Source organism: Nocardiopsis coralli (assembly GCF_014892575.1).
Classification (GTDB): Bacteria; Actinomycetota; Actinomycetes; order Streptosporangiales; family Streptosporangiaceae; genus Nocardiopsis; species Nocardiopsis coralli.
The window spans coordinates 1-57,223 of the sequence record NZ_JADBGI010000022.1 but is presented as its reverse complement, the minus strand read 5'-3'; the positions used below and the strand labels follow the sequence as shown (position 1 = coordinate 57,223).

General features: G+C 71.0%; 51 protein-coding genes and 1 tRNA gene (1 of these 52 cut by a window edge). 17 read left to right on the top strand and 35 right to left on the bottom strand.

Annotated elements, in window-relative coordinates; all coding sequences use genetic code 11:
* The 7 genes from IDM40_RS21540 to IDM40_RS21510 all read right to left on the bottom strand — a co-directional run.
* Positions 1-19, bottom strand: the 5' portion of a protein-coding gene (locus IDM40_RS21540; protein ID WP_193123849.1) for an SDR family NAD(P)-dependent oxidoreductase. The gene continues 725 nt to the left of window position 1, outside the view; only the first 19 of its 744 coding nucleotides appear in the window; its start codon is at positions 17-19; its stop codon lies beyond the left edge, outside the window.
* A gap of 309 nt (positions 20-328) precedes the next feature.
* Positions 329-1,351, bottom strand: coding sequence for a zinc-dependent alcohol dehydrogenase family protein (locus tag IDM40_RS21535; protein ID WP_216631127.1), 1,023 nt, complete (start codon positions 1,349-1,351; stop codon positions 329-331).
* A gap of 431 nt (positions 1,352-1,782) precedes the next feature.
* Positions 1,783-2,112, bottom strand: coding sequence for an L-rhamnose mutarotase (locus IDM40_RS21530; RefSeq protein WP_193123848.1), 330 nt, complete (start codon positions 2,110-2,112; stop codon positions 1,783-1,785).
* A 9-nt stretch (positions 2,113-2,121) separates the two neighbouring features.
* The gene (rhaS, locus tag IDM40_RS21525; protein WP_193123847.1) at positions 2,122-3,186 is read right to left on the bottom strand and encodes a rhamnose ABC transporter substrate-binding protein; all 1,065 of its coding nucleotides are present in this window, start codon (positions 3,184-3,186) and stop codon (positions 2,122-2,124) included.
* A complete protein-coding gene (locus IDM40_RS21520; protein WP_193123846.1) occupies positions 3,183-4,259 on the bottom strand; it encodes an ABC transporter permease in 1,077 nt (358 codons plus the stop codon). Before IDM40_RS21520 ends, rhaS begins: the two co-directional genes overlap by 4 nt.
* Positions 4,249-5,295, bottom strand: a complete 1,047-nt coding sequence (locus IDM40_RS21515; protein WP_193123845.1) for an ABC transporter permease — start codon at positions 5,293-5,295, stop codon at positions 4,249-4,251. The genes IDM40_RS21520 and IDM40_RS21515 overlap by 11 nt, the downstream gene beginning before the upstream one ends.
* Positions 5,292-6,770 carry a sugar ABC transporter ATP-binding protein gene (locus IDM40_RS21510; RefSeq protein ID WP_193123895.1) on the bottom strand — a complete coding sequence of 493 codons (1,479 nt, stop codon included), beginning with the start codon at positions 6,768-6,770 and terminating at the stop codon, positions 5,292-5,294. The genes IDM40_RS21515 and IDM40_RS21510 overlap by 4 nt, the downstream gene beginning before the upstream one ends.
* A 331-nt stretch (positions 6,771-7,101) precedes the next feature.
* On the opposite strand from IDM40_RS21510, the gene IDM40_RS21505 reads away from it, so the two are divergent.
* On the top strand, positions 7,102-8,157 hold the full coding sequence (locus IDM40_RS21505; protein ID WP_193123844.1) for a LacI family DNA-binding transcriptional regulator: 1,056 nt from the start codon (positions 7,102-7,104) through the stop codon (positions 8,155-8,157).
* Between the two features lie 29 nt (positions 8,158-8,186).
* On the opposite strand, the gene IDM40_RS21500 is transcribed toward IDM40_RS21505, so the two are convergent.
* On the bottom strand, positions 8,187-9,002 hold the full coding sequence (locus IDM40_RS21500) for a class I SAM-dependent methyltransferase (protein WP_193123843.1): 816 nt from the start codon (positions 9,000-9,002) through the stop codon (positions 8,187-8,189).
* A 65-nt stretch (positions 9,003-9,067) separates the two neighbouring features.
* On the opposite strand from IDM40_RS21500, the gene IDM40_RS21495 reads away from it, so the two are divergent.
* On the top strand, positions 9,068-9,550 hold the full coding sequence (locus tag IDM40_RS21495; RefSeq protein WP_193123842.1) for a GbsR/MarR family transcriptional regulator: 483 nt from the start codon (positions 9,068-9,070) through the stop codon (positions 9,548-9,550).
* A 56-nt stretch (positions 9,551-9,606) separates the two neighbouring features.
* On the opposite strand, the gene IDM40_RS21490 is transcribed toward IDM40_RS21495, so the two are convergent.
* From IDM40_RS21490 to IDM40_RS21465, 6 genes are all read right to left on the bottom strand, one after another.
* Positions 9,607-11,079, bottom strand: coding sequence for a rhamnulokinase (locus IDM40_RS21490; RefSeq protein ID WP_328807089.1), 1,473 nt, complete (start codon positions 11,077-11,079; stop codon positions 9,607-9,609).
* The gene (locus IDM40_RS21485) at positions 11,076-13,178 is read right to left on the bottom strand and encodes a bifunctional aldolase/short-chain dehydrogenase (protein ID WP_193123841.1); all 2,103 of its coding nucleotides are present in this window, start codon (positions 13,176-13,178) and stop codon (positions 11,076-11,078) included. Before IDM40_RS21485 ends, IDM40_RS21490 begins: the two co-directional genes overlap by 4 nt.
* Positions 13,166-14,347: an L-rhamnose isomerase gene (gene rhaI / locus IDM40_RS21480; protein WP_193123840.1), complete on the bottom strand. Its 1,182-nt coding sequence runs from the start codon at positions 14,345-14,347 to the stop codon at positions 13,166-13,168. Before rhaI ends, IDM40_RS21485 begins: the two co-directional genes overlap by 13 nt.
* Before the next feature lie 635 nt (positions 14,348-14,982).
* The gene (locus IDM40_RS21475; protein WP_193123839.1) at positions 14,983-15,606 is read right to left on the bottom strand and encodes a phosphoribosyltransferase; all 624 of its coding nucleotides are present in this window, start codon (positions 15,604-15,606) and stop codon (positions 14,983-14,985) included.
* A gap of 164 nt (positions 15,607-15,770) precedes the next feature.
* Positions 15,771-16,127 (bottom strand): VOC family protein, encoded by a 357-nt coding sequence (locus tag IDM40_RS21470; RefSeq protein ID WP_193123838.1) that lies wholly within the window; start codon positions 16,125-16,127, stop codon positions 15,771-15,773.
* 32 nt (positions 16,128-16,159) lie between these two features.
* Entirely contained in the window at positions 16,160-16,873 is a 714-nt protein-coding gene (locus IDM40_RS21465) for a PIG-L deacetylase family protein (RefSeq protein ID WP_193123837.1), read from the bottom strand.
* 197 nt (positions 16,874-17,070) lie between these two features.
* On the opposite strand from IDM40_RS21465, the gene IDM40_RS21460 reads away from it, so the two are divergent.
* Positions 17,071-18,021: an aldo/keto reductase gene (locus tag IDM40_RS21460; protein WP_193123836.1), complete on the top strand. Its 951-nt coding sequence runs from the start codon at positions 17,071-17,073 to the stop codon at positions 18,019-18,021.
* On the opposite strand, the gene IDM40_RS21455 is transcribed toward IDM40_RS21460, so the two are convergent.
* Positions 17,966-18,943, bottom strand: coding sequence for a YihY/virulence factor BrkB family protein (locus IDM40_RS21455; protein WP_193123835.1), 978 nt, complete (start codon positions 18,941-18,943; stop codon positions 17,966-17,968). The two genes, IDM40_RS21460 and IDM40_RS21455, sit on opposite strands and share 56 nt — an antisense overlap.
* A 223-nt stretch (positions 18,944-19,166) precedes the next feature.
* On the opposite strand from IDM40_RS21455, the gene glsA reads away from it, so the two are divergent.
* Positions 19,167-20,453 carry a glutaminase A gene (glsA, locus tag IDM40_RS21450; protein WP_193123834.1) on the top strand — a complete coding sequence of 429 codons (1,287 nt, stop codon included), beginning with the start codon at positions 19,167-19,169 and terminating at the stop codon, positions 20,451-20,453.
* A gap of 321 nt (positions 20,454-20,774) precedes the next feature.
* Here glsA and IDM40_RS28865 read toward each other — a convergent pair whose 3' ends face one another.
* The 5 genes from IDM40_RS28865 to IDM40_RS21425 all read right to left on the bottom strand — a co-directional run bounded on the left by IDM40_RS28865 (position 20,775) and on the right by IDM40_RS21425 (position 26,195).
* Positions 20,775-22,259, bottom strand: coding sequence for a xylulokinase (locus IDM40_RS28865; RefSeq protein ID WP_193123833.1), 1,485 nt, complete (start codon positions 22,257-22,259; stop codon positions 20,775-20,777).
* An 84-nt stretch (positions 22,260-22,343) separates the two neighbouring features.
* Positions 22,344-23,105, bottom strand: a complete 762-nt coding sequence (locus IDM40_RS21440; protein ID WP_193123832.1) for a sugar isomerase domain-containing protein — start codon at positions 23,103-23,105, stop codon at positions 22,344-22,346.
* Complete coding sequence (locus tag IDM40_RS28325; protein ID WP_216631126.1) at positions 23,102-23,935, bottom strand: carbohydrate ABC transporter permease; 834 nt, start codon at positions 23,933-23,935, stop codon at positions 23,102-23,104. The genes IDM40_RS21440 and IDM40_RS28325 overlap by 4 nt, the downstream gene beginning before the upstream one ends.
* On the bottom strand, positions 23,932-24,894 hold the full coding sequence (locus IDM40_RS21430; RefSeq protein WP_193123831.1) for a carbohydrate ABC transporter permease: 963 nt from the start codon (positions 24,892-24,894) through the stop codon (positions 23,932-23,934). Before IDM40_RS21430 ends, IDM40_RS28325 begins: the two co-directional genes overlap by 4 nt.
* Before the next feature lie 2 nt (positions 24,895-24,896).
* Positions 24,897-26,195, bottom strand: a complete 1,299-nt coding sequence (locus IDM40_RS21425) for an ABC transporter substrate-binding protein (protein ID WP_193123830.1) — start codon at positions 26,193-26,195, stop codon at positions 24,897-24,899.
* A gap of 164 nt (positions 26,196-26,359) precedes the next feature.
* Between IDM40_RS21425 and IDM40_RS21420 the strand changes: the two genes are divergently transcribed.
* On the top strand, positions 26,360-27,082 hold the full coding sequence (locus IDM40_RS21420; RefSeq protein ID WP_193123829.1) for a GntR family transcriptional regulator: 723 nt from the start codon (positions 26,360-26,362) through the stop codon (positions 27,080-27,082).
* A gap of 120 nt (positions 27,083-27,202) precedes the next feature.
* Here IDM40_RS21420 and IDM40_RS21415 read toward each other — a convergent pair whose 3' ends face one another.
* The gene (locus IDM40_RS21415) at positions 27,203-28,528 is read right to left on the bottom strand and encodes a hypothetical protein (RefSeq protein ID WP_216631125.1); all 1,326 of its coding nucleotides are present in this window, start codon (positions 28,526-28,528) and stop codon (positions 27,203-27,205) included.
* Between the two features lie 158 nt (positions 28,529-28,686).
* Here IDM40_RS21415 and IDM40_RS28970 point away from each other — a divergent pair, with 158 nt between their 5' ends.
* A complete protein-coding gene (locus IDM40_RS28970; protein ID WP_407940035.1) occupies positions 28,687-28,935 on the top strand; it encodes a Scr1 family TA system antitoxin-like transcriptional regulator in 249 nt (82 codons plus the stop codon).
* On the top strand, positions 28,928-29,119 hold the full coding sequence (locus IDM40_RS21410; protein WP_193123828.1) for a DUF397 domain-containing protein: 192 nt from the start codon (positions 28,928-28,930) through the stop codon (positions 29,117-29,119). Before IDM40_RS28970 ends, IDM40_RS21410 begins: the two co-directional genes overlap by 8 nt.
* Before the next feature lie 220 nt (positions 29,120-29,339).
* Here the strand turns inward: IDM40_RS21410 and IDM40_RS21405 are convergent, their stop codons facing one another.
* The 7 genes from IDM40_RS21405 to IDM40_RS21375 all read right to left on the bottom strand — a co-directional run bounded on the left by IDM40_RS21405 (position 29,340) and on the right by IDM40_RS21375 (position 39,904).
* Positions 29,340-30,086: an SDR family oxidoreductase gene (locus tag IDM40_RS21405; RefSeq protein WP_193123827.1), complete on the bottom strand. Its 747-nt coding sequence runs from the start codon at positions 30,084-30,086 to the stop codon at positions 29,340-29,342.
* 299 nt (positions 30,087-30,385) lie between these two features.
* Positions 30,386-30,459 (bottom strand) — tRNA-Pro (locus IDM40_RS21400).
* A 151-nt stretch (positions 30,460-30,610) separates the two neighbouring features.
* Complete coding sequence (locus tag IDM40_RS21395) at positions 30,611-32,338, bottom strand: DUF3488 domain-containing protein (protein WP_328807088.1); 1,728 nt, start codon at positions 32,336-32,338, stop codon at positions 30,611-30,613.
* A gap of 55 nt (positions 32,339-32,393) precedes the next feature.
* The gene (locus tag IDM40_RS21390) at positions 32,394-34,238 is read right to left on the bottom strand and encodes a PQQ-binding-like beta-propeller repeat protein (protein ID WP_193123826.1); all 1,845 of its coding nucleotides are present in this window, start codon (positions 34,236-34,238) and stop codon (positions 32,394-32,396) included.
* A gap of 107 nt (positions 34,239-34,345) precedes the next feature.
* Entirely contained in the window at positions 34,346-36,142 is a 1,797-nt protein-coding gene (locus tag IDM40_RS21385; protein ID WP_193123825.1) for an outer membrane protein assembly factor BamB family protein, read from the bottom strand.
* Between the two features lie 72 nt (positions 36,143-36,214).
* Positions 36,215-37,996 (bottom strand): PQQ-binding-like beta-propeller repeat protein, encoded by a 1,782-nt coding sequence (locus IDM40_RS21380; protein ID WP_193123824.1) that lies wholly within the window; start codon positions 37,994-37,996, stop codon positions 36,215-36,217.
* Between the two features lie 72 nt (positions 37,997-38,068).
* Positions 38,069-39,904: a PQQ-binding-like beta-propeller repeat protein gene (locus IDM40_RS21375; RefSeq protein ID WP_193123823.1), complete on the bottom strand. Its 1,836-nt coding sequence runs from the start codon at positions 39,902-39,904 to the stop codon at positions 38,069-38,071.
* Positions 39,905-40,257: 353 nt separating this feature from the next.
* Here IDM40_RS21375 and IDM40_RS21370 point away from each other — a divergent pair, with 353 nt between their 5' ends.
* Both IDM40_RS21370 and IDM40_RS21365 read left to right on the top strand, forming a co-directional pair.
* Positions 40,258-42,021 (top strand): TIGR03767 family metallophosphoesterase, encoded by a 1,764-nt coding sequence (locus IDM40_RS21370; RefSeq protein ID WP_193123822.1) that lies wholly within the window; start codon positions 40,258-40,260, stop codon positions 42,019-42,021.
* Between the two features lie 89 nt (positions 42,022-42,110).
* The gene (locus IDM40_RS21365; RefSeq protein WP_193123821.1) at positions 42,111-42,983 is read left to right on the top strand and encodes a TrmH family RNA methyltransferase; all 873 of its coding nucleotides are present in this window, start codon (positions 42,111-42,113) and stop codon (positions 42,981-42,983) included.
* A gap of 341 nt (positions 42,984-43,324) precedes the next feature.
* Here IDM40_RS21365 and IDM40_RS21360 read toward each other — a convergent pair whose 3' ends face one another.
* From IDM40_RS21360 to IDM40_RS21350, 3 genes are all read right to left on the bottom strand, one after another.
* A complete protein-coding gene (locus IDM40_RS21360; protein WP_193123820.1) occupies positions 43,325-43,921 on the bottom strand; it encodes a methyltransferase domain-containing protein in 597 nt (198 codons plus the stop codon).
* Positions 43,922-44,012: 91 nt separating this feature from the next.
* Entirely contained in the window at positions 44,013-44,447 is a 435-nt protein-coding gene (locus IDM40_RS21355) for an SRPBCC domain-containing protein (protein WP_193123819.1), read from the bottom strand.
* Between the two features lie 144 nt (positions 44,448-44,591).
* Entirely contained in the window at positions 44,592-45,242 is a 651-nt protein-coding gene (locus tag IDM40_RS21350) for a peptidoglycan-binding protein (RefSeq protein ID WP_193123818.1), read from the bottom strand.
* Between the two features lie 199 nt (positions 45,243-45,441).
* Between IDM40_RS21350 and IDM40_RS21345 the strand changes: the two genes are divergently transcribed.
* Entirely contained in the window at positions 45,442-46,521 is a 1,080-nt protein-coding gene (locus IDM40_RS21345; protein ID WP_193123817.1) for a hypothetical protein, read from the top strand.
* Between the two features lie 52 nt (positions 46,522-46,573).
* Here IDM40_RS21345 and IDM40_RS21340 read toward each other — a convergent pair whose 3' ends face one another.
* Positions 46,574-47,227: a peptidoglycan-binding domain-containing protein gene (locus tag IDM40_RS21340; protein ID WP_193123816.1), complete on the bottom strand. Its 654-nt coding sequence runs from the start codon at positions 47,225-47,227 to the stop codon at positions 46,574-46,576.
* A gap of 192 nt (positions 47,228-47,419) precedes the next feature.
* On the opposite strand from IDM40_RS21340, the gene IDM40_RS21335 reads away from it, so the two are divergent.
* Genes IDM40_RS21335 through IDM40_RS21320 form a run of 4 tightly spaced genes read left to right on the top strand, consistent with a single transcriptional unit; the run spans position 47,420 to position 50,785 of the window.
* Positions 47,420-48,172 carry an enoyl-CoA hydratase family protein gene (locus IDM40_RS21335; RefSeq protein WP_193123815.1) on the top strand — a complete coding sequence of 251 codons (753 nt, stop codon included), beginning with the start codon at positions 47,420-47,422 and terminating at the stop codon, positions 48,170-48,172.
* Between the two features lie 8 nt (positions 48,173-48,180).
* Complete coding sequence (locus IDM40_RS21330; RefSeq protein ID WP_193123890.1) at positions 48,181-49,011, top strand: CoA transferase subunit A; 831 nt, start codon at positions 48,181-48,183, stop codon at positions 49,009-49,011.
* Positions 49,008-49,739, top strand: coding sequence for a CoA-transferase subunit beta (locus IDM40_RS21325; RefSeq protein WP_193123814.1), 732 nt, complete (start codon positions 49,008-49,010; stop codon positions 49,737-49,739). Before IDM40_RS21330 ends, IDM40_RS21325 begins: the two co-directional genes overlap by 4 nt.
* 5 nt (positions 49,740-49,744) lie before the next feature.
* Positions 49,745-50,785, top strand: a complete 1,041-nt coding sequence (locus IDM40_RS21320; protein WP_193123889.1) for an NAD(P)H-dependent flavin oxidoreductase — start codon at positions 49,745-49,747, stop codon at positions 50,783-50,785.
* A 55-nt stretch (positions 50,786-50,840) separates the two neighbouring features.
* Here the strand turns inward: IDM40_RS21320 and IDM40_RS21315 are convergent, their stop codons facing one another.
* The 3 genes from IDM40_RS21315 to IDM40_RS21305 are packed head-to-tail and all read right to left on the bottom strand — an operon-like array spanning position 50,841 to position 53,467.
* Complete coding sequence (locus IDM40_RS21315; RefSeq protein WP_193123813.1) at positions 50,841-51,998, bottom strand: acetyl-CoA C-acetyltransferase; 1,158 nt, start codon at positions 51,996-51,998, stop codon at positions 50,841-50,843.
* A gap of 18 nt (positions 51,999-52,016) precedes the next feature.
* Positions 52,017-52,634 (bottom strand): TetR/AcrR family transcriptional regulator, encoded by a 618-nt coding sequence (locus IDM40_RS21310; protein WP_193123812.1) that lies wholly within the window; start codon positions 52,632-52,634, stop codon positions 52,017-52,019.
* A gap of 53 nt (positions 52,635-52,687) precedes the next feature.
* Positions 52,688-53,467 carry an SDR family oxidoreductase gene (locus IDM40_RS21305; protein ID WP_193123811.1) on the bottom strand — a complete coding sequence of 260 codons (780 nt, stop codon included), beginning with the start codon at positions 53,465-53,467 and terminating at the stop codon, positions 52,688-52,690.
* Positions 53,468-53,589: 122 nt separating this feature from the next.
* On the opposite strand from IDM40_RS21305, the gene IDM40_RS21300 reads away from it, so the two are divergent.
* Genes IDM40_RS21300 through IDM40_RS21290 form a run of 3 tightly spaced genes read left to right on the top strand, consistent with a single transcriptional unit; the run spans position 53,590 to position 56,520 of the window.
* Positions 53,590-54,444, top strand: a complete 855-nt coding sequence (locus IDM40_RS21300) for an enoyl-CoA hydratase (protein WP_193123810.1) — start codon at positions 53,590-53,592, stop codon at positions 54,442-54,444.
* Positions 54,434-55,567, top strand: a complete 1,134-nt coding sequence (locus IDM40_RS21295; protein ID WP_193123809.1) for an acyl-CoA dehydrogenase family protein — start codon at positions 54,434-54,436, stop codon at positions 55,565-55,567. The genes IDM40_RS21300 and IDM40_RS21295 overlap by 11 nt, the downstream gene beginning before the upstream one ends.
* Positions 55,564-56,520, top strand: coding sequence for an acyl-CoA dehydrogenase family protein (locus IDM40_RS21290; RefSeq protein WP_193123808.1), 957 nt, complete (start codon positions 55,564-55,566; stop codon positions 56,518-56,520). The genes IDM40_RS21295 and IDM40_RS21290 overlap by 4 nt, the downstream gene beginning before the upstream one ends.
* Positions 56,521-57,223 lie beyond the last annotated feature (703 nt).

Here is a 57,223-nt window from a genome sequence, read left to right as displayed (position 1 = left end):
TCTGCCCTTCGAGCTGCATGGCATCTTCTTTCCAGCCTGGCCATGCAAGCGTGTGCACCGGCGCGGCGCCTCTCACGCAGTGCGGGCAAGACACACGTGCAGGCCTCGGCGAAACCATCGGGAACGTCGGTCGATGGCGAGACGATGCTGCGACCATCGACGACGACGCAGGCGAATTCCGACAAAGAGGACTGATCAGGGGCACCGATCATGATGCCCCTCCGGAGAGCAACACTATGCCCCTCAATGCCACCTTGCTTCATGAGCGGTGCAACCCCGCCCACCGAGCGCACCGGGGTAGAACCTGCCCGATCAGCGCACCGGTGGGTCACAACGTCAGGAACGCCTTGATCGACCGGCGCTCGTCCATCGCCGCGTACCCCTCCGCCGCCTCTTCCAGCGGCAGGCTCAGGTCGAACACCCTCCCGGGGTCGATCTCGCGGTCCCAGATCCGCCGAACGAGGTCGGGCAGGAACCGCCGCACCGGGGCCGGCCCTCCGTGAAGGTGCACGGTCGAGAAGAACAACGGCCCGCCCGGCAGCTCCACGTCGTGCGAGACACCCACGTACCCGATGTGGCCGCCGGGCCGTGCGGAGTCGATGGCCTGCATCATCGACTCCTGGGTGCCCACCGCCTCGATGACGCTGTGCGCACCGAGCCCGCCGGTGAGTTCGCGGACCTTCTCGACACCGGCCTCCCCGCGCTCCTCGACGATGTCCGTGGCCCCGTAGAAGCGGGCCAGCTCCTGCCGGTCCGCGTGGCGCGACATCGCGATGATGCGTTCGGCCCCCAACTCCCGCGCGGCCAGCACCCCCATCAGCCCGACCGCGCCGTCGCCCACCACCGCGACGGTCCGGCCCGGGCCCGCGTCGGCGGCGACGGCGCCGAACCAGCCGGTACCCAGGACGTCGGAGGCGGCGAGCAGCGAGGGGATCAGCTCCGGCCCCGGGTGTTCCGGGGTACGCACGAGGGTCCCGTCGGCGTGGGGGATGCGGGCGCGCTCGGCCTGGGTCCCGATGCTCTCGGCCACGAAGGTGCCGTGCACGCACTTGGACTGGTAGCCGGCCCGGCAGATCTCGCAGGTGTTGTCGGAGATGACGAACGAACCCACGACGAAGTCGCCGACCTCGAGTTCCCGCACCGCCGATCCCACTTCTTCGACCACACCGACGTATTCGTGGCCCATCACCTGGTGGTCGGCGGGGTCGAACCCCCGGTAGGGCCACAGGTCCGACCCGCAGATGCAGCTCGCGGAGACCCGGATGACCGCGTCGGTGGGTTCCTCGATCTTCGGGTCCTCGCGTTCCTCGACCCGCACGTCGCCGGGCCCGTACATCACGACACCGCGCATGTTTCCCCCTCGGGTTCCGGCGCGGCCCGCCACGGCGCGGCGGGGCGCCCTCCGGCCACCGTAGGCGCGCACCACCGACCCCTGTGAACCCCCTGACGGAACCGCTGACCAGCCTTTACCGCCCAGTGCCCCACCGCCCGTGCGCCGGAACCCGGTTGAGGCCGGTACCGCGGGTACGGCAGGCTCGGCCCGTGGACCCCCGACACGACGGACCCCCGCGGCTCCACGATCTCCGTTGGAGCGAGATCGACCCCCGCAGCCACCCCTTCGACCCCGCGACCGCACGCGCCGAGGTCGGTGCCCTGGCCCCGGCGGCGCACGACACACGGACCCGGGCCCGGGCCCGTAGCTCGCCGTCCCGGGGCCCGCGGCCCGGCGCGCAGAAGGCCCGCGGCCCGGTGCGCGGGGGGTCGGCGCACCGGGCCGCCGGTTCAGTGCAGGTGGAAGATCTCCGTCAACGGAACCATCTCCTCGTCGGCACGGCCCTCCATGGGTTCGAAGAGCGGCGCCATCTCGGCCTGCCACAACGCGTTGACCTCGGTCTCGGCCATGGCGGCGCGGGCCCGGTCGAAGTCGTCGGTCTCCAGGTACCCGATCACCGTGCCGCGGCCGTCGCTGAACAGCGAGTAGTTGCGCCAGCCCGCGGCGGTCAGGGCCTCGCGCATCGACGGCCACACACGCGCGTGGCGCTCCTCGTACTCGGCCAGCCGCTCGGGGCGCACCCTGAGGACGAAACAGACCCGCTGGGTCGCGGTGCTCAACACGGCCCCCTAGAAGTCGTGGTCGTCGATGTTGTCGGCGTCGAAGACCAGGGGCGGGCCCAGGACGAGTTCGCCGTCGGTCTCGAAGGTGTACTCGCCCAGGTCGCCGGCGGTGAAGGTCTCGCCCTCCGCACCGGTGATCTGGCCGGTCTGCAGCGCCGCACCGGTGTACCCGGCGAGGTAACCCAGCTCGTGCGGGTCCCAGAGCGCGAACTCGTCGACGGTGCCGTCCTCCACGAACTCCTGCATCTGGCTCGGCTCACCGAGACCGGTCACGACCAGCTCGCCCTGGTACTCCGAGTCGCTGACGTAGCGCGAGGCCGCGGCCAGGCCGACCGTCGTGGGCGAGACGACCGCGTCCAGGTCGGGGTGGGACTGCACCAGGCCCTGCATCTCCTGGAAGGACTCCAGGTCGTCGTCGTTGCCGTAGACCGTGTCGACCAGCTCGAGGCCGGAGTACTGCTCGTCGTCGAGGATCTGCTCCATCTCCTCGATCCACGCGTTCTGGTTGGTGGCGTTGGGGGTGGCCGACAGGATCGCGAACTCGCCCTCGCCGTCGAGCTGCCCGTCGACCATGTCCACCAGGGCCCGGCCGATGAGCTCGTTGGAGGACTGGTTGACGAACACGTCGGTGCAGTTGGCATCGGAGTCGTAACCGACGATGACCGCGCCGCCGTCACGGGCCTCGTTCAGGGCCGGACACACCGCGTCGGGGTCGTTGGCGGCGATGACGATGACGTCGCTGCCGGCCTGGCCCGCGGCGTTGATGTACTCCACCTGGGAGTCGGCGGTGGCCTCGGTGGCGCCGCGTTCGGTGGCCTCTCCCCCGAGCTCCTCGACGGCCTCGGTACCGCCGGCGTTGACCAGGTCGAAGAAGGGGTTGTTGAGCTGCTTGGGCAGGAAGTCGACGGCCAGGCCCTCGGGGATCTCCGCGTCGGGGTCGGCGGTTCCGGTGGGCCCGCCGGCGCCCTCGTCCTGGGCGTCGTCGATGGTGGTGCCGCCGCAGGCCGCGGTCATCAGGACGGCGGCGGTGAGGGCTCCGAGGGGGAGGAAACGCGCTCGCGGGTCGGTCATGGTGTCTCTCCGTCGTGTGTCGGGGGTCGGGGGACGGTCGGGACTCGTGTGGGGGCGGGTGTGCGGCGCCGCCGTCTCAGGGACGCGACGAGGTTGGGGCCGACGACCGAGGCGATGAGGATCAGACCGGTGACGATCTGCAGCACGTCGCCGCTGACGCCGAGCAGTTGGAGGGCGTTGCGCACGGTGCCCAGCAGCAGGACGCCGCTCATCACACCGAGCACCGTTCCGACGCCGCCGAAGATCGACACCCCGCCCAGGAGCACGGCGGCCACGACCTGCAGTTCCAGGCCGAACGCGGTGTCGGCGCGGGAGGTGCCGTACTGCAGGGTCCAGAAGACGCCCGCGCCCGAGGCGACGGTCCCGCTCAGGGTGAAGAGCCAGAACTTGGTGCGCTTGACCGCCACCCCGGTGAACCGTGCGGCCTCGGTGTTGTTGCCGATGTCGTACAGGGAGCGGCCGATGCCGGTGGCGTGCAGCAGCACGGCGAACAGGGCGGCCATGGCCAGGATCGCCACGGCGATCCAGGGCAGCCCTTCGATGCCCAGGAAGGGGGCGCGGGCGCCGCTGACCCAGTCCTGCGGGTAACTGGCCACGGCTCGGTCGCCCAGCAGGACGTAGGCCAGGCCCCGGTACAGAGCCATGGTGCCGATGGTCACGGCCAGTGAGGGCAGTCCGAGCACGGTGACGAACAGGCCGTTGAGGGCGCCCAGGGCCGCTCCGAGCAGGAGGCAGATCAGCAGGGCGGTCTCGATGGGGACCCCGGCCTCCCACAGGGCCCCGAGGGTGGCGCTGCTCAACGCCAGGGTGCTGGCCACCGACAGGTCGATCTCGCCGGTGATGACGATGAGGGTCATGGGCAGCGCCATGAGGGCGATCGCGGCGACGCTGAGCAGCAGGAACCCCATGTTGCGCCCGGTCGCGAACATGTCGAGGAACAGCGAGGCGAAGACCAGGGAGACCAGGAGCGCGGCCACGACGGGGCTCTCGCGGGCCGAGAGCAGGGCGCGCACTCGGCCGGGCCAGGCGGCTGCGTGTTCCCGGGCCGCGGGGGCGGTGCGTTCAGGGGCCATGGGTGCCTCCTCCGAGCTTGCGGGCGTTGCGCAGGGCCAGGAGGCGGTCCAGGCCGATCGCGGACAGGATGAGCGCGCCGACCACGGCCTGGTGCCAGAACTGGTCGATCTGCCAGATGGGCAGGGCCGCGGTGATGGTGGTGAGCAGGACGGCGCCGAGCGCGGCCCCGTAGACGGTCCCGACGCCGCCGGCGATGGCGACGCCGCCGACCACGGCCGCGGCCACGACCTCCAGTTCCATGCCGAAACCGGCGGTGGAGTCGACCGTTCCGTAGCGGGCGGTGAAGAGCACCCCGGCCAGCCCGGCGAGAGCACCGTTGGCGGCGAAGGCGGCCACGACTCGGCGTCCGACGGAGATCCCGGACAGCCGTGCGGCCTCGGCGTCGGAGCCGATGGCGTAGAGCTCACGGCCCGACCGGTAGCGGGAGAGGTAGAAGCCGAAGGCCACGACGACCACGACCGCGACGGCCGCGGGCAGGGGGACGCCGAGCACGCTGATCCGGCCCAGGGCGAGGAAGGACTCGGGCATCTGGTGGGCGTTGACCTGGCCGCCGTCGGCCCACCAGTGGCCCAGGCCCCGGTAGGCGTACAGGGTGCCCAGGGTGACCACGAGCGCGGGCACCTGGACGGTGGCCACCAGCACGCCGTTGGCCAGGCCGCACAGGGCCCCGATACCGACGCCGGCGGCCATGGCCAACGGGACGGGGATCTCGGGGAAGGCGGCGAACAGGCTCGCGGTGCCGAAGGCCGACAACCCCATGACCGAGCCGACGGAGAGGTCGACGTTCTTGGTGATCAGGACCAGGGCCTGGCCCACGGCGAGCACGGAGAGCACCGTCGCGCCCAGGAACAGGTCGCGCACGCCCTGCTGGGAGAGGAAGCCGGGGTTCTGGAACCAGGTCCCGGCGATGAGCAGGACCACGGCCAGCAGCACGCCGAGTTCGCGTACCTGGCGCCGGCGGCGTGCACGGCCCGCCCCCTGTTCGGGGGGTGGACCCTCGGGGCGGGCCCCGGTGGGAGCTGTCGTCGTTGTCATCGCAGGGCCTCGCGGGGTGGTTGTCCGGTGGCGGCGTACATGACCGATTCCTCGTCGGCCTCGTCGCGGTCGAGCTCGGCGGTGATGCGGCCCTCGTGCATGACCAGCACCCGGTCGGCCATGCCGAGGACCTCGGGGAGTTCGCTGGAGACCATGACCACGGCCAGCCCGTCGGCGGCCAGGGCGGACAGCAGGCGGTGCACCTCGGCCTTGGTCCCGACGTCGATCCCGCGGGTGGGTTCGTCGACGAACAGGACGGAGGGGCCGGTGGCCAGCCACTTGGCGAGCACGACCTTCTGCTGGTTGCCGCCGGAGAGCGTGGAGACGGGATCGGTGAGCCGCCCGTACTTCAACTGCAGAGGTTCGCCCCAGCTGCGGCAGGCCTCGTCCTCGGCGCGTGAGCTGAGCAGGCCCAGCCGGCTGAGCGCGCTGCGGCGGGTGGAGGTGGCGTTGCGGGCGATGGAGGACTCCATGACCAGCCCCTGTTCGCGCCGGTCCTCGGGGACCAGGGCCAGGCCGGCGGCCATGGCGGCCTTGGGGCTGCCCTGGGCGAGGGGGACCCCGTCGACGCGGACGCTGCCGGCGTCGTAGCGGTCGACGCCGAAGAGGGCGCGCACGACCTCGCTGCGGCCGGCTCCCACGAGCCCGGCGAGCGCGACGATCTCGCCGGAGCGGACGGTGAAGCCGATGTCCTCGAAGACACCGTGCCGGGTGAGCCCCTCGACCTCCAGGAGGGTGTGGCCGGCCTCGGTCTCCTGTTTGGGGTAGAGCGTCTCGACCTCGCGGCCGACCATGCGCTGCACGACGGTGTCCACGTCCAGGTCGGCGGCGGGGTCGCAGGAGACGAAGGCCCCGTCGCGTACGACGGTGATGCGGTCGCACAGGGCGAAGACCTCGTCGAAGCGGTGGGAGATGAAGAGCAGGGCCACACCCTGGTCGCGCAGGGTGCGGGCGACGGTGAAGAGGCGTTCGGCCTCGACCGAGGACAGGGCGGCGGTGGGTTCGTCCATGACCAGGACCCGTGCCTGCCGGGTGAGGGCCTTGGCGATCTCCACGAGCTGTTGGTCGGCGATGGACAGGCCGCGGGCGGGCCGGTCCGGGTCGACGGGCACGCCCAGGCGGGTGAAGACCTCGTCGGTCTCGCGGCGCATGCGGGCACGGTCGATGGTGCGCAGCCGGGTGCGGGGTTGGCGGCCGATGAAGATGTTCTCGGCCACCGAGAGGTCGGGGAAGAGCGTGGGTTCCTGGTGGATGACGGCGACGCCGGCCCGTTGGGCGTCGGCGGGGCGGGTGAAGGTGACGGGGGCTCCGTCTGCCTGGATCCATCCGGCATCGGGGCGGTGCACCCCGGCGATGGTCTTGACCAGGGTCGATTTTCCGGCCCCGTTCTCTCCGACGAGGGCGTGGATCTCCCCGGAACGCAGCTCCAGGGACATCCCCCGCAGGGCTCGCACGCTCCCGAAGGACTTGGCCACCCGGACCAACTCCAGCGGCGGGGGCGCCGGTGGCGACTGTTGCGGCACGAGAGGTCTCCACGTGTGAGGGAGGGGCGCCCATGGGCACCCTCAAAACGTTTTAATCAGAAACGAATGTTAAGTGGGGCACATGGGTCCGTCAAGTGCGTCACGCACGATCGATGCAGGGAAGCGACCCTTCCGGCACCTGGGGCGAACCGGTCGCCGGGCCGCACCCTCCGCGGGGTTTCGGGTATAACGGTTTGAGACGTTTCAAGATTTCGGAGGGCACGGCGCCGGCCGACGGATCCGGCCGGCTCCTCCCCCCGCACGCACACAGCACGGAGCCCCCTTGCCCAAGAGCACGAACCGGACCTCCGGACCGAACCGGACGGGTATCACGCAGGTCGCCGCGCACGCAGGGGTGTCCCCCGCGACGGTCTCCAACGTGCTCAACCGGCCCGAGCTGGTGGCCGAGGCGACGCGGACCAAGGTGCAGGAGGCGATCTCCGAGCTCGACTACGTGCGCAACTCCTTCGGCAGCAGCCTGCGTTCGGGGCGCAGCACCTCGGTGGGGCTGCTCGTGCTGGACGTGACCAACCCCTTCTTCACCGAGGTCGCCCGCGGCATCGAGGAGGAGGCGGCCGAGTCCGGCCTGGCCGTGGTCCTGCTCAACTCCGCGGAGTCGCCCGAACGCCAGCGCCGCAACCTGCGCCTGCTCGCCGAACAGCGCGTGGCGGGGGCCGTGGTCATGCCCGTCGACAACGACCTGTCCGACCTGCTGTGGCTGCAGCGCCAGGGCGTGCACTGGGTGGCCCTGGACCGCGGCGACGTGCCCGAGGACGTGGGTTCCAGCGTCAGCGTCGACAACCGGGAGGGCGGCCTCGCGGCCGGACAGCACCTGCTCGCGCTGGGGCACCGGCGCGTGACCTTCCTCGGCGGCGCCTTCGCCATCGAGCAGGTGCGCCTGCGCTACGAAGGGCTGCGCGCCGCCTTCGACGAGGCCGGCCTGGACCCCGACGAGCACGTCGAGCTGGTGAGCCTGTCCCAGCTCAACGCCCACCAGGGCGAGCGCGCGGTCGACCAGGTGCTGCTCGACGGTGCCGGGCGGCGTACCCGCGCGGTCTTCTGCGCCAACGACCAGATCGCCCTGGGTTTCATGAAGGGCCTGGGCAAGCGCGGACTGCGGGTGCCCGACGACGTCTCCGTGGTCGGCTACGACGACCTGTCCGTGGCCGACATGGTGCACCCCGGACTGACCACCGTCGCCCAGCCCAAGTACGAGCTGGGCCGGGCCGCGATGCAGCTGCTGAGCGCGCAGATGGACGGCTCCGAGCAGTCCTACGAACGCCGGATCTTCCGGCCCCGCCTGGTCATGCGCGACTCCACCTGCGCCCTGCGGGACTGACCGCCGCGCCGCCCACGGGCAGGGTGCCCCTAGAACCGGAACCGCACGATGCGCATCGAGCGTTTCATGCCCGGGACCAGGTTCAGGAGCCGGTACATGCGCCGCACGTTCGCGGGCGCCTTGGCCATCAGCTCCGGGGCGTCGTACATCGGCACCTCGTCGACGTACTCCATCCGCGGGTGCCAGTCGGCCAACGCGGCCGGGTCGTCGAAGCCGGAGTGGAACCGGGCCCCGTACTTGCGCAGCGTCGGGTCCCATTTCGAGCTGCGCCGCGTCCAGACCGGCACCGTCTCGAACTGCAGCCGGCCGGTGGGGAACGCGTCGACGATGCCGGTCAGCAGCGTCCGGAGGTCGGGTTCGGCCAGGTAGGGCACCAGCCCTTCGGCGATCATCAGCACGGGCCGGCCGCGGGGAACCGAGTCCAGCCAGGTCAGGTCCGTGACGCTGGAACCGATCAGGGTGTGGTGCTCGCGCGGCGGCAGGAGCCGGCGCCGCAGTTCGACGACGTCGGGGTAGTCGAGGTCGAACCAGTCGACCGTGGCGGGCGGGTCGATCCGCTGCACCCGGGTGTCGAGCCCGCAGCCCAGATGCAGCACCACCGCGTCGGGGTGCTCGGCGAGGAACGCCCGGGCCCAGTCGTCGTGGGCCTTGGCACGCACCGCGGCGACCAGGCCGACCTGGCTCCTGCCTGATCTGCGCCGGTCGTAGTCGGGGTCGAGGCGGCGCATCACCTGCTCGGCGTGCCGGTCGCCGAGGATCGGATCCGGGAGCCGGTTGTCCAGTGCTTTGGCCCGGAGTACGGGACCGAGGGTCTGCTGCACTCCGCGGAGTTCGGTCTCTTCCATGGAACGATGCTACGCTGACTTCACGAATTTTGTGAAGTACTTGAATTCAACGGGGAGGGACTGCGATGACGCGGGCCGACGACGAGGCCGTCACGGACTTCCGGGAACGGTTCGCGCAGATCATGGTCGAATCCGGCATGCCCCGGACGGCCGCGCGTGTGTACTCGGCGCTGCTGGTCACCGACTCCGGGAAACTGTCGGCCGCCGAGCTCGCCGGACAACTGGGCGTCGGCGCACCCGCGATCTCCGGGGCGGTCAAGTACCTGGTGCAGGTCCGCCTGGTCGAACGCGGCCGCGAACCCGGGACCCGGAACGCCTACTGCCGGGTCCACGAGCACACCTGGCACCGCTACATCAGCCAGTCCGACCCGGTCCTGCTCCAGGTGCAGTCCGGTGCCGACGAGGGCGTCGCGATCCTGGGCGCCGACTCCCCGGCCGGGCGGCGCCTGGACGAGACCCGCCGGTTCTTCGCCTTCATGCGCGAGGAGATCAGAGAATCCATGGCCAAGTGGCAACGGCTCCAGGCCGCCGAACACGAACGGGACTGAACGGGCCCCTCGGGACGAGGTCGGACGGGGGCGGACCCGCCCGAGAGGCCGCGTTCTCAGACCAACCGGCGCTCGGCCGCCTCCCAGGGGGCGGTCGCACCCTCGGGACGGTACGTGTGCACCGCGAAGGAGTCACCGACGACCCTGCGCAGGTCCCACAGGTCACCGTCCAGGGCACCGACCGCGCGGGCCTGCACCAGCAGGTTGCCGACCGCCGTCGCCTCCGCCGGTCCCGCCACCACCGGAAGGCCCGTCGCATCGGCGGTCAGCCGGCACAGCAAGGTGTTCCGCGCTCCCCCACCGACCACGTGCACCACCTCGACACCGGCACCGCTGAGCTCGGCCGCCCGGCGCACCGCCCTGCGGTAGGCCAGCGCGAGGGAGTCGAACACACACCGGGCCACCTCGGCGTCGGTCTCCGGTGGCCGCTGCCCGGTCTCGGCCGCGTAGGCAGCGATGCGGGCCGGCATGTCCCCCGGGGGCCGGAACCGCGCATCGTCGACGTCGACCACGCAGGACAGCGCGGGCACACGCGCGGCGCGTTCCAACAGGCCGTCCAGGTCGACCTCCGTGCCGCGTTCCTTCCACACCCGCAACGACTCCTGCAACAGCCACAGACCGGTGACGTTGCGCAGGTAACGCACGGTGCCGTCCACGCCGAGCTCGTTGGTGAAGTTCTCCGCCCGCCCCTGTTCCGTGCGCACCGGAGCGTCCAGTTCGACCCCCACCAGCGACCACGTACCCGAGGAGATGTAGGCGAACGTGCGCCGCTCGGCCGGCACCGCGGCCACGGCCGAAGCCGTGTCGTGCGAACCCACCGCCACGAGCGGGGCACCGGAAGCCGGCCCGGCGGCGGGGCCGAGGTGGCCGACCACCGTCCCGGGCGCGACGATCCGGGGCAGCAGATCGGCGGCCGGAACCCCGTGGCGGTCGCGGAGCAGGTCCAGGCAGCGCTGCGACCAGTCCCGGGTTCCGGCGTCGACCATCCCGGTCGTGGAGGCGTTGGTCAGCTCGGCCACGCGCTCGCCCGTGAGCCAGTGCCCGAGCAGGTCGGGCAACAGCAACAGGTCGCGCGCCGAGGCCAGGTGGGCGCTCCCGGAAGCCGCCACGAGCTGGAACAGGGTGTTGAAGGGCTGCACCTGCAACCCGTTGACCGCGTACAGCTCCTCGGCCGGCAGGTCCTCGAAGACCCGCTCGGCCGCCCCGTCGGTCCGGTCGTCCCGGTAGTGGACCGGGTTGCCCACCAGTTCCCCGTCGGCGTCGAGCAGCCCGTAGTCGACCGCCCAGGAGTCCACACCCACCGAGGCCGCGCCCCCGTCCGCAGCGGCCGCGCGCAGGCCCGCGAGGATCCCCGAGTACAGCGACAGAACGTCCCAGTGCAGGCGCTCGCCGTGTGCCGTGGGCACGGGCACCGGACCGTTGGGGAACCGGGCGGCTTCCTCGGTGTGCAGCAGCCCGCCCTCCAACCGGCCGGCGACCACACGCCCGCTGGAAGCGCCCAGGTCGACGGCCACGTGCGGGGCGCTCACCGCAGGAAGGCGGCCGCGACACCGCCGTCGACGGGCACGAGCAGGCCGGTGGTGTGCGACAGCTCCCCCGACGTCAGCACGTGCACGGCGTTGGCCACGTGCTCGGGCAGCACCTCACGGCCCAGGATCGTGCGCTTGGCGTAGAACGCACCGAGGTCCTTCTCCTCCACCCCGTAGACCGCGGCGCGCTGGGCACCCCATCCCCCGGCGAAAATGCCCGACCCGCGCACGACCCCGTCCGGGTTGACGCCGTTCACGCGGATCCCGTGCTCGCCCAGCTCGGCGGCGAGCAGGCGCACCTGGTGGGCCTGGTCGGCCTTGACCGAGGAGTAGGCGATGTTCTTGGGCCCGGCGAAGACGGCGTTCTTGGAGGCGATGTAGACGATGTCGCCGCCCATGCCCTGCGTGGTCATCATCCTGGCCGCCTCACGCGAGACCAGGAACGAACCCTTGGCCATGACGTCGTGCTGCAGGTCCCAGTCGCGCTCGGTGGTCTCCAGCAGGGGCTTGGAGATCGACAGCCCGGCGTTGTTGACCACCAGGTCCACGCCGCCGAAAGCGAGGGCGGCCTGTTCGAGGGCGCGGGTGACGGCGCGGGCGTCGCTGACGTCGCAGGCCACACCCACGGCGGTGTCGGCGGAACCGATCTCCGCGGCCGCCTTCTCGGCCTGTTCGGCGTCCAGGTCGGCCACGACCACGCACGCCCCCTCGCCGGCCAGGCGTTCGGCGACGGCCCTGCCGATGCCGCTCGCTCCGCCGGTCACGAACGCGACGCGGGTGGCCAGGGACTTGGGTGCGGGCTGGCGGCGGAGCTTGGCCTCCTCCAGCGACCAGTACTCGATGCGGAACTTCTCCGACTCGTCGATGGGCCGGTAGGTGGACAGCGCCTCGGCCCCGCGCATGACGTTGACGGCGTTGACGTAGAACTCGCCGGCCACGCGCGCGGTCTTGGCGTCCTTGCCGAAGGTGAACATGCCGACGCCGGGCACCAGCACGACGGCCGGGTCGGCGCCGCGCATGGGCGGGCTGTCGGCGTCGGCGTGCTCCTCGTAGTAGCGCCGGTAGTCCTCCCGGTAGCGCACGTGGAGCTCGCCCAGGCGCTCGACGACCTGTTCCAGGGGCGCGGTCGCGGGCAGGTCGAGCACGAGCGGGCGGACCTTCGTGCGCAGGAAGTGGTCGGGGCAGGAGGTGCCCAGGGCGGCCAGCCGGGGGTGCTCGGCGCGTGCGAGGAAGTCGAGGATCTCCTCGGTGTCGGTGAAGTGGCCGACCTGGGCGCGGTCGGTGGAGGCCAGGCCGCGCACGGTCGGGGCGAGGGCGGCCGCACGGGCCCGGCGCTCCTCCTCGGGCAGGGGCTCGTAGCCCTCGAGCGCGGGGCCGAACGGCTCGGGGCGGCCGTGCTCGGCGATGAAGCGTTCGGCGGTGCGGATGACCTCGAGGGAGTGGTCCTGGCATTCCTGGCTGGTCGCGCCCCAGGTGGTGATGCCGTGGCCGCCCAGGACCGCGCCGATGGCACCGGGGTTCTCCTCGGCGATGCGGGCGATGTCCAGGCCGAGCTGGAACCCGGGGCGCCGCCAGGGCACCCAGACCACACGGTCGCCGAAGCACTCGCGAGTGAGGCGTTCGCCGTCGGCGGCGGTGGCCAGGGCGATACCGGAGTCGGGGTGCAGGTGGTCGACGTGGGCGGCGCGCACGAGGCCGTGCATGGCGGTGTCGATGGAGGGCGCCGCGCCGCCCTTGCCGAAGAGGCAGTGGTCGAAGGCGGCGACCATCTCGTCCTCGCGGTCCTCGCCCGGGTAGACGTCGACGAGAGCGCGGAGGCGGTCCAGGCGCAGGACGGCCAGGCCGTCCTCGGTGAGGGTGCCCAGGTCGCCGCCGGAGCCCTTGACCCACAGGAGTTCGACGGGGCCGCCGGTGACGGGGTCGGTGCGGGTTCCGGCGGCGGAGGTGTTGCCGCCGGCGAAGTTGGTGTTGCGCGGGTCGGACCCGAGGGTGTTGCTGCGCTCGACGAGTTCGGCGACGACGCGTTCGGTCACGGGGTTCCCCTGTTCGTGGTGGTCGGGCGCGGTGGGGTCGGAGGGGCCGGTGTTCACGCGCCCCACCCGGCCTGGGTTCCGCCCTTGCGTTCGGCGGCGGCGCGTTCGGTGTAGCCGGAGCGCCGGTGGGCGGCCATGGGGTCGGGGTCCAGGCCCTGTTCCTCGCGGAGTTCGGCGAGCAGGGGGCGCACGTCGGTGTTGAAGGCGTCCATGAGCACGGCGTTGGCGCCGAGCACGTCGCCCTCCTGCTGGGCGGCGGCGAGTTCTGCGGTGTCGATGAGCAGGGCCTTGGCGGTGGCCTCCTGCACGTTCATGACCGAGCGGATCTGGCCGGCGATCTTGGGTTCGATGTTGTGGCACTGGTCGAGCATGAACGCGACCTCGGAGTCCTCGTCGAGGGCGCCGCCGCGCACGACCTCGTGCATGATCCGGAAGAGCTGGAAGGGGTCGGCGGCGCCCACCATGAGGTCGTCGTCGGCGTAGAAGCGCGAGTTGAAGTCGAAGGAGCCGAGCTTCCCCGAGCGCAGGAGGAAGGCGACGATGAACTCGATGTTGGTGTGCGGGGCGTGGTGGCCGGTATCGACGCAGACCACGGCCCGTTCGCCGAGCTCGAGGCAGTGGGCGTACGCGGTGCCCCAGTCCGGGACGTCGGTGGAGTAGAAGGCGGGTTCGAAGAGCTTGTACTCCAGCTGCAGGCGCTGGTTGGTGCCGAGGCGGTCGTAGACGCTGTGCAGGGCCTCGGACAGGCGGTCCTGGCGGGTGCGCAGGTCGTCCTGGCCGGGGTAGTTGGTGCCGTCGGCGAACCAGAGCTTGAGGTCGCGGGAGCCGGTGGCGTCCATGACGTCGACGCACGCGTGCAGGTGGTCGAGGGCCTTGCGGCGCACGGCGGGGTCGGGGTTGGCGACGCTGCCGAGCTTGTAGTCGTCGTCCTGGAAGACGTTGGCGTTGATCGTGCCGATCCGGACGCCGAGGTCGCGGGCGTGGTCGGCGAGCGCGGCGTAGTCGTCGACGCGGTCCCAGGGGATGTGGAGCGCGACGGTGGGTGCGGCGCCGGTGTGGCGGTGGACCTCGGCGGCGTCGGCGATCTTCTCCCAGGGGTCGCGCGGGACGCCGGGCTGCCCGAAGACCTTGAAGCGGGTTCCGGAGTTGCCGAAGGCCCAGGAGGGCAGTTCGATGCTCTGCCGGCGCAGGACGGTGCGGGCCAGGTCGCGGGGGTCGTGGTGCTCTGTGGCCACGGTGGGGCTCCGTTCGGGGGCGGCGCGAGGGTGTTGAATCGTTTTATGAGAACGTCGGGAGCAAGTTACCCACGACACACACAGAGCGTCAAGAGCCGGTCGGATGAAGGGTTGAATCCCAGCTCATCCGCCGGTGAATCGTTTTCAGAAACGGGGGCACCTTGACGTTGTAGATCTAACCCCAAGAGCCCAGGCACGCTCGATCGCAGGCGCGAGCGCCGTCAAGCGCCGAGTCGAACGGGTACGCACCCACCTCGCGCACAGGGAGACGTGCACGTCGGCGGGGATACAGGAATCACGCTTCGTATGGGGAACTCGCCGGTGCTCGCGCCCCACACGAAGCGTCCTTGGGGGCGCGCCCAGCGCAAAACCCGGGGTCGGGCGCTACACGAAACACCCTTGGGGGCGCCCCAGCGGGAAAACCGGAGGCGCGCGTCCTTGGGCAGGGCGCGCTACCCGAAACATCCTTGGGCGGGCGCGCCGCGAAGGGGGCGACGTGGAGGAACGGAGGACGAGCCGCCCAGCGTGCACGGTCGTGGGGACGGGGCCACGAACGCGCCTCGAGAGGGCACCGCGCAAGGACGGAACGCCCTCGGACGGACGGTGACCAGGGACCTGGCGTTCTCGGGGACGTCCTAGGGCGCGCCGGCGAGGAACCGCCGCACCTCGTCATCGGCGACCTGCGTGAAGTCCTCGTACCACTCCCCCACCGACCGGAACCCGTCGGGCACCGACACCGCGACGACCTGCTCGCACAGGTCGGTGGGCGCGGCGTCGGGGGCGCGCACGGGCACGGCCAGCACGAGCGAGGCGGCGCCCCTCTCCCGCAGATGGCCCAGGGCCGCGCGGGCGCTCATCCCGGTGGCGAGGCCGTCGTCGACCACGATCACGTCGCGGTCGCGCACCTCGGGTTCGTCGGCGCCTCCGCGGTAGATCTCGACCCGGCGCTGGGCCTCGCCCTGTTCCACCGCGACCGCGTCGGCCAGGTCGTCCTCGTGGAGCCCGATCCGTCCCAGGGAACGCCGGTTGAAGATCGGCGGACCCTGGGCGGTGGTGGCGCCGACGGCGACCTCGGGGCTGCCGGGGACGGGGATCTTGCGCGCCACGACCACGTCCAGGGGCGCGTCGAGGCGGCGGGCGACCGGGACGGCCACGGGCACTCCCCCGCGCGGCATGGCGAGCACGACGGGCCGGTGCCACTCCTGTGCGGCCAGCTCGTCGGCCAGGCGTTCACCCGCCTCGAGTCGGTCTCGGAACACCGTCCTCACCTCAGCCCTCGTCGGTCGCCGTACAGGGCCGCAGCGGTGCGTCCCCTGCACGGAGCGCTACCCGCACGCGGCCCGCACCTACCCTCCGCCCCCGTGTCGACGCAGGTCAGCGAGGGTCCGCAGCTGCCGCGCCGGCGGACCGTCCCCCGGTGTGCCTACCGGTCGTCCAGGGGCTCGATGACGCAGAACTCGTTGCCCTCGGGGTCGGCCAGGACCACGAGGAGATAGCCCTCCTCCTCGAAGAACGGGCGCAGCACGCGGGCGCCGAGTCCCGTCAGGCGCTCGGTCTCGGCACGGGCGTCCTCGACGTGCAGGTCGAGGTGCATGCGGTTCTTGCCCTGCTTCGGTTCGGGGACCTGCTGCAGGAGCAGCGGCGGGAACCTGCCCTCGGGGTCGGAGAGGGTGAGGTAGGGCGAGTGGTCGCGCTCGGCGGCGCGCATGCCCAGCGCGGCGGACCAGAACCGCGCGGCCCCCTGCAGGTCGCAGGTGTCGAGCACGTAGTTCATGCGCATGGACGGCCCTCCCCAGGGCGTTGCGTGCGGGCTCAGCCGATGTGGACGGCCCGGAAGGACTCCGCGAGGCTGCCCTCGGGCATACCGGCCTCGACGGCGGTGATGCCCATCCACTTGCGCAGCATCGGTTCGATCTCGCCGATGTCGCCGATCTGGCTCTCGTGCGCGGCCAGCGCGGCGAGCTTGCGGTCGAAGACGTCGGTGATGTCGGTGTGCTGCTTGGGCTCGGGTCCGCCGACGACCCACACCTCGGGCACGGCCCACGGCTTCAGGCTCTCCTCCAGGAGGAGTTCGCGGTGCGCGTGCGGGTTGCGGGCGTCGGGGAAGACCGCGTTGATCGCCGCCTCACCCGCGGCCATGTGGTCGGGGTGGCTGGCGGGGATGCTGTCCCAGTCGCGTTCGGGACTGGGGATGATCACACGCTCCGGCCGCATCTGGCGGATGACGCGTGAGATGTCGCGGCGCAGGTCGAGGGTGGGCACGAGGCGCCCGTCGGGGTACCCGAGGAAGCGCACGTCCTCGACCCCGACCTCGGCGGCGGCGCGGCGCTGTTCCTCGCGGCGCATCGCACCGATCTCGGCGCTGTCCATGGTGAGCTCGTCGCCGCCCGCCTCGCCGTCGGTGAGCATGAGGTAGACGACCTCGGTTCCGGCGCGGGTCCACAGGGCGACGGTCCCGGCGCAGGAGAAGTCGGCGTCGTCCGGGTGGGCCATGACCACCAGGGCGCGTTCGGGTGCGTCGGACACCGGTGCTCCTTCCGTCGCGGGCGGTCCCGCGTGTTCGAGGTCGACCCCATGGTACGGAGCGTGGGGCGGACCGCCACGCACGGGCAGGGTCCCTGCCGGACTGGCACCGAGCAGGTCTCCCCGGGCACGGCCGTTGCGTCTACGCTCGGCCCGGTATCCGTACGGCTCAGGACAGCGACGACCCACCCGGGAGACCCATGCACTCCGTACCCTTCGGCCCCACCGGCAGGCGCGTTCCCAACGTCGTCGCCGGCATGATGCGCATCGCCGACCGCACCGACGAGGAGATCCGGGCCCTCTACACCGCCGCCCGCGAGACCGGCATCGACTTCTTCGACCACGCCGACCTCTACGGGTTCAACCACCCGGGCGGCGGTCCGCACCTGTGCGAACGGCGGTTCAGCGAAGCCCTGCGGCTGGGTCCCGCCGAACGCGAGCAGATCACGCTGCAGACCAAGACCGGCATCGTGCCCGAGGAGTGGCACTACGACTCCTCCTACGAGCACATCGTCGCCTCGGCGGAACGCTCGCTGCGCGCCCTGGACACCGACCACATCGACGTGCTGCTCATCCACCGCCCGGACGCGCTGGTCGAGCCGGAGGAGGTCGCCCGGGCCTTCGACGACCTCGAGAGCTCCGGCAAGGTGCGCGCCTTCGGCGTCTCCAATCACACCCCGCGCCAGATCGACCTGCTCAAGAGCGCCGTGCGCCAACCGATCGTCGCCAATCAACTGCAGCTGTCCATCACCCACGCCCCGATCATCACGCAGGGGCTGGCCTCGAACATGGGCGCCGAGCCCGGATCGGCCACCCTCGACGGCGGCGGCATCGTCGACCACTGCCGACTGAACAACATCACCGTGCAGGCCTGGTCGCCCTTCCAGAAGGGGTTCGGGGACGGCGTCTTCCTCGGTTCCGACGACCACCCGGAGCTGAACGCCGAACTGGACCGCCTCGCGCGCAAGTACGGCGTCACCCCGACCGCGATCGCCACGGCGTGGATCACCCGCCACCCGGCGGGCATGCAGGTCGTGCTGGGCACCACGAAACCGCACCGGGTGGACGAGGCCGCCGCGGGCTCGGACCTGCCCCTCACCCGCGGCGAGTGGTACGGCCTGGTCCGCGCGGCCGGCCACCTCGTCCCCTGACCCGCCCGGGGATGCCGGGGTCCGCCGGGGACGCGCGTTCGAGCTCGGCGTTGATCATCGCCCCGAGCAGCACGATGAGCGACGACAACCACAGCCACAGCATCAGCACGATGACCCCGGCGATCGCCCCGTAGGTCGCACCGAAGTCTCCGAACCGCTGCACGGAGTAGGTGAAGATCAAGGAACCGAACAACCACAGCAGCATCGCGATGACCGCACCCGGCGTGACCCAGCGGCGGGACCGCCCCGGACGATGGGGCGCGATCCGGTAGACGACACCCAGCCCCACCACGGTCAGCAGAGCGAGCAGGGGCCACTGGCCGATCCGGATCGCGAGCATCGCGTCATCGCTCAGGCCGACGTGGCCGAGCAGGGCCGGGAGTCCGGCCATGACCCCGACCCCGAAACAGACGAAGGCTCCCACGCCCAGGGCCAGGAGCAGGGCGATGCCGCGCCTGAGTGGGTAGGGACGGCTGTCCACCACGTCGTAGGCGGCGTTGCAGCCCTCCATCAGGCCGTACATGCCTCCGGACGCGTTCCAGAGGGCGAGCAGCACCGAGGTGGCGAACGTGAACCCGAGCGTTCCGGTCTCGGTCGCCGCGATGGTGGTGAGTTGCCGCTCGATCAGCGTGCGCACCTCGTCCGGGACGGCGACGAGCCAGTCCCGGATCTGGTCGGCGAGATCATCCGGATCGGCGACGATCCCGAACAGGCTGACCGCGGCGAGCAGGGCGGGGAACAGGGCGAGCATCGCCCTGAACGCCATGCCCGCGGCGAGCAGACCGGCGTGGCCCTTCTTGAACTCGAGCCAGACCCGTGCGGCGACGGCACGCCAAGCCGGTGCGGGGACGCGGGCGGGCTGCGACGCCGAGGCGCCCGCGGTGCGGGGCGTGCTTTCCTGCCCCTCCTGCGCTCCCACCATCCGCCCCCGTCCGAGCACGATCACCGCCACGGCCGGTTCGACCGACCCCTGACACTGACGTTCCTCCCCATTGTGGGCCACGAGCGCGCATGTCCACCGGTACGCCGGCACGCAGCGCCACTACTGTGGCCTCCCTCCGTGACCACGCCGGCGCCGCGCTGCGGAGGGGTCCCCGAAGGGCCACGGCACGCGGCGGCACCGATCCCGGGACAGGGGAACCCCGATGCGCTCACCGATTCTCGACTACCTCGACGGCATCATCGCCGGGACGGACCACGTCGACTCCGGTGCCCTGGCCGACTACATACCGGAGCTCGCGGCCGCCGACCCCGACCGTGTGGCTGTCGCGCTGTGCACGGTCAACGGAACGGTGTACGCGAGTGGGGACACCGATGACCGGTTCAGCATCCAGTCGATGTCCAAGCCCTTCGCCTACGCGCTGGCGATCGAGGACCGCGGCCTCGAGGACGTGCTCGAGCGCGTCGGGGTCGAGCCCAGCGGTGAGGCCTTCAACGAGCTGTCGTTGGACCCGGAGACCGGCAAGCCCCGCAACCCGATGATCAACGCGGGGGCGATCGCCACGCACGCCCTCGTCAAGCGCGACGACGCCGCTGCCGTCGACCGCATCCTCGCGCTCTTCTCCGATCTCGCGCAGCGTCCGGTCGGGATCGACGAGGCGCTGGCCGCGTCGGAGCTGGCGACGGGTGACCGCAACCTCGGGCTCGCCTACCTGCTGCACGCCTCGGACCAGTTGGGCCACGACCCGGCCGCCGCCGTGGAGGGTTACATCCGCCAGTGCTCGGCGTCGGTCACCGTTCGCGACCTCGCCCTCATGGCGGCCACGCTCGCCAATGGCGGGGTGCAGCCCAACAGCGGCCTGCGCCTGTTCAGCAGGCGCAACACCAGGCACGTGCTCAGTGTGATGGCCTCGTGCGGCATGTACGACGCGGCCGGGGACTGGCTGACCAGCGTCGGTATCCCTGCCAAGAGCGGTGTCGCCGGGGGCATCATCGGTGTGCTGCCCGGCCAGGTCGGTGTGGCGGTCTTCTCGCCCCGCCTGGACGCCCACGGCAACAGTGCACGGGGTGTGGTGATGATGGAGAAGCTCTCCGAGGACCTGGGCCTGCACCTGATGGAGGCGGGCCGGCCGGCGCGCTCGTCGCTGCGGGAGACCCGCACGGTGGCGGTCGAGGGTGTTCCGGCGACGGTCTACGTGCTCCAGGGCGACATGGTGCTCAGCAGTATCGAGGCGCTCACGCATGAGCTCATCGGGAACCCGCCGCCGACCGACCTGGTGGTCTTCGACATGAGCCGCGTGGACGAGGTGCTGCCGGTGGCCCGCCGTACGTCGGCGGCGATGGCGGCCAAGCTCATCGACGCCGGTCACCGGATCATCCTGGTCGACCCGGAGGAGACGGTGCCCGGCTTCCAGGACAGCCAGGGCCGTGCGGTCGAGCGCTGGTCGGTGGACCGCTTCGAGCAGGGGCTCACTTCTCGAGGAAGCGTGTGAGCGCTGCGCGTTCGAAGGGCCCCGCCGACCAGCTCGGCGAACGGTTCGTGCGCGCCTACCTCGACGTGTGGGAGGACATCACCGGGCTCGTGGTGCGTCGAGTGCGAGGTCGTGGAGTCGGCTCGTCCGGCCCTCCCGGGCACGGGATCGGTCGAGCATCTGGAGATGAACGTCGCCGTCGTTCCCTGGCCCTGGGCGATCACATGCTCCCTGCACTCGACGGGACGTTCGGACAACTCCGACCGTGATCACCGCCGGTGTGCTCGATGTGCCGTCCCTCGTTGGCGGGCGACCCGCACGCCGCCTCTTGGCGTCCGCGGGTCACGCAGGCGTTTCACCGCCGAACGCCGTGTCGGCAGCCAGGTGGTGGGCGGCGCGGGCTCGGTAGCGGGCGTAGGCCTCCCGGTACCGGTCGTGGTCGGCGCCGGCGGCAGCGTGCACCGGTTCCGTGCGCCCGCTGAGGGCGGCGACCTGCCGGGCGTCACCGCCCGCCGCCGACAGCCCCAGGAGCGCGGCCCCGCGGGGCGATCCGCCTTCGGGCACCAGGCACACATCGGCGTCGACCACGCTCGCGAACGCCTCGCGCCACAGCGCCGACCGGGTGACGCCACCGACCAGCCTGATCTCCCGGGGCGGTCCGGCCTCACCTGCGATCGCGCTGACGGCGCCCACCGCGTCGGCGCAACCGAAGGCCACGCCCTCGACCACGGCCCGTACGAGTGCGGCCCGGTCGTGAGCCTCGCGCTGGCCGAGGAAGCCGCCGAGGGCCGCGTCGTCCTTGCGGGGCAGGGTCGCGCCGTACATGAACGGAAGGTAGGTGAGACCGTCGGAGCCGGCGGGGGCAGTAGCCGCGACCTCGCTGAGGTCCTCCCCTGCGCCGAGTAGTGTCCGGCCGGCCCAGCGGAGGGCGGCGCCCGCTGCGTACAGCGAGGCCATCGCCAGGAACGGTGCTTCGCCGTAGGCCGCCCCGAACAGGAACCCGGCGCCCGCGTCCGCCTCCTCGGTCGGCCTCATGACCTGCGCGGCGGTACCGGCGTTGAGGCAGACCTGGCTGCGGTGCGTCACGCCGGAGCCCAGGACGGCGGCCGGGACGTCGCCGGCGCCCGTGGCCACCGGTGTGCCTTCGGGTAGACCGGTGGCGCGGGCGGCCCGGGCGGTGACGCTTCCGGCGGCGGCATCGGGGGCGAGCACCCGGGCCGCGAGGTCCGGCGTGGCCCCGACGGCCCGCCAGAGCTCCGGGCTCCACCGGCCTTCGTGCACGTCGTACAGCAGGGTGCCGACGGCGTCGGTGGTGTCGGTCGCCCAGGTACCGGTGAGGTGGAAACGCAGGTGGTCCTTGGCCGACACGAGGCGGTGGGCCCGCGCGAGCCGCCCCGGGTCGGTGCGGGCGAGCCATGCCAGTTTGGGGGCGGTGAAGGCGTCCACCGGTTCGTTCCCGGCCCGGTCCCGGAAGCGCGGGTCGGCGGCCAGTCGTCCGGTGTCGGCGCCGACACGGCGGTCGGCCCAGGTCATGGCGGCCCCGACCGCCTCGCCTGCGGCATCGGTCAGCAGCAGGGAGTGCATCTGCCCGGAGAGCCCGACCGCGATGACGCGGTGATCCCCGAGCGCGGCGGTGACCGTGCGGAGGGCGTCCCGGGCCGCAGCCCACCAGGCCCGGGGGTCTTGTTCGTGCGCCCCCGGTTCCGGGTGCAGGGTCGGGTACTCCCCGGCGGCTTCGGCCACCACGCGGCCGGTCTCCGTGTCCAGCGCGATGACCTTGACGCCGGTGGTCCCCAGGTCGATGCCGAGGGTCGCGGTGGTCTCCACTCTCGCTCCGTCCCTGTCTCGCGGGCGCCCCGGTGCCGCCGGCCGATGCCGGGGTTTCGGTCCGGCCGCCGTGCCGGAGGTCGGTCAGATGTGCGGCACGCGGGGCCCCATCTCCGCGATGATCCGGGCGTTGTGCTCGGCGGCGTCGGGCATGCCGGCGCTCAGGAAGACCCGCGGGGTTCCGCCCTGCTCGGCCTCCTTCTCCGCGGCCGCCACGATCATGGCGTTCAGGAGCGCGAGGCCGACCACGCTGCTGCCCGGCCCGGCGAGCGGCAGGTCCTCCCGGACGGACACCAGCGCGTCACCGGGCGGGCAGTGGTTGTCCAGCACGATGTCGGCGACCTCGTGCAGTTTGGGCCCGGTCTGCGTGCTGGCCGTGGCGTAGGCGCGGGAGGTGATGGCGATGACCGGGAGCCCCATGTCCCGGGCGGTCCGGGCGACCTCCACGGGAAGGGCGTTGGCCCCGGAGTTGGAGACCACCAGCATGGTGTCGGTGTCCGGGTCGATCTCGTAACCGGCCAGCACGCTCGCCGCATGTCCCGATTCGCGCTCCAGCTCGGTGGAGCGCTGGGCGCTGACGTGCAGCATGTGGTCGGGTTCGAGCACGGGGCAGATGCGGGCGCTGCCGCCGGCACGGAAGAAGCCCTCCTCGGCGAAGACGTGGGAGTGCCCGCTGCCGAAGACGTACAGGATCCCGTCGGCGGTGAAGCGCTCGGCGAGCAGGGCGGCCGCCTCGGCGATCCGGTCCTGCTCGGCGTCCAGCGCCTCGGCGAGGATCTGCTGGACCCGCTCGGTGTACTGGGCGGCGGCGCGGCCGAGCGTCTCGGTGCGGTGCTCTGGGCTCATGTCTTGTTCGCTCCGGTGATGAGTCCGCCGACGAAGTACCGGCCGGCGACGATGAACAGGATCAGGGTGGGCAGGATGGTGAAGACCGTTCCGGCCATGACCAGGCCCCAGTCGATGGTGTACTGCCCCACGATGGCGCTGAGCCCGATCGGCAGTGTGTGCAGGCGGTCGTCCAGGATGAACTGTGTGGCGTACACGTACTCGGTCCAGGCGAAGACGAAGGAGTAGACCACGGCGGTGGCGAGCCCTGGTGCCATCAACGGCAGCACGATCTGGAACATGGTGCGCACCGGCCCGGCGCCGTCGATGGCCGCCGCTTCGTCGATCTCCTTGGGCACCGACATGATGAAGCCGCGCAGCAGCCAGGTGCAGAACGGCGCGGTGAAGGCGACGTTGACCAGGATCAGCCCGGCCAGGCTGTTGATCAGTCCGATGTCGGAGAGGATGCCGTACAGCGGGACGATCAGCAGGGTTCCGGGGATCATGAAGGCCACGAGGATGAGCCCGGCGATCATGCCCGAGCCTGGTACTTCGAGGCGGTAGAGCCCGTAGGCCGCGCACACGGCGAGGACGACGGTCAGCACGGTCGTGCCGAGGGCGACCAGGAGGCTGTTGCTCAGGTAGGTCGTGTACGGGGTGGTCTCCAGCAGGCGGGAGAAGTTGTGCGTGGTCCAGGTCTGCGGCCACAGGGTGGGTGTGGGCCGGATGATCTCCTGCGGTGTCTTGAACGCCGAGACGACCACCCAGTAGATCGGCCCGAGGGCGATCAGCGTGATGAGCACCATCGTCAGGCCGGCCGGAACCCGGCGCAGGCCGCTCGACCACGTCACGGTGACCCCTTGGGACGGAGGAAGCGCACGAACAGTGCGGCGGCGACGCCCAGCACGAGCACGGTCAGCACGCTGGCGGCCGCGGCCTGGCTGCTGCGGAAGGCGTCGAAGGCGGTCTCGTACACGTACATGGGCATGGTCGTGGTGGCGCCGGCCGGCCCTCCCCCGGTCGTGAGCAGGATGGTGTCGAGGACGTTGAAGGACCACAGGGAGCCCACCAGCCCGAGCGCGAACAGCACCGGTTGCAGGATCGGGAAAGTGACCGCCCAGAACGTCTGCCAGGCGTTGGCGCCGTCCACCTTCGCCGCTTCGAGCACGGACACGGGGACGGTGGCCAGGGCGCCGTAGATGACCACGGCGGCGAGCGGGAACCAGTGCCAGCTGTTGACCAGGATGACGGTGATCAGGGCGATGCCCGGGTCGGAGAACGGTGAGCCCAGGTCGATGCCGATGGCGGCGAAGGCGTGGGTGATGACGCCGTAGTTGCTGTTGAGCATCCACTGCCAGATCACGGCGACCGCCACCGTGGGGATGACCCAGGGCAGTACGACCCACACCCGCGCGGTGCGGGCCCACCAGCCCTGCCGTTGCAGCAGCAGTGCGGTGCCGAAGGCCAGGACGGTCTGCACCGCCAGGTTGAGCAGCAGCCAGAGCCCGGACCGGCCCAACGCGTCCCAGAACGCCGGGTCCTGGAGGATGATCAGGTAGGTGTCGAACCCGACGGTCTCCGAGGGCGAGCCGATCACCCGCTCGTCGCGCAGGCTGGTCAGGACCGCCTGGACCAGGGGCAGGGCCAGGACCAGGGCCATGACGGCGAGGATGGGCGTCAGGAGCAGGTACCCGAACAGGTCGTGTTTGATCCCGCCGCGGCGCCGGCGCCGAGAGGTCCTCGATCTCGGTGCCGGCGCCGCAGGGCTGTCCGGGGCGCGGCCCGGCGCGCTGCGGTCCGGTGCGCCCACGGTCAGTCCGCTGCCTGCATCTGCTCCTGGGCCGCGGCGACGGCGTCGGCCGGGGTCATGTCGTTGACGTACATCTCCTGCACCGCGCGGGCGATGAAGTTCTGGCCGGAGATCTCGCCGACGTCGTCGATGTACTGGCCGTCCACGAACCCGAACAGCTCCCCGGTCTCGGACTGCTCGAGCATGACGTCGACGCACTCCTCGTAGGTGCTGATGGTCTCGTGCTCGCGCCAGTCGGACTCCTCGGCCCCGTTCTCGGTGAGCGGCAGGTACAGGCCGGGCTCGGCGTTGAGCAGGTCGCCGTAGTTCTCGGTGTCCAGCAGCCATTCGAGGAAGTCGTCGGTGGCGGCGGTGCGGTCCTCGTCCTCGCCGAGCACCATGGCGCCGTTGGAGAAGTAGACGCTGCCCGGCTGTCCGCCGGTTTCGGGTGTGGGGATCGGTGCACAGCCCAGGTCGTCGGGCTCGAGCCCGGTCTCCTCCTCGAAGGGGGTCAGGTACTGCCCCTTCTCGATGTTGATCGCCGCGCTTCCGCTGTTGAACGCGGCCTGCGGTTCACCCCACGAGTAGTTGCCGGAGTCGGCCGGGGAGTACTGCAGGAGTTCGTCGTAGAGCTCGTAGGTCTCGACGGTCTCGGGGGTGTCGAAGTCGATCTCGCCGTCGCCGGTGTAGATGTCGGCGGCCCCGTTGGTGACCATGAAGCTGTAGAGCACCTGGTCGGTGGCCTGGTTCTGGCCGGCGGGCAGGGCGATCCCGCTGTGCTCGTCGGTGTCCAGGGTTTCCGCGGCCTCGAGGAGGTCCTCCCAGGTCTGCGGTGTGTCCAGGCCGGCGTCGTCGAACATGTCGCCGCGGTACCAGAGCACTTGGACCATGCCGAAGAGCGGGACCGCCCAGTACTCCTCGTCGTCGCGGTAGGGGTCGATGGCGGCGTCGATGAAGCCGTGTTCTGCTTCCAGGCCCTCCACGACGTCGGTGACCGGGGCACCCAGGCCGAGCTGGCGGACGTAGGTGGCCAGGTCCGGGGTGACGAACAGGGCGTCGGGCTGGTCGCCCGCGGAGGCCGCGGCCGCGATGGTCGAGTAGATCTCGTCCCACTCCTGCACCTCGAAGCGCACCGGCATCTCGGGGTCGCCGTTGTTGTACTCCTCGGCCAGGGCGTCGAGCGCTTCGACCCGGTTGGGCGGGGTCTCCAGGTGCCAGACGACGAGCTCGTCATCGGTGTCGTCCCCGTCCGCGCCGCACGCGGACAGCACCAGGGCGGAGGCGGCCATGATCGCTGTGAACCCCATGGCTCTGGATCGCATCACTTCACCTCTCTGCGCGACGCCGCCAGGAGGGATCCGGCTTCCGTGAGCGCCGACCGCATCAATGAGTGATGAAGTTAACACACGCGCTCTAGATGAATATAGAGTTCGCTCCAGAGCAGAGATGGTGTGCGCACTGACGCCGTCACGGTGAAGAAGGCCCTATGAGCAGGCCCAAGTACCTCGAGATCCTCACGGTTCTCCGTGAGCGCTGCTCGTCCCTGGCGACAGGGGTGCGGCTGCCCGCGGAGCGCGCCCTGGCCGAGGAGTTCGGGGTCAGTGTGATGACGGTCCGGCGGTCGCTGGCCGCTCTGCAGGACGAGGGCTGGGTGCGCCGTTCACCGGGCAGCGGCACCTACGTCGGCCGTCCCACGGTGACCATGGGGCCCACGCTGACCTCCTTCACCGAGGACATGCGCCGCCGCGGGCTGCGGCCCTCCTCCACGGTCCTGCGCTTCGAGCCCATCACCCCGGACCTGGAGACGGTCACCGACCTGTCCCTGCGCCCCGGGGAGGGGGCACTGCTGCTGGAACGCCTGCGCTACGCCGACGGCGAGCCGATGTGCCACGAGGTGGGCCTGTACCCGGAGCGCTTCACCGATGCCCTGTCCGGCGCCGACCTCACCGGTTCGGTGCACGAGGCCCTGACCGAGGTGGCGGCGGTGCCGGACTCCACCTTCCGCCGGGTGCGGGCGCTGGTGCTGCCGCCGGTCGAGTGCGAGCTTCTCGGGCTGCCTCTCGGCTCGCCGGGCCTGGAGATCGTCGACACCTTCTACGACGCGACCGGGCGGCCGGTCCAGCACGTGCGGTCGCGCTACCGGTTCGACCGGTACGAGGTGCTCACCACCATCACCCGGATCGGGGGCGGTCAGCCCCACGATCCGTGACGGTGGCCCCAGGCAGGGACGCACGTTCCGGCCACCGGACGACGGGGGCGTTGGCTGAAGGGCTCCCCGGGCGCTCACCCCAACCGCGGACGCTTCTCCCATCGGTCACCTGTCTCCCCGTCAGCTCTCGGGTTTGAGCCGGCGGATCGCCAACACGGACCCGTCCGGCCGTACAGAGACTGCCCCATCCCAGCACCGGTCCCACTTCGCATAGGGATGGCGCGCGTACTGGGCATCGACTTCATGGCGGTACTGGTCCAGACGTCCCTGCTCAAGGATGTCGAACAGGTCTTCCGCAAGGCCGGAGAAGGCCTCGACGCGTGCACCGTTGAGGCGGAACACGTGTTCGGTTCCCACACAAGGGACACCGAGAAGCGTGTGCTCTCTATCCCTGACGCTACTGATGGCGGCATGTGATTGCCGTGTGTAGTATCCACGTCCCTGCTGCTTGGTGAGGTAGGGCGCTGTGGCGCTGCTGTCGCCGGTGAAGGCCACCAGACCGGCGGCGTCCGTACGTGCGAGGACCGCCCGGAACCACTCGTCGTGTGGGGAGAGCACGTGGAATCCGGTCAGGCCTTCCTCCGGGGTACCGCTGCCAGCAGGCTTGGTGATCTGCGGGGGCATGGAGCGGTCACGCAAGGTGGAGTTCAACTTCTCCTCGGCTGCCGGAAGGGTTCCCCCGTCGCCGTCCGCGGCCAGCGCGTGCACGACGATCGCATTCTTCATGCTCAGTTCCGTGCTCAGGACCAGGGCCGGGGTCTCGTTCCACGGGCCGATGTGCACCGCCTCCACATGCGCCGAAGCGGAAGCCAGTTGCGGATATGACGAACTTCGCCGACCGTGGTGCCCCTTGCAGACGACCGGGATGACCTGCGCCCGTTCTCCCGGCTTCCACACCTCGACGAAGAAGCGAGGGCGGTAGCGCAAGCCCTTCAGTGGCCACCCGGAACGCAGGACCACTTCCGCGGGGACGAAGGAAACACGATGGCCTTCATAGCGCTCCCGAAGGAAGTGTTCGGCGGCCGCGACACCGAAACCGACACCGAGTTCGTGGGCCTGGACCGTCTTGTGCTGGCGCTGGGTGGATCGGCCCTCGGGTGAAAGTGCCATGTGGTCCTGCGCCTGGCTCCCGTCCAGTGCCAGCGCGTACTTCAGGCAGCCCCAGTGCTCGGCGAGTCCGCGGACCGACCCCTGCCTGTCCAGAGAGATCGCTCTTCCCAGCGCGTGGAGGACGCTCAGAGGGGCCACACCGACGGATGCCCTGTTCATCTGAGGAAGAGGCGCAAGTCGAGGTTTCCGGCGCGGAGGTTCCTGTTTCTTTTCTTTCCAGCGCGCGTCATCCCGGGTGACCGCCGATTGGACCTTTCCAGCGAGGTGCTCCCCTGAACTCAGTTCCACAGACGACGGATCGACGAGACGCCGAAGGGTCTCTTCCAGATCAGACAAAGAATCTCCTGACGCACTTCCGGTCAACCGAACCCAGAGAAATCATGGGACCGTGCGCAGGAATCCACAAGGGCAGGCAAGGAACACAACCCATATAAGCAACGGACCATATTGGAGCGCGGCCAACTTGAGACTATTTCCGCCCCTGGAACACCAACATCCACACCCCTCACTGGGTCACCCCGGAACCCGCCGGACTCGTGGGGCCATTCAAGCTGACAGCTTCCGGATCGGCCTCGGAAGTGCTCCATGCGCAGTCGGCCTATGCAGATCGTATGGTTGACGAACCACAGGCAGTACACCGATTCCGAGTTCTGCTCAGCGACGTGCAGGACGTAGCGCTCTCGCCTCAAGAGTCGCTGCGGGCCCTGCAGGAGGAATTGGCGAAGGTGAATCACCATGATTGACATGGAGTGGAGTAAGTCCTCATACAGCGGTGGCGCCCATCAGGACTGCGTGGAGTGCCGAAGAGACGGTGACATCGTCCGGATACGTGACACCCTGAACCGTGCTTCCGGACCGCTGGCCTTCCCCTCCGAGGCATGGGCAGTTTTCTTGACGGGCGTCATCAGAGACCGCGGCTCGACGTAGTCACCATGGCCCGCACTGCCGGTCAGGGTTCACACGAGCGCACCGGCCCTCAGGTTGATCCCTCCATGCCCACAGGGACGTCGCGGGTCTTCCCCTCCGGCATGGTCGCCCGGTCGACACCCCTGGTTCGGCACACGACCGGCGCCGAAGGCCAGGACCTGCTGTCGGCGTCCTGGACCTCCGATGGACTGGGCGTCCGACCGGGGACAGGCCGTCTGTACTACGCCAGTCCGCCGCTGACCCGCACGGTCTGCCCAGTGATCCAACGGCCACCCGGCCCGGCCAGGAACGCCACCACGTCAGCGACCTCTTCGGGCTGCCCCAGACGGCCGAGGGCAGTGACCGGGGCCAGAACGGCCTCGAGATCGACGCCCGGATTGTTCCCGCGTAGCAGTTCGGTATCGGTGGCGCCTGGCGATACCGCATTGACAGTGATTCCGCGTGGGCCGACTTCTCGTGCCGCGCATGCCGTGAACTGCTCGACCGCTGCCTTGCTTGCCGAGTGCACCGCGACCGCCGGGGTTGGCGCCACCGTGTTGACTGTCGAGATATTGATGATGCGGCCGCCATCGCGCAGCCGACCGACCGCCTCGCGCATGAGCACGAATACGGCTCTGGTGTTCACCGCCATGAGCTGGTCATAGTCATCATCGCTTGTCTGCGCTATCGGAAGCGGCACGATGTCCGACCCGGCGTTGTTGACCAAAATGTCCAAACGCCCAACCAGTTGCTCGGCTTCGTCATAGAGCCGCTTGGGAGCATCCCGATCAGCAAGGTCCGCCTGAACAGCCGCGATCGTCACATCCTGATCGCGATCGGTCGCCAGGACTTCTTCTGCGGCCGCCTCGTTCCTGGCGTAGCTGAACACCACCGAAATTCCGTCACGCACCAAACATCGCACGATCGCACGACCGATCCCTCTCGAACCGCCTGTAACGAGCGCTGTTCTCCGTCGCGTCTCTGCCATATCCGCGATCTTGCCAGATTGTGTGATGTCAGAGGGCGCTCATGCCCAGCCGGTGGGCGAAACCCCTGGACGCTGGGTTCGGCGCCTTGTGGGTAGGCCGGACTCGGAACCAGGCGCGGCCCGGTTTCACCAAGGGCCTCAAGAAAAAGGCGGGGCTGAACGACAAGGGATGAACGGCGCGAGAGTCGCGGCGCTCCTTCGTGTCCCACGCCCCCGGTTCTACCCCACTTCTACCCCACCTGGGCCGCAAAAAAGGGCCCACCGGATGATGGACCCTTCGATGACCTGCTGTTTCTGTGTCGGGACGGCGGGATTTGAACCCACGACCCCTTGACCCCCAGTCAAGTGCGCTACCAAACTGCGCCACGTCCCGGCGGTTGCTGCACCGTGTGCGGCGACCGACAGGACACGACTCTATCGCACTCGCGGGGACGCTCGAACCAGCACGGACCGGGTACCGCGGGCGGGGACGGCGTTCCGGCGCCGCCCCGGTCGGGTCCCGACGGGACCCGACCGGAGCTCGGTCAGGGGACGAACGCCCGCAGGATCTGTGATTCCTCGTCCTCCGTCGAGACCACGACCGCGCCCGGCACCACTGTGAGGCCGGACAGGCTCTCGGCCACCCCCGGGAGCGCGATCTCGTCACTCCGGTCGGTGGTCTCACCGAAGGGCGCGACCAGCAGCGCCACCTGCCCGTCCTCCCCCATGCCGTCCAGGCCGTAGTCTTCCGCGATGACCACGGCGTCGTCGAGCACGGCGATCCGGCCGCCGCCAATCTTGGGGTCCAGGTACACGTCCTCGACCACGGCCGAGTCGGTGATCTCCCCCGAGGCGTCCGCCCGGTGCAAGGTGGTCTGCAGGTCTGGGCCACCGGTGTCGGCGGCGACGACGGTGCCGTCCGAGTCGGCCCGGACGAGGCCGATGAGCTCCTCGCTCGCTTCGAGGTCCTCGGGCAACGCGACGTGCTCGTCACCGGTGTCGGCGTCGAGCACCACGGTGCGCCCGTCGGGGCCGTTCTCGACGACGACCGCGGGGTCGCCCGGGGCAGCGGTGAGGCGGGGGCGGTCGTTCTCGCCCGGGTCGAACGGCTCCGTGCGCCAGAGCTCGCTCTCCTCCTGCGGGTCCACCGCCACGACCATGACCTCGACCTCGGAATCGGGGAAGCCGAAGGGGTCCCCGGACGCGACCGCCGACTCGGTGTGTTCCTCGTCGACGCAGCCGACCACGCCCGCCAGGCGGTGGCCGTAGTCCTCGGTGCGCTGGACGACGCAGTTCTCGGGCAGCGACAGGATCTCGTCCACCAGCTCCTCGCTGTGCTCCGTCGACCGGGCGACCGACGGGCGAAGGGCGCCGGAGACCTCATCGACCAGTGCCCCACTCTCCGTGTTCAGCCGGGCGGTCTCGAAAAGCTCGTCGTCCTCGAACTGGGCCTGGTGGAGATTGCGGTCGGTGTCGTCCTCGGTCCGGGGCCGGTGGCGCACGTGCACGTGGTCGTCCTCGGTCCACACGTGGGTGACGACGTCGTACGGGCGCCGGTAGGACCACAGCTCGGTGCCGTCGGTGCCGTCCAGGGCCACGGCCCCGTCGCCGAGCAGCACGATCGGTCCGTGTGGCCCCTCCCGCACCCCGTCGATGCCGGTGTCCATCGGCGGCCGCCACGACCACCCCTCTCCGGACACCTCGGCCGGAACCGGGGCAGGGGCACTCTCGGCCCCGCCCTCGCGGTGCGGTACCCAGGGCACGACGAGCTGGGCGACCAGGGCGCCGGCCAGGACCACCGCAAGTGCTCCCGCGCCCGAGAACAGCGTGCTCCACCGGAACGGTCTCGGATCCGCCCTGCCCGACCCGGACAGCACGAGCGCGCAGCCGATCACGATCGCGCACGCCACCAGCCACAGGTGCACGGCGGGCGGTGAGGGTTCGAAGGACCACCGGCTGTCCGTGGTGGCGGCGAAGGTGTCCTGCGGAAAGGCCATCCAGACCGCGAGCAGCCCGGCGCCGATCGCACAGGACATCCCGAACCGGTACCCGCCCCTGGTCCGCTCGGTGCCGGGCCTCTCCACCACGCCGAACACGAGGACGAGGACGGCGACCAGGCAGGAGAGCATCCACCAGCCCCCGGTCCCCTCGAACACGTCCCCGGCGGACACGGTGACCACCACCGCGGTCCACAGGAGGGCACCGACCAGCAGCCCGACGCCCGACCACACGAGCGCGTTCCGCACCCGTCCGTGCTGTTGCTCCCCTCTCACCGGGGATCCTCCGTCCTGATGTCCGCTGTGCCGACGTAGAACCTAGCGGACGCGTTCACGGCGTCAGACCCCGGACCGCGCCTTCGGTGCGGATCTTGTCCGGGTCCCCGACCTCTGGCTCGTCCGCCTCGGCGACCGCCGCGACCGCACCGGGGACCGGGACGAGTGCGCTCCAGCCCACGTCCCCCTCCGGCTCTTCCAGCCGGATACGTTCGTAGGTCCGGTGTTCGGCCTGTTGCCCGAACTCCGTCGTGGTGACGGTGGGTCGGCCTTGCGAACGGACCTGGTGGAGCAGCATCTCGTCCAGGACCTCGATGGAGTCCCCGTTGACGCTGCGGGGAAAGTTCTCGACCGCTTCGAGCACGTTCCCCTGCGGGTCGACGTGTTCGACCTCGGCGTCCCGGCCCCGGCGGTCGACCAGGTAGGTCGCGCTCTCGCTGTCGGCACCGAGGAACCGGTCGAACCACGTACCGTCCGCACGGAGCTCCTCGGGCAGGGTGAAGACGTCCTCGCCCGTGGCGGGGTCGAGCACCAGCCCTTCCTCCGTCCAGCCCTCGAAGTGCACGAGGAGGACGGGGTCAGCACCGGCACCGGCGGGGCCGCCGGAGGAGACGTGGAAACGGTCGTCCTCGGAACGGGTCCACGAGCGCTCCCACACCTGCTCGCCGGTCTCGGGGTCGAGCGCCCGGACGAGGTACTCCCTCTCGGCAGGCTCCTCGTACTCGCCTCGGTCGTCGGAACCCCCGGGGCCGTCGTCCTCGGCTTCCTCAGCGCTCTCGGTCTCTTCCTCGTCCCGACAGTCGTGGGTGGAGACCAGCAGCCCGTGGAGCCATTGCGCCGTACCTGGGCCACAACGCTCGTCGTCCAAGGGCACGGACCACCGCTCCGCCCCGGTGCCGATCTCCTCCGAGACCAGCTGTGTGTCCGCGTCTGCCCCGATGCCACTCTCTGTACGGATCACGTGCTCGGCCGTGCGTGTCACCACGTCCTCGTCGGGGTCGCTGCTGAGTTCGTCGCGGGCGTCAGCGTCGTCCTCGTTCGGCTGGGCGACCCCTTGGAGCCCGGGCTCGGGCGCACCGGTGTCGAGGGCGAGCACATCGACGAGTGCGTCTTCCGTGCCGACCACGGGGGCCCGGGAGACGATGACGTGGTCGTCGTCCACCCACACCTCGAAGTGCGGGGCGTAGGGGCGGCGGTAGGACCAGATCTCGCTGCCGTCGGTGCCGTCCAGGGAGACCACCCCGTCGGTGAGCACCACGAGCGGTCCGTGTGAGCCCTCCTCGACCCGTAGGACGGAGCTTCCGAGCTCGGGTTCCCATTCCCAGCCGACCTCTTCGACGCGCTCGGGCATGGGGTCCGGTTCCCCCAGCTCGGTGGGCTCGTCGGCGACCTCGTGCCGCGGCTGTGGGAAGTGCACGATGTTGACGAGACCGCCCGTCAGGACGACCGCCAGGGATCCCGCGGCGAAGGCCGGGAACGTGCGTGCGAGCGGCTGGGGTGAAGGGCGCTCGGTCGCGGCCGTCAGCAGGAGCAGCCCGGCTGCGACGGAGATGGCGAGCAGCCACGCGTTGGCCTGGATCGGGCCGGCCACCGCCGGCTCTCCGTCCCACCCGAAGTGGACGAGCGCGGCCAGGCCGATCCCGACGGCTGCCATGAGCAGTGCGGGCACGAGACAGCCGGTTCCGCGCGGCTCCGTCGCGGGGGCGGTCTCACCCGTGCGCCACCGGACCACGCCGGTGAGCACATAGAGGCCTAGTAACCAGGAGAAGAATGTTCCCAGCCCCACCCATTCGGTCATGCCCTCGGCCGGGGCTCCGCTGGCCAGCACCACCGCCAACGGAGACCAGGCCAGCGCCCCGGCGATGAGGCCCAGACCCACCCAGGAGATCGCAGCTCGCACACGCTGGCCTCGAGACACTCGGCTCCCACTCCTTCTGTGTATGTCCGCACCCGGGACGGGCGCGGAACCCCTGCTGTTCGTGATGGCGGTTCCCCAGAACGTGCGGCTCAGTGCGTCAGTCCCCGGACCGCTTCTTCGGTCCAGTTCTCGCGCGTGACCCGTGCCGCCTCGACCTCGGTATTGATCACCGCCACGACCGCCCCGGGGACGGCGACCATCTGGCGCCCGGGAAACCCCTCGTCCTCCCTCGTCAGGGAGATCCCGCCTTCAGTGACGGTCCCCCTCCTGCCCTCGAACCCGTGTACCTGGACGCGGGGATGCGGGGCGCCTGCGGAGACTTCGGATTCCAGAGTCAGAGCCGCCGCGCCCAGAGCCACAGCTCCCTCCATCTCCAAGGAGACGAAGCCTCCGGTTTCAGCGGTCTCAGGAGGCGCTCCGTCAGCAGTGGCCCGTTCGATCTCGGGAAGGCCGTCCTCACGGTCGAGCATGTAGGTCGCGCTCTCGCTGTCAGCTCCGAGAAAGCCCGCGAACTGCAGGTCCTCAGCGCGTTCCGGCAGGGTGACGGCGTCCTCGCCCGTGGCGGGGTCGAGAACCAGGGCTGGTCCTTCCTCGCCCGTTTCCACGACGATCACCGGGTCAGCGCCTTCGGTGGGGTGTCCCCCGGAAGCGGCCTGCGGTGGTCCGACGTCTCCGGGGCCGGTCCACGAGCGTTCCCACACCTGCTCACCGGTCTCAGGGTCGAGTGCCACCACGGTGTGCTCCACCTGGGCCTCGTCCCCGTCCTCGGTGTAGCCGAGCATCCCGCCGTCATAGCCCTCGGCCTCCTCGCACAGGTGGCCGGTGACCAAGAGTCCATGGAGCCATTCAGGTGTGCCGGTGTAGCAGGCAAGGCCATCCTCGGACGGCAGGGACGTGGACCACTGTTGCTCGCCGGTCTCGGCCGACCCAGATCGCAGAACCGTTGGGTCCTCGACCCGTTCGGCGAACTCCACATGGACCACCTGCTTGCCGGTCCGCGCCACCACATGGTCGTCGATGTCCCCGCTCCTGGGTTGGGAGATCTGCTGGAGCCCGGGAAGGGGCTCACCGGTCTCCAGGTCCAGCACGTCGGCGGTCGCGTCGTCACTACCGTCGAGGGGCTCCTGGACGAGGACGACGCGGTCGCCGTCGACCCACGCCTCCACGTCCGTTTCCGTGGAGGCCGGAAGGCGGTACGACCAGATCTCGCTCCCGTCGGTGCCGTCCAGGGAGACCAGCCCGTCACTGAGCGCCACGAGGGGGCCGTGCGTACCCACCTCGATCCCTTCCACCGAGGTCCCGTGTTCCGGTTCCCAGGACCATCCGACCTCGGTGACGGTCTCCGGTGTGGGGGCAGGTTCTCCAAGGTCACCGGCGGTCCTGTGCCCCACCTGTGGGAAGAGAGCAGTGTGCACGAGACCGCCGCACAGAACCACGGACAAGGTCCCTGCCGTGAAGGCCGGGAAGGAGTGGGAGAGAGGCCGAGTCGACGGTCGGTCCGCCAAAGGCAGCATCAGGAACGTGCCGAGGACGACCGCACCGATGACCAGCCACGCGTGGAGCTGCGCGGGAAGGCTTCCCACCGGCCCCACCGATCCCTCCGACACCTCGGCATACAGCAGGACGGCGAGGACCACCCCGACCCCTGCGGCCGCCAATGCGGCAATCATGCGGGCGTCCCGGTCGGGGGCGGGGTCTTCCGCGCGCCACCGCGGAGCCATGACCAGGGTGGCAAGACCGAAGAGGACGGCGATGGCGATGGAGATCGTCACCCGGACGGTGATGCCGTCGTTCTCGTGGCCGAAGTACAGGACCACGGACACCGCGGCCCAGACCAGCGCCCCGGCGATGAGGCCGAGACCCACCCAGGCGATCGCGGCTCGCACGCGCTGCCCTCGAGACACCGGGCTCCCACTCTTTCCGTTTCTCTTGCTCATCGCGTCCGGTCCGTGCATCACTCAGGGCACCAGCCCGCTCACGGAACCGTCGCGCTCGACCGAGGCCGCGACGGCGCCGGGCACCGGGAGGAGATCAACGTCGCTGTCTCTGTCGTTCGGGCTCTCCAAGGGGATCAGTCCATCCACCTCGGGGTTGTCGAAGCTTCGGGCGACCACCGTGGGACGGGACTCCACCGCCGAGGAGAACAGGACCATCTCGTTCAGAGCCACGCTGCTCTCGTCGCGCCGGTCCAATCCCCTTCCGGGATCGATGGTCGCGACGACCTCGCCCTGCACGTTCACCCGCTCGAACTCAGTGCGCCTGTCCGCGCGTTCGACCAGGTACGTCGCGCCATCGCTGTCGGCGCCGGCAAAGCCCCGGAACCAGTTGTCCGGGTCGTCGACGTCGGCGGGCAGGGTGACGGCGTCCTCTCCCGTGGCAGGGTCGAGGACGGCTGCGAAGCGGCGAAAAGTGGGGTCCACGAGGATCACCGGGGAGGCACCTTCTGCGGTGTGTCCCCCCGGGCGGGCGTGCGATCCCATACGGGACTCGGCCCCGGTCCACCGGCGCTGCCACAACTCCTTCCCACTCTCGGGGTCGAACGCCGTGACGATGGACTCGGTCTTGAGGCCTTCCTGGCTGAAGGCGGCGCCGAGGTCGGGATGATCCCGGTCCTCCTCATCCATGCACTGCTCTGTCATGACCACCGCGCCGTACAACTCCGTCGGCCCTCGGTGCAAGCAATCTTGCCCCTCGTGTTCGTGCAGTGGAGCGGTCCACAGTTCACGCCCGCTGCCGACCTCCAGGGCCTGGAGCTCTGCCGGGGATCCCGAGTCGGGCCAATGGTCCCTCACCACCTGCCCTGGGAACCTGACGACGTGGTCCGTGTTCACGTCGGGGTCGCCGTGGACCGCGTCGGCCTCTCGTTCATGGCCGGGCACCGGCTCCCCGGTGGCCAGGTCGAACGTCTCGGTGAAGGCAACCTCTTCCTCACCCTCCGTCTCTCCCGCGTCGAAGGGTCTGTAGGAGACGAAGACGTGCTGCTCGCCGACCACGACCTCGACGTCCTCATCGGCGTGTCGGCGGAAGGACCAGACCTCACTGCCGTCGGTGCCGTCCAGGGACACCACGCCGTCACTCAGCACCACGAGCGGACCGTGTACGCCCTCCTCGACCCGCTCCAAGGAGACTTCGGGCTCAGGCTCCCAGGTCCACCCGACCTCCGAGACCGCATCGGGCACCGGGGCCGGATCGCCCGGAGCATCGGCGGTCGAGTGGTGGACCTCCGGGTACGGGACGATGTGCACGAGCGCGCCCGCGAGGAACACGACAAGGGCTCCGGGGAGGAAGGCGGAGAAGGTGACCACGAGAGGTCGGGGCGAGGGGCGTCGGCCCGACAGCATGAACAGCAAGAAGCCGAGCCAGACGGCACCGGTGGCCAACCACACCTGGAGGCGGGCGGTGATGAGCTGTGCGAAGCCGTCGGTGAGCAGGTTCGGGAAGGCGATGAACGCCGCCACCAACAGCAGTCCCACCAGGTAGACGAGCTGTCGAACCATCGGCTCGGGTTCGGACTCCGGTTCGGGTTCGGCGTCGCGCTCAGTCCACCTGACCCCGAAGCCGAGGATGACGCAACCGATCGTGCAGGAGAAGAGCAGGACCATCACGGCCCGAGCAGCCGCATCGGCCTGCTCGTCCTCGACGTACAAGGCATGGTGGCTGTACAGAACCGCGGCCACCACGGCCCAGACCAGCGCCCCGGCGATGAGGCCCAGACCCACCCACGCGATCGCAGCTCGCACACGCTGGCCTCGAGACACTCGGCTCCCACTCTTTCCGTTTCTCTTGCTCATCGCGTCCGGTCCGTGCATCGCTCAGGGGACCAGCCCGTGGACCGTTCCCTCTTCTCCCACTTCGACCACGACCGCCCCGGGCATGGGGAGGAGCTCGCTCCCGGAGTTCAGGACGTCATCTTTGTCCCCGAGCCGGATCTGCTCGTCGGTGTCGTACTCCATGCGCCCGCCGAACTCCCCCGGGTGGACGATCGAGCCGACTTCGCCGTCGGCGTCCTCGAACCGCAGGGTCAGCACCGAACCCTCGAGGACCGTTCCTCCGTCGGCCTCGACCAGCGGCACGTCCCGGGCGTCAATGGTTTCGGTCTGCTCGCCCTCGGGGCCGACACGTTCGACGAAGTGCCTGCCGGGAACCCGCACGAGGTAGGTCGCGCTCTCGCTGTCGGCCCCGAGGAACCCGTCGAAGTAGGCGTCGGTGTCCGTGTCCTCGAGGTCGGTTCGCAGGGTGATGGCGTCCTCGCCCGTGGCGGGGTCGAGAACCACTCCGGCCCGGGAACCGAACGCCTCCACGAGCAGCACCGGGTCCGCGCCCTCGGAGACCGGACCTGCGGGGGTGATCCGCCAAGCGCTCTGGTCGCCGACCGCGTCCCAGGTGCGCTCCCACACCCGTTCGCCGGTGTCGGGGTCGACGGCCTGCACGACGTGCTCGACCTCCGGGGCCACGTCCGGGTCCTCCCGCCAGCCGATCGTGTTGCCCTCGAAGGCCTCCTCGTCCTCGCACACGTGGGTGGAGATCAGTAGGCCGTGGTGCAGCTCCGGCAGCCCGCCCTCGCAGACCCGGCCCCCGCCGGCCGGCACGGGCGCGGACCAGCTCTCCTCGCCCGTCGCGGCATCCACCGCCGACAGGACGGTGGCGTCCTCGACCTCGTCGCCGGCCTCGGCACGGAACACCTGGTCGACGGTGCGGGCCACGTGGTGGCCGGTCAGATCGTCGCGGCTCGGGTGCGGGATCTCTTCGAGGCCGGGCACGTTTTCGCCCGTGGCGGCATCAAGCACCTCGGCCTGTGCGCCCGGTCCCGTGTCGGTACTCTCCTCGGCGCTGCCGTCAACGCGTTCCTCCGGGTCGCCGCCCGCGCTCCTGTCGGCGGGCACGTGGGTGACGATGACCCGGTCCCCGTCGACCGACACCCCCATGTCCCGGTCGTAGGGGCGGCGGAAGGACCAGAGCTCGCTCCCGTCGGTCCCGTCCAGAGCGACCACCCCGTCGGTGAGCACCATCAGGGGGCCGTGCGTGCCCTCCTCGATCCGGCTCAGGCGAACACCGGGTCCGGGTTCCCAGGTCCATCCGACCCGGGTGACGGTGTCGGGCACAGCGGCGGGTTGACCCGGTTCGTCGGCGGTCGAGTGCCGCACTGCCGGGTAGAGCACGGTGTGTACGAGCGTGCCGGCAAGGGCCACAACCATGACCCCCGCAGTGAAAGCCGGGAACGTGCGCGCCAGGGGCTCGGCCGAGGGGCGTCCGGCCAGGGGCGCGATCAGGAGCACACCGAGGAGCACGACCACGGTGATCAGCCAGACGTGGACCTGCACGGGCGCGGCCGCGGCCAGGCCCTCGGTGTTCTCCGGGTGGGCGCGCTGGACCAGGACCACAGCGCCTGCGCCGATGATCAGCACGGGCACCACACAGCCGATGCCGCGCAGGTCGGGGTCGAAGTCGGGGTACAAGGCGTCCGCGCGCCACTTGGCCCCGAAGCCGAGCACGACCAGGCCGAGCAGGAACGACATCATGGCCGCGACGAGCGCGTCCTCCTCCACGCCGGTGCCCTCGTAACCGGCGTACAGGGCGAGGGTGACCACCGCCCACACCAGTGCCCCGGCGATCAGGCCGAGCCCGACCCAGGCGACCGCTGCTCTCACACGCTGCCCTCGTGACACCCGTGTCCCATCCGTTCCGTGCCTGCCGTGGCCACATCCGGCCAGACGTGAAAGAGATTCATGTTTGTGACGGCCCGCCCAGGCGCGCGCGAACGCGGGGGTACACACCGGGGAACCGCAGGTGGACGGTGCTCCTTCACCGGTGGGCGCCGTCCTCACACACGAGCGGCCCGTAAAGGGCCGAACCCGGGATCGTACCCAGCCGTAACCCCAGGCGTTCCGGGCGGGGGTCCCGCAGGGGCCCGGGCACCCGTTGCCGCGCGGGCCCCGCTCCCCTTGAATGTCGAGCGCCCCCGTTTCCTCCTGGCCCCGCTCGGGGCCGTAAGGACCCCCGCATGGCTTCTCTGCACCGCCGCGGCTTCCTGGCCGCCGGGGCGGGACTGGGCCTGGCCCTGGGCCTGCCGTCCCTGCCCGTGTCCGCCGCGACCCACGACCGCCTGATGCGCCGGACGCTGGAGCGTGTGACCGATCCGGAGGGCACCACCCTCGCCGAGGTCGCCACCCCGACCGGTGACGGCTACCGGCTGCTCTCCTCCGGGCCCGGGTGGCCGATCGAGGTGCGCGAGGATTTGGTCGGGGCCGAGCCGGACCGGGACGACCGGCGTGAGCCGCTGACCGCGTTCGTGCAGTTCACCGACACCCACGTGGTGGACGTGCAGAGCCCGCTCCGGTTCGAGTACACCCACCCGATCCTGGGCACCGGCGCGCACCGGCCGCAGGAGGCCCTGGCCCAGGTCGGCGCCTCGGCCCTGGTGCAGCGGGTCAACGCGCTGCGGGCCGGCCCGGTGACCGGGCGGGCGTTCGACTTCGTGATGACCACCGGCGACAACACCGACAACCAGGAGCAGATCGAGCTCGACTGGCTCATGGGGCTGCTCAACGGCGGCGCGATCACGCCGAACACCGGGGACCCGTCCGTGTTCGAGGGGGTGCAGAACTGCGGGGCGGAGCTGTACTGGCAGCCGGAGAGCGAGATGGACGACCGGTACAAGTCCGAGGCCGGGTTCCCGCACCTTCCGGGTTTCCTGGCGGCGGCGATGGCGGAGTTCACCGCCCCGGGGTTGGACGTGCCCTGGTACTGCACGATCGGCAACCACGACAACACCCCGTCCGGAACACTGCCGGCGGGGATGCTCACCGAGGTCTTCACCGGTGACCGCAAGATCATGTTCGCCGAGGGTGAGGCGGCAGAGCAGGCGGCGGCCGCGCAGTCCGACCCCGACCAGGTGGGCGAGCTGCCCGATGAGGTGGCGCGGCAGGAGGAGATCGACACCGCCGGTTCGAAGACCATCGTGTCCACGGTGACCCCGGACGAACGGCGGGCTCCGTTCGACACCGAGGGGTTCGTGGCCGCGCATCTGGACGAGGCCAACACCGGGCCCGGTCCGGTGGGGCACGGGTTCTCCGACGCCAACGCCGACGGCACGGACTGCTTCTACACCTTCACGATCGCCGAGGGCATCACCGGCATCAGCATGGACACCACGACGCTGGCCGGGCTCGCCAACGGGTCGATCGGCAAGCACCAGTTCGACTGGGTGGAGGAGACGCTGCGGTCGGCGAGCTCGACCTACTACGACCGGCTCGGGCGAGAGCAGACGCAGGACGTGAGCGACGAGTTGTTCATCCTGTTCAGCCACCACACGAGCGACACGATGAACAATCCGCTCCCGGACAGCCGCCGACCGGGCGAGGTGCGCTACATCGGCGAGATCCTGGTGGGGATGCTCAAGCGGTACCCGAACGTGCTGGCGTGGGTGAACGGGCACACGCACGAGAACTCCGTGCGGGCGCACACCTCCGACCGTCCCGAGCGGGGGTTCTGGGAGATCAATACCGCTTCGCACATCGATCACCCGCAGCTGGCGCGCTGTATCGAGCTGGTCGACAACCAGGACGGGACGATGTCGCTGTTCACGACCCTGATCGAGGCGGACAGCCCGTACCGGGTGGACCACGGCGACTTCTCCCCCGCCGGGCTGGCCTCGCTCTACCGGGAGCTCTCGCTCAACGACATCCACGCCGACGAGGCGAAGCTGGGCGAGCCGGGCGACCGGAACGTGGAGCTGTTGGTGGCCGCGCACCACCCCGGCCGTTGATACCAGGCGCCGGACGCCCCGCGAACGCCCCCGTGCGGGGATCGCGGGGCGTCCGTTTCCCCGCCGCCACCTGGTAATCTCCGGGCCCTATGACCAGATCACGCCCCTCCCGCGACCGCCGTCCCTCGGGCCCCGCCGGCGACAAGCGGGTCACCACACGCAACGCCACGTTCCAGCAGTGGGAGACGCTGCTGCACAACCGGACCAAGCGGCACCGGGCGGGGGCGATCCTGGTGCAGGGCGTGCGGCCGATCTCCATGGCGGTCGAGGCCGGGTGGACGGTGCGTTCGTGGCTGTACCGGTCCGAGGGGCGCCTGTCGGAGTGGGCGCAGGAGATGCTGCGGTCGGTGCGTGCGACGCGTTACGCGGTCGCCGACGAGCTCATGCGCGAGCTCGGGGACAAGGAGGAGCCGCCGGAGCTGCTGGCCGAGATCGAGACCCCCGAGGACGACCTGTCGCGGATCCGGGTGGGCCCCGACTTCCTGGGTGTGGTGCTGGACCGCCCCACGAGCCCGGGCAACATCGGCTCCGTGGTGCGCTCGGTCGACGCCCTGGGCGGGTCGGCCGTGATCGTGGGCGGGCACGCCGCGGACCCCTACGACCCGAAGGCGGTGCGGGCGAGCACCGGTTCACTGTTCGGGGTGCCCGTGGTGCGCGCGCCCTCGGCCCGCGAGGTGCTGGCCTGGGTGGAGCAGGTGCGCGCCGGCGGTGTGCCACTGCGTGTGGTGGCCACCGACGAGGAGGGCGCCGCCGAGCTGGCCGAACACGACCTGCGCGGGCCGACCCTGGTGCTCACCGGCAACGAGACGACGGGCCTGAGCAACCGGTGGCGAGAGGAGGCGGACGACCTGGTGTACATCCCCATGGGCGGGACGGCCAGTTCGCTCAACGCCGCCTCGGCCACCACGGTGGTGCTGTACGAGGCCTCGCGCCAGCGGCGCGGCGGCCGCGGCCCCGCCTGAGACTCTGCCGACGGGCCGGCCGGGGTCGGCCCGGAGGCCGGGCCGGGCAGTGCCCGGTGAGCCCGCCGGGCACGGAGCCTGCGTGTGGGCAAGGCGTGCGCGGCCTCTGCGGATCCCAAGATTTGTGGGCGTGCCCGCGGGAGGCGAAGCCTCCGGGCGCGCGACGAGCACGGCCTACGGGCCCCAAGACCTATGGGCATGCCTGCCGGGCGGCGAAGCCTCCAGGCATGCGACGGACACGACCTGCGCACCCCAAGACCTGTGCGCGTGCCTGGGGCGCGGAACCTGTCGGACCTGCGCGGAGCGCACTGAAGGGCACAGGCCCGTGCGGGCCGTGGCCTTCACCCCGAGCGGCGGGCGCGCAGCACGACGTCGTGCGTGTGCGCGGTGCCCTCGGGGGCGCTGTCCACTCGGGGACGGACCCCGTCGGCCTCGACGGTCCACCCCTCGCCCAGGAGCGCGGCGAACTCCGCGGGCTGGTAGAAGTCTCCCGGGTCGAAGTCCCCGCCCTCGTGCCCCTGGAGCCCGCTCATGTCGTGGCCGACCACCAGCAGCGTCCCGCCGGGTGCGACGGCCTCCACGAGCCCGCACAGGGCGGCGTGGCCCTGTTCGCGCAGGAGCGGGAAGTAGTGCAGCGACACCAGGTCGTAGGCGCCCGGTTCCGGCGGCTCCTTCGCGAGGTCCTGGTGGCGCAGGTCGACGGGCAGGTCCCGGCACAGCTCGCGGGCGCGGTCGAGTGCGACGCGGGAGAGGTCGACGCCGGTGACGGTCCACCCGTGTGAGGCGAGCCAGTGCGCGTCGCCGCCCTCGCCGCAGCCGACGTCGAGGGCGCGCCCGGGTTCCAGGTCGGCCGCCTCGTTGACCAGCACCCCGTTGGGGCGGCCGCTCCAGATCTGCCCGTGCTCGCCGTACTTGTCGTCCCAGAACTTCTCGTCCACGGTCGTCCCCTGTCCTCGGTGCGTCGTTCCCGGCCATGGTGCACCGGCCGGGCCCGCGATGGGGAACGTTGTTGCCGGTCCGGCAAGAAGGTCAGGAACGTTCGGCGCCGAGCTCGGTGAGGAGCTCGCCGAGGGCCGCCAGGCAGTGCTCCCACCCTTCCTCCATCCGTTCGGCCCAGTCCCCGGATTCGAAGGTGTGGGTGAAGGTGAACCGGCAGCCGGCGCCGTCGGGTTCCAGGGCGAGGTCGATCCGGTGGTCGCCGGTCTCGTCGTCGAACTCGTCGAAGGAGAAGGTGCGCGGCGGGTCGGCCTCGACGACCTCGGCGGAGACGACGTTGCCCTCCTCGTCGTGGAAGGCGATGGCGCCCCCGGGCCTGAGGTCGAGGCTGTCGACGGTCATCGGGTACCAGCGGCCCAGGAGCCCGGGTTCGGTCACCGCCTGCCACACCTGTTCGGGCGGGTTGTCGTAGCTGCGGTGGAAGCTCAGTTGCCACCGTTCGCCCACGCGGTGGAGTTGCTCGCTCATGGCCGTGTCCTCCCTGGCCTCACGGTGGCCCGAGGGTCTCGGGCCGCTGACCTGGGCGTTCCCCGGCGCGAGCGGTGTCAAGCGGAAGGGCCGGACCGCGCCCCCGTGCGCGTTCCGGCCCTGTCGGAAGGGTTGCTCCGTGGACTACTCGATGGTGACCAGGGCGCGGTAGGTGACCTCGCCGGTCAGCCCGTCGACGCACTCCTGCTCGCTGACGTCGACCTCGGGGCAGACCTCGTTGGCCTGGAAGTCCTCCACTGCGGCCTCGGTGTCGCCGCCGTACTCGCCGTCGTCGCCGCCCTCGGCCAGGTAGCCGTGGTGGATCAGCAGGTACTGGACGCTCTCCACGCCGTCGCCGGAGTCGCCGACGGTGTAGAACTCACCGTTGGCGGGACCCCAGGCGAAGGAGCCGGTGACGAACTGCCCGTCGGAGAAGTGGCCCCACAGCTCTTCCTTGATCTCGCCGTGCTCACCGAGGCCGCGGTCGGCCTGGTACTCGAGCAGGGCGTCGGAGACCTCCTGGGTGAGCTCCTCGGTCGGGTCCGCGGTCCAGTACGCGTCGCCCTCATCGTTGGTCTCGGCGGTCAGGTAGTTGGTGACCGCGTAGATGTTGGGGTGGCTGTCGCCGACGGCGTACTCGGGCCAGGGCGTGTCCATGATCTGGGGAGCCTCGGCCGGTTCGATGGGCTGGTCCTCGGCGGAGACGGCGGTGGCCCCGAAGAGGCCCGCACCGAGCAGCGCGGCGGTGGCCGCGGCGACACCGGAGACCTTGGCGGTGGTGCTGAACGAACGCATCTGTAACTACCCCCGTGGTGTGGTCGGTCGTTCGCTTGCACCATGTGTGACTCATACCTCCCACACATTGGTTCACCTGCGGTTTTGCTGTGGCCACATGCGGACGTGTTCACTGTGCCGGGGCAACCTCCCGGCCGGTTCGGTGTCCGCGCGGGCGGGGGGAGGGCGTGCCGCACGAGGACGAGGTGAGAGGAAGGCGATGGAGGTCGAGCACCTGCTGGGCGAGGACTGGCAGTTCGCCACGTTCCAACAGGCCGGCAGCACCGTGGTGGTCACGGCCGAGGACGACCACGACCCCGTGTCCGAGGACGTCATGGTGATGCCCTTCGACCTGCGGGAGAGGGTCCAGCGCCGGCCCGGGCGCGGGTTCACCGTGCGCGGTCCCGTTCATCTCGGTGTGCTCGTTTCACTGCGTCCGGAACCGGTGTTGGCGTACCAGGGACCCGAAGGGCTCACCGTCACCGACCCGTGGGACGGCGGCGTGCTGAAGAACTTCCCGCTGGAGCGCGAGTACCGGCAGTTCGACGATGCGTACGACCTGATCCTGACCCACCACGAGGGGCGGGACCTGCTCTTCCTGCACGAGGACGCCCGGGGCGGACCCTATGACCGCATCTTGCGGACCTGGGATCTGGCCACCGGGCTGCCGATCCCCGGTTCCGCCGGCGAGCACAAGTGCTATCGGTTGGTCAGCGGACGCCTCACCTTCCGGCACGGTTACCTGGCCCATCCCACGTCCCCGGTGGTCGTCGACCACACTCCCGACGATTTCCACGTCGTCAACGCGATCTTCCTCGACGTCGAACGGGAGGGCGACGGAACGGGACCGTTCGTGGGATCGGTCCGTGTCGAGGAGGGGTTCGATGCGGTCCCCGAGGGGCGCGCGGTGGACGTCGCCCGCGCGGGAGGGCGCACCTACCTGGCCGAGGCCGGGGACATCTTCACGCTCCCCGAGCTGGAACGGGTGTTCCCCGTGGACCTGTGGGCGGTCGTGTCCCGCGTGACCGAATGGGCGGGCCGCCCCGTCGCCGTGCTCGTCCGGAAGCCGGCCCACCTAGACGAGAATCGGGACGACCTCATCTACGAGCCTCTGCAACTGTCCTTCATGTTCCTGGACGTGGCCGCTCCCGTATGGCACGTCCTGCCCTGGACCGTGCCTCTCCGCCCGTTCGACCTCCTGGCCACACCCGAGGGCACGATCATGGTCTCCTCGTCCGAAGGGGTGCACGTGGTACGCGTCGACCCCGAGGAGACGGTGCGCTCCGCCGAGCGCGGCTGAGGGCCGGGCCCGCCTCCGCGGTACCCGGCCCGTACCGGTCGGCGACCGGTGACTACTCGACGCTGACCAGAGCGCGGTAGGTGACCTCGCCGGTCAGCCCGTCGACGCACTCCTGCTCGCTGACGTCGATCTCGGGGCAGACCTTGTCGGCCTGGAACTCCTCCACGGCCGCCTCGGTCTCGCTGCCGTACTGCTCGTCGACCTGGCCCGGGTCCAGGTATCCGCGCTCGACCAGCAGGAACTGGACGGTTCCCACGCCCTTGCCGCTGTCCCCCGGGCCGTAGAAGTTGTTGCCCGCGGGGGGACCCCAGTCGAAGGCGTCCTCGGGGAACTGGCCGTCGGAGAAGTGGTCCCACTCCGGCTCGCCGATCCTGCGCTGCTCGTCCAGGCCGACGTGGGCCTGGTAGTTCTCGACGGCGTCGGCGAGCTCCTCGGTGAACACCCGCGTGGGGTGCTCGTCCCAGAAGGGTTTGCCGTCCTCGTCGGTCTCGAGGGTCAGGTAGGTGGAGACCAGCTCGATGTTGCCGTGCACGTCCCCGACCTCGTACTCGGGCCAGGGCGTCTCCATGATCTCGTGAGCCCGGTCCGGGTCGATCGGCTGCTCCTGGGCCGCGGCCGTGTTGACCCCGAACAGGCCGGTGGCGAGCAGGGCGACGGTGGCCGCGGCGACGCCGGAGACCCTGGCGGTGGTGCTGAACGAACGCATGAGTACTACCCCCGTAGTGCGGTCGGTCGTTCGCTTGCACCCGGTCTGATCCGCCCGGACATACCCCGGTTCACCTGCGCGTTCTCCGTGGCCACATGTGGACGGAGGGAGGAGCCGGCCCCGGACCATGGATCCTTCGGGGACCGGCTGGTAGCATCCGATTCTAACAAATGTTTGGTGGAAAGGAAGCGCATGAGCATCTCCGCCACGAAGCTCCCCTCCGGGGTCGTCGAGCTCGTCGTCGACGCCCCGCCCGTCAACGCCCTCACCGTGCGCGCCTGGCACGACCTGGCCGACGCACTCGACACCGCCGGACGCGACCCCGACACCCGCGCGGTCCTGCTGCGCGCAGAGGGCCGCGGGTTCAACGCCGGCGTCGACATCAAAGAGATGCAGCGCACGCCGGGGTTCGACGCCCTCGTCGGCGCCAACCGCGGCTGTTACGCCGCCTTCGCCGCCGTCTACGACTGCCCGGTCCCGGTGGTGGCCGCCGTGCACGGGTTCTGCCTGGGCGGCGGCATCGGCCTGGCCGGCAACGCCGACGTGGTGGTCGCCGCCGAGGACGCCCGCTTCGGTCTGCCCGAGGTCGACCGGGGCGCCCTGGGCGCCGCCACCCACCTCGCGCGTCTCGTGCCCCAGCACCTGATGCGGGCGATGGTCTACACCTGCCGCGAGGCCACCGCCGCCGAGCTGCACGCGTTCGGGTCCGTGCTGTCGGTCGTTGCGCCCGCGGACCTGCGGGCCGAGGCGCTCGCGGTGGCCGAGCGCATCGCGGAGAAGGATCCGCAGGTCATCCGGCGCGCGAAGGAGTCCCTCAACGGCATCGACCCGGTCGACGTCAAGCGCAGCTACCGGTTCGAGCAGGGCTTCACGTTCGAGCTCAACCTCACCGGCGCCGGCAACGCGCACCGGGACCTGTTCACCACGGGATCGGAGACACGTTGAACAAGCTCATGACCCCCGACGAGATCGCGGGCTCGCTGTCGGACGGCATGACCGTGGGCATCGGCGGCTGGGGTTCGCGCCGCAAACCGATGGCACTGGTGCGCGCGGTCTGCCGCTCCCCCGTGCGCGACCTGACCGTGGTCTCCTACGGCGGACCGGACGTGGGGCTGTTGTGCGCCCTGGGCAAGGTCCGCCGGGTGGTGGCGCCCTTCGTCACGTTGGACACGGTCCCGTTGGAACCGGCGTTCCGCGCCGCCCGGCAGAACGGCGAGATCGCCTTCACCGAGTACGACGAGGGCATGTTCCTGTTCGGGCTGCTCGCGGCGGCACACCGGTTGCCGTTCCTGCCCACACCGGTGGGCCGCGGCTCCGACGTCCTGCGGGTCAACCCGGAGCTGCGCACCGTGCGCTCGCCCTACCCCTCCCCCGGCGGCGAGCCCGAGGACCTGGTCGCTGTGCCCGCCCTGCACCTGGACGCGGCGCTGGTGCACGTCAACCGGGCCGACCGGCGCGGCAACGGCCAGTACCTGGGCCCGGACCCGTACATGGACGACCTCTTCGCCAAGGCGGCGGAGCGCACCTACCTCTCGTGCGAGCGGCTCGTGGACGCCTTCGACGGCCCGCCGCAGTCGCTGCTGATCAACCGGGCGACGGTCTCCGGGGTCGCCGAGACGCCGGGCGGTGCGCACTTCACCTCGTGCGAACCGGACGGTCCGCGGGACGAGGCCTTCCAGAGGCGTTACGCGGAGGCGGTCCGGGACCCGCAGCTGTGGGAGGGGTTCCGCGCCCGCTTCGTCGACGTGGACGAACCCGCCTACCAGAGGGAGGTCACCCGATGACGGCGACACGGGCCGAGGTGTGTGTGACGGCGTGCGCGGACGCCTGGCGCGGCGACGGCGAGGTGCTGGCCGCGGCGATGGGGGTCTGTTCGGTGCTCGGGGCGCGGCTCGCGCGGCTCACGTTCGAACCGGACCTGCTGACCACGGACGGGGGTCCGCTGCTGAGCCGCGAGGCCCTGCCGTGGGGCGCCGAGGCCGGGCCGGGCGGTGTGGAGGGTTGGTTGCCGTTCCGCGACCACCTGTGGCTGGTGCTCCACGGGCGGCGGCACGTGATGATGGGCGCCTCGCAGCTGGACCGGCACGGGCGCAGCAACATCTCCGCGGTCGGTGACCGGGAGCAGCCGAGATCCCAGCTGCTGGGGGTGCGCGGCGCCCCGGGCAACACCCTGTGCAACCCGACCAGTTACTGGATCCCCAAGCACTCGCGCCGGGTCTTCGTGGAGGAGGTCGACATGGTCAGCGGGGTCGGGGCCGAGGACGCCTACGACCTGCGGCGCGTGGTGACCGACCTGGCGGTGCTGGACCTCGGTGGCCCGGACCGCACGGTGCGCCTGTTGTCGGTCCACCCGGGGGTCGCGGAGGAGGAGGTGCACGAGCGCACCGGGTTCGACCTGGCGGTGCCCGAGGGCGGCGTGGGCGTGACCCGCGAACCCAGCGCCGAGGAGCTGCGGGTGTTGCGCGAGGTCCTGGACCCGGACGGCGTGCGCGAGAAGGAGGTACCGGCGTGAGTGCCCTGCGGACCCCGTTGACCGAGCTGGTGGGGTGCCGCCACCCGATCGTGCAGACGGGGATGGGGTGGGTGGCCGGTCCCCGGTTGGTCTCGGCGACCTCCGAGGCCGGAGGGTTGGGGATCCTGGCGTCGGCGACGATGTCCCTGCCGGAACTGTCGGCGGCGGTGCGCGAGGTCAAGGAACGCACCGGCGCGCCCTTCGGGGTGAACCTGCGCGCCGACGCGGGCGACGCGGGCGAGCGTGTGGACCTGATCATCCGGGAGGGGGTGCGGGTGGCCTCGTTCGCGCTGGCGCCCCGGCCCGAGCTCATCGCCCGGCTCAAGGATGCCGGGGTGGTGGTGATCCCGTCGGTGGGGGCGCGCCGGCACGCGGAGAAGGTCGCCGCGTGGGGCGCGGACGCGGTGCTGGTGCAGGGCGGCGAGGGCGGCGGGCACACCGGGCCGGTCGCCACCACACTGCTGTTGCCGCAGGTCGTGGACGCGGTGGACATCCCGGTGATCGCGGCGGGCGGTTTCTTCGACGGCCGCGGCCTGGTGGCGGCCCTGGCCTACGGGGCGGCGGGCGTGGCGATGGGGACCCGGTTCCTGTTGACCTCGGACAGCGCCGTGCCGGACCGGGTCAAGCGGGTGTACCTGGAGACCGGGGAGACCGTGGTGACCGAGCAGGTGGACGGGTTGCCGCACCGGGTGCTGCGGACACCGCCGGTGGAGGCGCTGGAGCGTTCGAGCGGCCCGGCGCGGTTGGTGCGCGCGGCGCGCAGTGCGGCGGCGTTCCGTCGGGTGTCGGGGATGTCGTGGACGGCGATGCTGCGCGACGGTGCGGCGATGCGCCGGGGCGGCCGGGCGAGCTGGTCGCAGGTGCTCATGGCGGCCAACACCCCGATGATGCTGCGGTCGGCGCTGGTGGAGGGCCGCACCGATGCGGGGGTGATGGCGTCGGGCCAGGTGGTGGGTGTGATCGACGATCTGCCGAGCTGCGCCGAGTTGGTGGAGGGCATCGTGTCCGAGGCGGAGGGTGTGCTCGAGAGGCTCGGGCAGAGCTGAGGCCGCACGACGAAGGGCCGGGGATTCTTCTCCCCGGCCCTTCGTCCGTGTGTGGTCAGAGGCGTTCGATGATGGTGACGTTGGCCTGTCCGCCGCCCTCGCACATGGTCTGGAGGCCGTAGCGCCCGCCGGTGCGTTCGAGTTCGCCGAGCAGGCTGGTCATGAGGCGGGCCCCGGTGGCGCCGAGGGGGTGCCCGAGGGCGATGGCACCGCCGTTGGGGTTGACGCGGGCGGGGTCGGCGCCGGTCTCACGGAGCCAGGCCAGGACCACCGAGGCGAAGGCCTCGTTGATCTCGACCGTGTCGATGTCGTCGATGCGCAGCCCGGTGCGCTTGAGGGCGTGCGCGGTGGCGGGGATGGGGGCCGACAGCATCCGCACGGGGTCCTCCCCGCGTGCGGACAGGTGGCGGATGCGGGCGCGGGGCGTGAGGCCGTGTTCGGCGACGGCGCGTTCGGAGGCGATGAGAAGGGCGGCGGCGCCGTCGGAGATCTGGGAGGAGACCGCGGCGGTGAGCCGTCCGCCCTCCACGAGGGGCTTGAGGGAGGCCATCTTCTCGGCGGTGGTGTCGCGGCGCGGGCCCTCGTCGGTGGTGGCGGCGCCGTAGGGGGCGATCTCGTCCGTGAAGTGTCCGGCGTCGATGGCGCGGGCGGCACGGCGGTGGGACTCCAGGGCGAAGGCCTCCATGTCCTCGCGGCTCAGGTCCCAGTCGCGGGCGATCATCTCGGCGCCCCGGAACTGGCTGATCTCCTGGTCGCCGTAGCGCTCGGTCCAGCCGCGGGAACCGTGGAAGGGGCCTTCGGTGTGGCCGAGCGCCTCGGCGGCGGTCCGGTTGGCCGAGCCGATGGGGATCTGGGACATGTTCTGCACCCCGCCGGCCGCGACGAGGTCGGCGGTGCCGGACATGACGGCCTGGGCGGCGAAGTGCACGGCCTGCTGGGAGGACCCGCACTGGCGGTCGACGGTGACGCCGGGGACCTCCTCGGGCAGGCCGGCCGCGAGCCAGCAGGTGCGGGCGATGTCGCCGGCCTGCGGTCCGAGGGTGTCGACGCAGCCGAACACCACGTCGTCGACGGCGGAGGGGTCGGCCCCGGTCCGGGCCATGAGGGCGCGCAGCACGTGTGCGCCGAGGTCGGCGGGGTGGGCCTCTGCGAGGCCGCCGCCGCGTTTACCGACGGGGGTGCGGACTGCGTCGACGATGTAGGCGTCGCTCACCGGTGTCTCCTTCGTTGTTCAGCGCCGTTGGACCCCTTCCAGGACCATGGCGAGGTACTGCCTGGCGACCTGCTCGGAGGTCAGGCGTCCGTCGGGGCGGTACCAGCCCGCGGCGACCCACACGGTGTCGCGGATGAACCGGTAGATGACGGGCGGGTCGAGGTCGGCGCGGAAGTCGCCCTCCTCGATGCCCCTCTCCAGCAGACCCACCCACATCTGCCGGAAGCGTTTCTGGCTGTCGACCAGGTAGGTGAAGCGGTCGTTCTCGGCCAGGTGTTTGGACTCGTTCTGGTAGATGACGACCGCGGGCCGGTGGCGGTCGATGGCCCCGAAGGAGGCGGTGACCAGGGATTCGAGCGTCTCGCGGGCGCCCTTGCCCTGGTCGAGGATCGTGTCGTAGTCCTCCCAGAGCTCGGTCAGGAAGGTCGAGAGGATCTCGTCGACCATCGATTCCTTGGAGTCGAAGTGGTAATAGAGGCTGCCCGCGAGCATCCCGGACGCGTCGGCGACCTGGCGGACCGTGGTGGTGGAGTAACCGCGGGCGGCGAAGACCTCCGCCGCGGTCCGCAGCAGTTGGGCGCGCCTGTGCGCGCGTGCTGCGGCTGTTCCTGCTTCGTCGCGTCGCCGTGGACTCATCGTGTGCGGTGGTGTGCGGGCGCGGGCCCGGGCACACCACACCCTCCCCTCTGTCAGGCCCTCTGGCTGGAGACCGAGACCGTCTCCCCCGTCATGTACGAGGAGTAGTCGCTGGCAAGGAAGACGATAACGTTCGCGACCTCCCAGGGTTCGGCGTGCCGGCCGAAGGCCTCCTGCTCCGTGAGGCGGTCGAGGGTCTCCTGTGAGGTGACCTTGGCCAGGTGGGGGTGGACGGCGAGGCTGGGGGCGACGGCGTTGACGCGCACGTCCGAGGGGGCGGCCTCGATCGCGGCGCAGCGGGTGAGCGCCATGACGCCGGCCTTGGCGGCGGCGTAGTGGGCCTGGCCCTCCTGGGCGCGCCAGCCGATGACGGAGGCGTTGTTGACGATCACGCCCCCGCGGTCGGCCATGAGGCGCAGGGCGTGGCGGGTGCAGCGCATGGTTCCGGTGAGGGTGACGTCGATGACGCGGTTCCACTGCTCGTCGGTCATGTCGACCAGGCGTGCGGTGCCGCCGAGGCCGGCGTTGTTGACCACGACGTCGATGTCGCCGAAGCGTTCGAGGGCCGCGGTGAACATGGCCTCGACCTGCTCCTCGCTGGTGACGTCGCAGGGCACGGAGGCGATGTTGCCGGGGCCGAACTCGGCGGCCAGGGCCAGCTCGGTCTCCTCCAGGCGGCGTTGGTGGGCGTCGCCGATGAGGACTCGGGCGCCCTCCTCGAGCATGCGGCGGGCGGTGGCGCCGCCGATGCCGGCGCCGGCGGCCGCGGTGACCACGGCGACACGGTCACGGAGCAGGTCGTGGCCGGGGACGTGGGTGGGGGCTGTGTTCATGGGTGGCCCTTTCTGCGGGGGTGCGCCACTCGGGGGCTGCCGTCGCCGACCCCTGCATGCTACTCTACCAAACACTTGTTAGAAAGAATGGACGTGCGATCGGCCCACACGAGGAGGCCCGCATGGAGGACGTCGTCCGTTACGAGAGGCGCGGAGCCGACGGTTCCGTCGCCGTCATCACCATGAACCGCCCCGACCACCGCAACGCCCAGAACTCGGCGATGACCTACGCCCTCGACGCGGCCTTCTACCGCGCCGCCGAGGACAACGGGGTCGCGGCCGTGGTGCTCGCCGGGGCGGGGCCCCACTTCTCCGCCGGCCACGACATCGGCAGCCCCGGCCGGGACAGCCACGAGAGCTTCGAGCGCCGGGCCGGGCTGTGGTGGGACCACACCGACAAGGCCGGGGCGGAGAGCCGCTTCGCCCGCGAGTCCGAGGTCTACCTGGGCATGTGCCGGCGCTGGCGCGAGCTGCCCAAACCCACGATCGCCGCGGTGCAGGGCGCCTGTGTGGCCGGCGGGCTCATGCTCGCGTGGTCTTGCGACCTGGTCGTGGCGGCCGAGGACGCGTTCTTCAGCGACCCGGTCCTGCGTATGGGCATCCCCGGGGTGGAGTACTTCGCGCACCCGTGGGTGATGCCGCCGCGGGTGGCCAAGGAGTTCCTGTTCACCGGCGAGCGCATGCCGGCCGAGCGGGCCCGCGAGGTCGGGATGGTCAACCGGGTCGTGCCGCGGGAAGAGCTGGACGAGCACACCCTCGAACTGGCCGAGCGCATCGGGCGCATGCCCCGCTTCGGGTTGGCGCTGGCCAAGCGCGCGATCAACCAGGCCGAGGACCTGCAGGGCATGCGCGCCGGCATGGACGCCGCCTTCGGGCTGCACCACCTCGCCCACGCCCACAACGCCGAGACCGGAACCGACGCGCTGGGCGGCATGGACCCGCGCAGCATGAGGAGGGCGGCCTCCGATGGATCTTGACCTCACCGCGGACCAACAGCGGTTCCGCGCCGAGATGCGGGCGTGGATGCACGAGCACGTGCCCCCGACACCGCTGCCCTCCCTGGAGACGGAGGAGGGTTTCGCCCTGCACCGCGGCTGGGAGAAGACCCTGGGCGCGGCCCGGCTGTCCGCGGTCTCCTGGCCCCAGGAGTTCGGCGGCCTGGGCGCGACCCCGCTGGAGTGGCTGATCTTCGAGGAGGAGTACTACGCAGCCGGCGGTCCGGCCCGCCTCAACCAGAGCGGCATCAACCTGCTCGCCCCCACCCTGATGGCGCACGGCACGGACGAACAGCTGCACCGGGTCCTGCCCCCGATGGCCGCGGGAGAGGTCGTGTGGGCGCAGGCGTGGTCGGAACCGGACTCCGGCAGCGACCTGGCCTCCCTGCGTTCGACGGCGACCCGCACCGACGGCGGGTGGCTGCTGAACGGGCACAAGATCTGGAGCTCGCGGGCGCCCTTCGCCGATCGTGCGTTCGGGCTCTTCCGTTCCTCCGGTGAACGCCACCGGGGACTGACCTACGTCATGTTCGACCTGGCCGCCCCGGGGCTGACGGTGCGGCCGATCGGGCGCCTGGACGGCAAACCCGCTTTCGCGGAGCTGTTCCTCGACGACGTGTTCGTGCCCGACCGCGACGTCATCGGCGAGCCCGGCGACGGGTGGCGGGTGGCGATGAGCACCGCCGGGGACGAACGCGGCCTGACGCTGCGCAGCCCGGGCCGGTTCGTGGCCTCGGCCGAGCGCCTGGTCGAGCTGTGGCGCGAGCGGGCCGACCCCGCCGACACCGCGGTACGCGACCGGGTCGTGGACGCCTGGATCGGGGCGCGCGCCTACCAACTGCACGGGTTCGCGACCATCGCACGCCCGGACCCGGTGGGGTTCGAGGCCAGCATGAACAAGGTGTTCTGGTCGGAGCTGGACCTGGCGATGACCGAGACCGCGCTCGACCTGCTCGGCCCCGACGGAGAGCTCGACGGGCCGTGGCTGGAGGACCACGTCTTCGCCCTGGCCGGGCCGATCTACGCCGGAACCAACGAGATCCAGCGCAACGTCGTGGCCGAGCGGGTCCTCGGCCTCCCCCGGGCACAGAAGGGCAGACGATGAGGTTCGCACTCGACGACGAACAGCGGATGTTCGGCCAGGCACTGCGCGCGAGGCTGTCGGCCGCCGGCACGGCGGGCGCGGTGCGGGCCTGGGCCGCGGGCGACCACGGGCCGGGCCGGGCGCTGTGGTCGGAGCTGGGTGAGGCGGGGGTGTTCGCCGTGGCCGTGGAGGAGGACCGCGGCGGGGCCGGGATGCTGCCGGTCGAGCTGGTGGTGGCGATGGCCGAGGTCGGGCGGCACGCGGTTCCGGGACCGGTCGTGGAGACGGTCGTGGCCGGGACCCTGCTGGACGACGCCGATCGGACCGCAGCGCTGGTGGAGGGGGCGCTGATGGTGTCGTTGGCGCACCCGCCGGTGGTACCGCACGCCCTGGACGCCGACACCGCCGACCTGGTCCTGGCCCTGCGGGACGGGCACCTGCACGGAGCGGTGGCCGAGAAGGCGCTGCCGCCCTCGTTCGACCCCGCGCGGCGGCTCTTCGGCTGGAGCGAGGGCGAACGTGTGCCCGCGCGCGAGCCGGGGGCGCACGCGGCCGACCTGGGGGCGCTGGCGTGCGCGGCGCAGGCGCTGGGTCTGGGCGAGCACCTGTTGGCGGCGACGGTGGAGTACGTGTGCGCGCGGGAGCAGTTCGGGCGCCCTGTCGGTGAGTACCAGGCGCTCAAGCACCGCCTCGCCGACACCCACACGGCGCTCGAGTTCGCCCGCCCGCTGGTGTTCGGTGCGGCGCTGGCGCACGGCACCCCCGAGTTCGGGCGGGACGTGTCGGCGGCGAAGGTGGCGGCGTCGGAGGCGGCCCAGGGCGCGGCGGGCACGGCCCTGCAGCTGCACGGGGCGATCGGGTACACCGACGAGTTCGACCTGTCGCTGTGGATCCGCAAGGCGCGGGCGCTGCGTTCGGCGTGGGGCGACCCGGCCCACCACCGGGCGCGGGTGGCCGAGGCGCTCCGGGCCTGAGATCGGCGGCGCGGCCCCTGCCGGAGGTGTTCCGGCAGGGGCCGCGTCCGTGTCAGCCGGTGCATCAGGGACAGGGTCTGGGGCAGGGTGCGCGTACCGGTACAGCGGCGGACGTACTGTTTCGCCTCCGGTCATGAACGCCGAGAGTGGGGTTCTCGTTGGAGTCCGAGCTCGGTGTGTTCGGTCGGGTTCGCTGGTGATGCCTCGGGTGGCTGGGGTGGTGTGGGTCGGTCGGGTTCGCTGGTGGTGCCTCGGGGCGACTGGGTTGGGGTGGGGGGGGTTCGTTGGTGTTGCCTCGGGGCGACTGGGCTGGGGTGGGGGGGTTCGTTGGTGTTGCCTCGGGGTCGGTGGTTCGTCGGGGTCGGGAACGATAGCCCGGCCGGCCCTGCGCGCAACCCACATCGGCGCCCCTCCAGTGCTCTTGGAGGGGCGGAAAGCGTGGCGGGTTGGGCGGTTGACTTCCGGGGCGCCTCGGGGTGTGCGTTCCGGGCCTGTTCGCCGGGCTGTCCCGACCCGCATCGACGAACCCCTTCGCCCCCGAGGCCCCGCCCGCAGCCAAAAGAACGGTGGGTACGGCCATCCCCCTGTGGTGGCCCCATTGCGGCCAACGGTCGGGGTGTGCGGGTGGTGGCTCGCTCCCGCGGAGGCAACGGCACAGGCGCGCCCCCGCGCACTCCCGGCAGAGCATTGAGTGTCGGGGGTG

Coding starts and splice junctions, on each gene's coding strand:
- IDM40_RS21365 (WP_193123821.1), top strand. CDS start 42,111: ATGACCAGATCACGCCCCTCCCGCGACCGCCGTCCCTCGGGCCCCGCC.
- IDM40_RS21340 (WP_193123816.1), bottom strand. CDS start 47,227: ATGCGTTCGTTCAGCACCACCGCCAGGGTCTCCGGCGTCGCCGCGGCC.
- IDM40_RS21305 (WP_193123811.1), bottom strand. CDS start 53,467: ATGAACACAGCCCCCACCCACGTCCCCGGCCACGACCTGCTCCGTGAC.
- IDM40_RS21425 (WP_193123830.1), bottom strand. CDS start 26,195: ATGCGATCCAGAGCCATGGGGTTCACAGCGATCATGGCCGCCTCCGCC.
- IDM40_RS21295 (WP_193123809.1), top strand. CDS start 54,434: ATGGATCTTGACCTCACCGCGGACCAACAGCGGTTCCGCGCCGAGATG.
- IDM40_RS21370 (WP_193123822.1), top strand. CDS start 40,258: ATGGCTTCTCTGCACCGCCGCGGCTTCCTGGCCGCCGGGGCGGGACTG.
- IDM40_RS21350 (WP_193123818.1), bottom strand. CDS start 45,242: ATGCGTTCGTTCAGCACCACCGCCAAGGTCTCCGGTGTCGCCGCGGCC.
- IDM40_RS21345 (WP_193123817.1), top strand. CDS start 45,442: ATGGAGGTCGAGCACCTGCTGGGCGAGGACTGGCAGTTCGCCACGTTC.
- IDM40_RS21405 (WP_193123827.1), bottom strand. CDS start 30,086: ATGGCAGAGACGCGACGGAGAACAGCGCTCGTTACAGGCGGTTCGAGA.
- IDM40_RS21420 (WP_193123829.1), top strand. CDS start 26,360: ATGAGCAGGCCCAAGTACCTCGAGATCCTCACGGTTCTCCGTGAGCGC.
- IDM40_RS21535 (WP_216631127.1), bottom strand. CDS start 1,351: ATGCGCGGTGTCGTGATGTACGGGCCCGGCGACGTGCGGGTCGAGGAA.
- IDM40_RS21325 (WP_193123814.1), top strand. CDS start 49,008: ATGACGGCGACACGGGCCGAGGTGTGTGTGACGGCGTGCGCGGACGCC.
- IDM40_RS21300 (WP_193123810.1), top strand. CDS start 53,590: ATGGAGGACGTCGTCCGTTACGAGAGGCGCGGAGCCGACGGTTCCGTC.
- IDM40_RS21495 (WP_193123842.1), top strand. CDS start 9,068: ATGACGCGGGCCGACGACGAGGCCGTCACGGACTTCCGGGAACGGTTC.
- IDM40_RS21310 (WP_193123812.1), bottom strand. CDS start 52,634: ATGAGTCCACGGCGACGCGACGAAGCAGGAACAGCCGCAGCACGCGCG.
- IDM40_RS21470 (WP_193123838.1), bottom strand. CDS start 16,127: ATGCGCATGAACTACGTGCTCGACACCTGCGACCTGCAGGGGGCCGCG.
- IDM40_RS21440 (WP_193123832.1), bottom strand. CDS start 23,105: ATGAGCCCAGAGCACCGCACCGAGACGCTCGGCCGCGCCGCCGCCCAG.
- IDM40_RS21515 (WP_193123845.1), bottom strand. CDS start 5,295: ATGACAACGACGACAGCTCCCACCGGGGCCCGCCCCGAGGGTCCACCC.
- IDM40_RS21355 (WP_193123819.1), bottom strand. CDS start 44,447: ATGAGCGAGCAACTCCACCGCGTGGGCGAACGGTGGCAACTGAGCTTC.
- IDM40_RS21500 (WP_193123843.1), bottom strand. CDS start 9,002: ATGGAAGAGACCGAACTCCGCGGAGTGCAGCAGACCCTCGGTCCCGTA.
- glsA (WP_193123834.1), top strand. CDS start 19,167: ATGCGCTCACCGATTCTCGACTACCTCGACGGCATCATCGCCGGGACG.
- rhaS (WP_193123847.1), bottom strand. CDS start 3,186: ATGACCGACCCGCGAGCGCGTTTCCTCCCCCTCGGAGCCCTCACCGCC.
- IDM40_RS21290 (WP_193123808.1), top strand. CDS start 55,564: ATGAGGTTCGCACTCGACGACGAACAGCGGATGTTCGGCCAGGCACTG.
- IDM40_RS21460 (WP_193123836.1), top strand. CDS start 17,071: ATGCACTCCGTACCCTTCGGCCCCACCGGCAGGCGCGTTCCCAACGTC.
- IDM40_RS21410 (WP_193123828.1), top strand. CDS start 28,928: ATGATTGACATGGAGTGGAGTAAGTCCTCATACAGCGGTGGCGCCCAT.
- IDM40_RS21330 (WP_193123890.1), top strand. CDS start 48,181: ATGACCCCCGACGAGATCGCGGGCTCGCTGTCGGACGGCATGACCGTG.
- IDM40_RS21335 (WP_193123815.1), top strand. CDS start 47,420: ATGAGCATCTCCGCCACGAAGCTCCCCTCCGGGGTCGTCGAGCTCGTC.
- IDM40_RS21455 (WP_193123835.1), bottom strand. CDS start 18,943: ATGGTGGGAGCGCAGGAGGGGCAGGAAAGCACGCCCCGCACCGCGGGC.
- IDM40_RS21520 (WP_193123846.1), bottom strand. CDS start 4,259: ATGGCCCCTGAACGCACCGCCCCCGCGGCCCGGGAACACGCAGCCGCC.